This is a genomic window from Pseudomonas sp. PDM19, from assembly GCF_014852215.1.
Classification (GTDB): Bacteria; Pseudomonadota; Gammaproteobacteria; order Pseudomonadales; family Pseudomonadaceae; genus Pseudomonas.
Genome location: NZ_JACVBG010000002.1, coordinates 113,308 through 168,931, shown reverse-complemented (window position 1 = coordinate 168,931; position 55,624 = coordinate 113,308). Strand labels below are relative to the sequence as shown.

The window sequence follows — 55,624 nt, the reverse complement described above, 5'->3', positions numbered from 1 at the left end:
CCGTCGGTGTGGAGCTGGAACAGGATCGGCCGGCAACACACCGGACAATCTTCATAGTAGCTCTGGTCGCCCCCGGAGAGGTCAAGCACGGCCTCGGCCGGCTCACCGCAATAGGGACAGGAATAGTCCTGACTTTCGAGCATCGCTGGTTCCCCCGTGACTTCCGTTTATAATCGCGCGGTCTTTTTGGGTGCCCGCCTGGCCGGTGAGTCGGCGGCATACCCATCCGGGCCGTCTATTTCGCGGCCTGTCCCGTGATACCCCGAGAATTCATAGAGAGCATGATGGGCGAGTTCGAAGCCATCCGACCGTACAACGACGCCGAAGTCCCGGCTGTCCTGCAGCGCCTGCTGAGCGATGACGCCTTCCTCGGCGCGCTGGCGCGTTACCGTTTCCCGCGTCTGTCCGGTCCGTTCGGCTGGCTGCTCAGACCTCTTATAGCCCATCGGCTGGCCCGCGAAGTCACCGGCATCCGCAGCGTCAGCGAGCTGCAGCACAAAGTCGAGCCCTACGTCGACCGGACCATCGAGCACGCCACCGACGGCGTCACCTATTCCGGCGTCGAGCGCCTGCAATCCGGCCGTGCCTACCTGTTCATCGCCAACCACCGCGATATCGTGGTCGACCCGGCCTTCTGCAACTACGCGATCTACCACGCCAAGCTGCCGACGCCGCGCATCGCCATCGGCGACAACCTGCTGCAGAAGTCCTTCGTCAGCGACCTGATGCGCCTGAACAAGAGCTTCATCGTGCACCGCTCGATCAGCGGTCGGCGCGAGAAACTGGCGGCGTACCAGAACCTCTCGGCCTACATCAATCACTCGATCTGCCAGGACGGCCAGTCGATCTGGATCGCCCAGGCCGAGGGCCGCGCCAAGGACGGTGACGACCGCACCGATTCGGCGATCCTCAAGATGTTCCACATGAGCCGCAAGGACGAGCCGTTTGCCGAGGTAGTTCGCCAGCTGCACCTGATTCCGGTGTCCATCAGCTACGAATACGACCCCTGCGATGCCGCCAAGGCCCGCGAGCTGTTCACCCGCGCGACCACCGGCGAATACACGAAGGCGCCGGGCGAGGACGACCGCAGCATCGTGCAGGGCATTACCGGCTACAAGGGCCGGGTGCACATCAACTTCGGCGAGGAGATCACCGGCGACTTCGCCGACGCCAAGCAGCTCGCCGCCGAGCTGGACCGGCAGATCCTCGGCAACTACCGGTTGTTCCCGGTGCACTACCTCGCCTACGAGGCCTCCGATCTGCGCGACGCCGCGCTGAACGTGCCGCGCGCCGAGACCCTGTTCAAGGCCGAGGAACTGCAGCGTGCGCGCACCGAATGGGAGCGCCGCCTGGGCGAATGCCCCGCGGAGCAGCGCGGCCACCTGATCCTGCAGTACGCCAACCCGGTGCTGAACCAGTACCGACTCAAGCAGCAGGCATGAAAAAAGGCGCCCTCGGGCGCCTTTTTCAATTCACTGATGACTCAGAGCCGGGTGCTGTACCAGCTCACCGTCACGGCCAGCACCATGCAGGCGAAACCGAAACGGTAGAAGAAGCGGTTCATCCGCGCGGTCGGCTCGACGCTGTCCAGCGGCACCGGCGCAATTTCGCTCTCGGCGGCCAGGCGCGCCAGGGCGAGGCGCTCGCGGCGGCGGGTCGCCAGCAACAGCCAGCCTCCGGCCAGGGCGAAGAACAGGGCCAGGTCATTCACGATACGACCGGGATGGGCCTGGAAAAGACTCCAGAGCGCCTGCAGCGACATCACAACCTCCGCTTCAGAACTGCACGCCAACGACTTCGAAGCAAAGCGGGGTCAGTCTGGACGAACGGGCTTGGCCCGTCATGGATGAGAAACAATCGACGCGCATTTTATCCGCTGGGCCGCCATCGCAGCCAGCACGCAACGCTTATTTACGACGAGCGTAAGAGTTATCGAGAAAGGGTCTAAGACCTCTCCCGCGTCCTGGCACGTTGCTGGCTTCAACGAATTCTGCAAACCCGGTCTTTCGCCAAGGAGATTCGCCATGCTCGACATCGTCCCCCACGAAAACGCCTACCTGATCGAACACCTGGAAGAAATCGAAGCCGTGGTCGTCGAACTCTCGTTCAACGTCCAGGACGACCACTGGCTGGTCTACACCCAGGCCTGCGGCCACGAACACCTGGACCTGCCGGAAACCGACGAGCGCATGCGTTCGTTCGAGGTCGACCCGTACCGCCAGGCCGCCTGATCGCCCCGATCTGCGCCCATGAAAAAGCCCGCCATTCGGCGGGCTTTTTCATGTCCGATCGATCAGCGCTGGTTCAGCGTCTGGCCGATGGTCGGGTCCTTGAACACGCGGGTCAGCGCGTCGCTGAGCACGTCGCTCACCAGCTTGGTATTGGTCGCCTGGTTGGGCGCCATGCCGAAACGCTGGTTGGTCGAGGCGCCGTAGCGGCCGCTGTAGCGACGGGTGCCGCTCTGCACGTCGGCGCGGAAGGTGGCGCCGATGTCGGCCTCGGTGACGTACATGCCTTCCTTGGGCGACTGGTACTTCAGCTCGGCCAGGGTCAGGGTCAGTTGCGGCGCATTGTAGGCGTTGGCCGACGGGGTGAAGCCCAGCAGGCGCACGGCGGTTTCAGCCTGCAACTGCAGCTTGGGGATCACGTCTTCGCTGCGCACGGTCAGCTGGCTGGTTTCCGAATACAGGCCACCACGGGTACCCAGCGCGGTGCTAGGGCGACCGTCGACGACTTTCACCACCACCGGCTGGCCCTGGCCAACGGCGGCGACCGGGCCCTTGAACTCGGGCGTCGGGTTGAGTTGTTGCGGGCTGAGGGCGCAGCCGGTCAAGGTCAGGCTGGCGGCAGCGATAAAGCCGAGCAACAGGCGAGGCAGCATGCTCATCTCTCCATGGGGTAAGCGATGGCCGGCAGTATACCGGCGGGCAGCGCGGTCAGATAGCGCTTGGCCATTGGACGCGGAACCCGTTCTCAGGGTTCCCTGGCCGCGCGTCGATAGGCCGCCTTGACCCACCTGCAGGCAAGACGCACCGGGAGGGAGCACAAATGGTCAATCAAGGGGTAGACACTAGGAAAAAAGTCTAAGGTGCAGAGCTTTTTTTTGTGTTTCGCCGTTATAATCGCCCCCCGATTATAAGGACGCCTCCTGGTCGGGCCCCGCACGATGCCGACACACCGTGTCTCGCCTCTGCCACCCCTCAAAGAGAGTCGCCACTCGCCTCGGTCACTGGCCGTCGCGCTTTGTACGTTCGTTGCGCAGAACTTGGCAAGGATGCAGCCGCCCCCTCCGCACGGAGACCGGACCGGCCCGCGACGACGATCCCCTTTGAGCTTCACGCCTCCAAAAGAGCGTGATCGAAGGTTTTTCACTACTTCACGAGAGTGTGGCGAGCAATGAAGAGTTTTGCGTTGGTAGCACCATTGACGTCTGACCCCGCAGCACTGAATCGCTTTTTCGGCACCGGAAGCCGCGCATAAGCGCCACTTTCGGATGCACTTGCGGATGAATTCGTCTGTCCGTGGATTGCCGAGAAGGTGCGCATTTCCCCTCCTCCGATCCCGGCCCGAGACATTCCGCGAAAGGTCCTTTGCGACCTGAGAAGAATTCGGACATGCGGCTTTCGCGCAACGAGCGCAAGGCCCCTGTCACAACTGGCTGCTGATAGTTTTGGAGACGCGTTAATGGCGCAGAACGAAATCGAATCGATGGACGTGCTGCTGGTCGGCGCCGGCATCATGAGCGCAACCCTGGCTGTCCTGCTCAAGGAAGTCGATCCGGGCGTCAAGCTCGAGATCGTCGAACTGCAGGAATCCGGAGCCATCGAGAGTTCCAACCCGTGGAACAACGCCGGTACCGGTCACGCCGGCCTCTGCGAGCTGAACTACACCCCGCAGGCGGCTGACGGCTCGATCGACATCAAGAAGGCGGTGAACATCAACGCCCAGTTCGAGGTGTCCAAGCAGTTCTGGGCCTACCTGACCGGGAAGGACGCCTTCGGCGCACCGCGCAACTTCATCAACCCCGTTCCGCACATGAGCTTCGTGCGTGGCAAGGACATTCCGTTCCTGAAGAAGCGCCATGAGATGCTTGCCCAGCACCATGCCTTCTCCTCGATGGAATACACCGAGGACCGCGCCAAGATCGCCGACTGGGCCCCGCTGACCATTCCCGGCCGCCCGGCCGACGAGCAGGTCGCGATGACCCGCGTGGAAAGCGGCACCGACGTCAACTTCGGCGCCCTGACCAACCAGCTGCTGAGCTACCTCTCCAGCCGCGAAGGCAGCGAAGTCCGCTATTTCCAGAAGGTCGTGGGTCTCGAGCGCTCCGGCGACGGCTGGCTGGTGGACATCAAGAACACCCAGACCGGCGATGCCCGCAAGGTCAAGGCGAAGTTCGTCTTCCTCGGCGCCGGCGGCGGCGCGCTGCCGCTGCTGCAGATGTCCGGCATCCCGGAAAGCAAAGGCTTCGGCGGCTTCCCGGTGAGCGGCCAGTGGCTGCGTTGTGACAACCCGGAAGTGGTCAAGCACCACCAGGCCAAGGTCTACAGCCAGGCTGAAGTGGGCGCCCCGCCGATGTCCGTGCCGCACCTGGACACCCGCGTGGTCGAGGGCAAGACCTCCCTGCTGTTCGGCCCATACGCCGGCTTCTCCACCAAGTTCCTGCGCCACGGTTCGTTCCTCGACCTGCCGCTCTCGGTGCGCACCAGCAACCTGCTGCCGATGCTCGCCGTGGCCCGCGACAACATGGACCTCACCCGCTACCTGGTGAAGGAAGTCATGCAGTCCATGGACCAGCGCATCGAAGCCCTGCGCAAGTTCTACCCGGAACTGAACCCCGCCGACTGGCGCCTCGAAACCGCTGGCCAGCGCGTGCAGATCATCAAGAAGGACCCGAAGAAAGGCGGCATCCTGCAGTTCGGTACCGAACTGGTGGCGGCCCAGGACGGCAGCATCGCCGCCCTCCTCGGCGCCTCGCCGGGTGCTTCGGTCACCGTCTCAATCATGCTGGGCCTGCTGGAGCGCTGCTTCCCCGAGCGCTACAAGTCGGCCGAGTGGACCGCGAAGCTCAAGGAGATCTTCCCGGCCCGCGAGAAGCAGCTGGAAACCGACGCCGCGGTGTACCGCGAAGTCAACCAGATGACCGCCGACCGTCTGCAGATCGTCGCCGCGTCCTGAGTGCCGCACTCATGAAAAAGCCCGCCATCCGGCGGGCTTTTTCGTGTCCGTGGTCAGCGCGGTTCAGTGGCAGCTGACCATCCAGCCGACGCCGAACCGGTCGGTGAGCATGCCGAAGCGCTGCGCCCAGAAGGTCTTCTCCAGCGGCATCTCCACCCGCCCCTCCTCCGCCAGGGCGGCGAATGCCTGCTCCGCCGCCACCACGCTGCGCAGCGTCAGGTGCAGGGAAAAGCCATTGAAAGCCGCGTTGTGCTCGCCGCGACCATCGGACAGGAAGACTTCCGTCTCGCCGATCTGCAGGCTGGCGTGCATCACCTTGTCCAGCCAGCCATCGGGCACCGACGACGGTCCCGGCGCCTCCTCGAAGCGCATCAGGCCTCCGAGCTGGGCGCCCACCGCGCGTTGGTAGAAGGCAATGGCCTCATCGGCGCGACCATGGAAAAACAGATAGGGCTGTACTTGCACGGCTTCGTCCTCGCCTTGTCGTTATCGTTCTGAGGGAAAGTCTAGGCGGGGATTCGCGGAGATGTCCGGCGAGTCTGTTCGTAGGATGGGTGGAGCGCAGCGATACCCGTGCGGTCCGCAGCTCGGAAGTGATGGGTATCGCTACGCTCCACGCCATCCTACTTCGAGTTTTCCTGCTGAACTCGCGCATAAAAAAGCCCGCACAGGGCGGGCTTTTCAGCGGTTCGCAGCGATCAGCCGCGAGCAGCCTTGATCACTTCGATGTAGGGCTCGGCCTGGCGCTGGTCCTGGATCAGGGCGATGAAGTCCTGGCCCTGGGCATCCTTGGCGGACAGGTCGTAGCCGGCTTCGACGAAGAAGCCGACGAAGCGCTCGAAGTCGTCGATGCGCAGGCCGCGGTAGGCCTTGACCAGCTTGTGCAGGGACGCCGGGGTGTCGTCGGCCGGTTCCACGTCGAGGAACAGCTTGATGGCGTCGTCGTTGATCTCTTCGCCAATCACCTGCTTCTTGTCTTTACGCATCGCTCGCTTCTCTCTACGGCTGTCTCGGGGATCGCGGCCGGCAACGGCTCAGGCCGGGCACCACGGGTCGGGCAGTTTAACCCTGCGCCGGGCGCGGCTCAACGCGCGCGAATGGCGCCGGTGTGCAGGTCGGCCCAGATATGGCCGTTGCCGTAGGTGAGGAACTGCACGTAGACGGTGCCGTTACGCAGCAGGTCGAGCAGCTGTGGATAAGCCGCCTGCGGGTAATACAGGCTGAGCACGCGGGTCTTCTCATCGTAGACGGGCTTCTTCAGGCTCTTGCCCTCGGCGTCGAAGCTGATGACCACCTGGCTGATCTGCGCCCCCTTGTTCAGCGGCTTGCCCTTCAGGCGCAGCAGCGACGGCGTGGTGATCGGGATCGGCTGCTGGTTGGACTGGCGCTGGTTGCCCAGCACCACGCTGTATTCGGTGACCTGCAGCAGTTGCTGCTGCTCCGGCTCGCCCTGGCGCAGGCTGGCGTCGTCCGGGGGCAGGAACTGGCTGTGCATCGGCGCGGCAACGGTCATCCCCGCAAAGCCAAGCGGAAGGCAGAACAACAGCGCCAGCACGGCGCCCGACATGCGAACGGACATCATCACCTCCGCGGGACAGGGCCGAGCACTCTAGCATGCGCCCGAAGCGCCACGACAGGCGCACATGGCAAGCCTGTCGATACATTGATAGCCTTCGAAGTCAGGCATATCTCACATCGACACAGGCCCATCCTCGATGCTGCACAACGTCTCCGACCTCGACCTGCGCCTGCTGCGCATCTTCGCCTGCGTGGTGCGCTGCGGCGGGTTCTCCGCCGCGCAGGGCGAACTGGGCATGGGCCAGTCGACCATCAGCACGCACATCGCCAGCCTGGAGACGCGCCTGGGCTATCGCCTGTGCGAACGCGGCAAGAGCGGCTTCCGCCTGACCGAGAAAGGCGAGCGGGTACTGGACTATGCGCAGAGCCTGTTCGCCGCGCTGGGCGACTTCCGCGATCAGGTGCAGTCCCTCGCCGGACGCCTGGTCGGCGAGCTGCACCTGGGCCTGGCCGACAACATCGCCACCCTGCCCGAGGCACGCATCCACCAGACGCTGGCGCGCTTCAACCGCCGCGATCAGGACGTGCGCCTGCATTTCCTCATCGAATCCTCCAGCGAACTGGAGCGTCTGGTGCTCAATGGCCGCCTGCATCTGGCCATCGCCTGCTTCAGCCGGCGCCTGCCGAACCTGCGCTACGAGCCGCTGTACCACGAGCGGGTAGCCGTGTTCTGTGGGCGCGAGCATCCGTTGTTCGACAAGTCAGTGAAGGACGCCGCAGAGCTGGAAAGCTGCGACTGGATCCAGCACGGCTATGCGGTGGCCGACGTGCAGTTGCCGGCCGATCCGCAACGCAGCACGGCCTTCGCCCAGCACATGGAAGCGGTGCTCCACGCCGTGCGCGCCGGCACGCACCTGGGCTACCTGCCCACGCACTACGCCGAACGCTGGGTGGAACAGGGCGAGATGCGCGCGCTGCTGCCGGACAGCCTCGGCTACGGCATCACCCACAGCCTGGTGGTGCGCGACGAGCCGGGGCACAACGAAGCGCTCCAGGCGCTGGTCGAGGACCTGCGCCTGGAGCACGGGGTGACGCCGATCAGCGCGGCGCGGTGATGTGCTTGATGTCGAAGAACGCCGACAGGCCCCACGGCCCCAGCTCGCGGCCGATGCCGCTGCGCTTGCCGCCGCCCCAGGAAGTCTGCGGGAATACCACTTGCGGCGAGTTCAGCCAGACGTTGCCAGCCTCCAGATGCTCGGCGACGCGCTGGGCGCGCTCGAGATCGGCGCTGCACACGGTAGCGGCCAGGGCGAAATCGCTGTCGTTGGCCTGCCTCAGGGCGTCCGCTTCATCACTGAAGGTGCGCACGCACAGCACCGGGCCGAAGATTTCCTCGCGCCACAGGCGGCTGTCAGCCGGTACGTCGGTGTACACGGTCGGCTGGATGAACCAGCCCTCGGCTGCTTCGCCGCCGGTCAGGCAGGCCAGGCCTTCGTCGCGAGCCACCGCGAAGTAGTCGAGCACCTTGCGGTACTGCGCTTGGCTGGTCATCGGGCCCATGTCGGTCTCGCCGAGCAGCGAGTCACCGACGCGCAGGCCTTCCACCGCGACCTTCAGCTTCGCCAGCAGCGGCTCGGCGATGGACTCCTGCACCAGCAGGCGCGAGGTGGCGGAGCACATCTGCCCGGCATTCCAGTAGACGCCGGCGATGATCCACTGCACGGCCTCGTCCAGGTCGCAGTCCTCGAACACCAGGATCGGCGACTTGCCGCCCAGCTCCAGGCCCACCGGCAGGGTGCGCGCGGCGGCGGCTTCCATGACCTTGCGGCCGACGACGTTGCTGCCGGTGAAGGACAGCTTGGCGATGCCCGGATGGCTGCACAGCGCTGCGCCGGCATCGGCCAGGCCCGGCACCAGGTTCAGCACGCCGGCCGGCAGGCCGATGGCGTCGGCGATCTCGCCCAGCACCAGTTCGATCAGCGGAGTGATCTCCGAGGGCTTGAGCACCACGGTGCAGCCCGCTGCCAGGGCCGGCGCGACTTTCCAGGCGCTGGTCACCAAGGGGAAGTTCCACGGCACGATCAGGCCGACCACGCCGATGGGCTCGCAGCGGGTCTGCGAGCGGTAGCCGGCGTCCGGCAGGGCCACTTCGGCGTTCTGTCGGGCGTCCAGCTGGTCGGCCAGTTCGGCGTAGTAGGCGAAGGTGGCGATGGCGTCGCCGATATCGATTTCCGCTTCCAGGCGCGGCTTGCCGCTGGCCTGCATCTGCAGGGCGATCAGCGCTTCGCTGCGGGCTTCGAGCTGTTCGGCGAAGGCGCGCAGGTAGCCCGCGCGCTGGGCGGCGCTGGTCAGCTTCCAGTCAGTGAAGGCGCACTTGGCGGCAGCGACGGCGCGCTCCACGTCGGACACACCGGCGCAGGCGACTTCCGGCAGCGCTTCACGGGTAGCGGGAGCGATCGGGCGCAGGACGGCACCGCTGTCGGCGGGCTGCCATTGGCCATCGATATAAAGGAGACGGGACATGCGAACCTCGGACGGTTGTCTGGTGAGGATCGCAGGATAGGTGTGCCATGCATCGTCAAAAATGCGAGTCAGCCCATGCATGCATCGACAGGATTCGATGTGTAGGCGCGGGCCATTCCTGCGAATCGCGCCCATCGGGCGCGCTCTCGAATCAGGCTGGGAACTGCGAACGCATCCAGGACTGTAGGGCGCATAACCCGGAACGGGATATCCGCCGAATGCCCACGGCGGATAACGCTGGCGCGTTATGCGCCCTACGCTCTCAGCGGACGCAGCGGGGCTGGGCGGTTCGCGAGCAAGCTCCTACGAAAAGCAGCACCCTCAGGCGAATTGCGAGTGCATCCAGGCCAGGTACTCGGCAGCGCCCGCCTCACCCTCGCGCGGTGCCCATTGCCCGCGCTCGTCCTCGCCCAGCGGCACGAAGGGGCCGGCCTTGGCTTCGAACATGATGCTGTCCGGCTCCAGCGCCACGATGGCGTGGAAGGTGCCCGCCGGCAGGTCCGCACCGACGCAGTCGCCACCGGCACGCAGCACGCGGGTGGTCAGCAACTCGCCGTTATCGGAAAAGATCAGCAGGCCCAGCGCGCCTTTCACGACCAGCAGGCTTTCGGCCTTGTCCGGGTGACGGTGGCAATGCGGCGGGATGTAGCTGTCGGGTTGCAGCGCATTGAGCAGGCGATGGCAGGGCTCGGTCTGCTCATGGAAGTTGTGGTTCTGCCGGCGCCGGGGGCTGGCGGCGGCACGGGCCGCGACCTCGTCGAACAGCGCACTGTCGAGAAAACGCGGCCCGCTCATCGTCAGAGACCTTTGACGGCGAAGATGCCGGCGGCGTTGCGCCAGTAACCCTTGTAGTCCATGCCGTAGCCGAAGATGTAACGGTCGATGCAGGACAGGCCCACGTAGTCGGCCTTCAGGTCCGGACGGGCCTTGCGGTCGTGGTCCTTGTCGATCAGCACGGCAGTGTGCACGCGCTTGGCGCCGGCATGCTTGCAGAAGTCCATGATCGCCGAGAGGGTGTGCCCTTCGTCGAGGATGTCGTCGATGATCAGCACTTCGCGGTCGATGAAGGAGATTTCCGGCTTGGCCTTCCAGAACAGCTCGCCGCCGGTGGTCTCGTTGCGGTAACGGGTCGCATGCAGGTAGGAGGCTTCCAGCGGGAAATTCAGCAGCGGAAGCAGCTTGCCGGAGAAGATCAGGCCACCGTTCATCACGCAGAACACCACCGGGTTGGTGTCGGCCAGCGAGCCGTTGATGGCCTCGGCCACACGGGCGATGGCGGCCTCTACCTCGGCGTTGGTGTACAGGCAGTCGGCTTCGGCCATGACTTGGCGGATGTGCGCGAGATCGACGGACATGGGGGTTCTCCCGTGAAAAAGTGCGAAAAGGTACCTATCGGCGTGCCACGGAGCAAGGGTCAGCGGACGAATGTCGCCGACAATCGTGGCCCAAGGTAGCTAGGATGCATTACGCTACCGCAATTTTTTTGCCAGCCCGTCCGGAGAACCCGTCCATGCCCGTCCTCGAGATCCGCCATCCCCTGATCCGCCACAAGATCGGACTGATGCGCCGTCACGATATCAGTACCAAGAATTTCCGCGAGCTGGCCCAGGAAGTGGGCGCCCTGCTGACCTACGAGGCGACCAAGGACCTGCCGCTGGAAAACTACGAGATCGAAGGCTGGGCCGGCCCGGTACAGGTCGAGAAGATCGCCGGCAAGAAGATCACCGTGGTGCCGATCCTGCGCGCTGGCATCGGCATGCTCGACGGCGTGCTCAGCCTGATTCCGGGTGCCAAGGTCAGCGCCGTGGGCGTGGCGCGCAATGAGGAAACCCTCGAAGCGCACACCTACCTGGAAAAGCTCGCGCCGGACATCGCTGAGCGCCGCTCGCTGATCATCGACCCGATGCTGGCCACCGGCGGCTCGATGGTCGCCACCATCGACCTGCTCAAGAAAGCCGGCAGCAAGGACATCCGCGCCATGGTGCTGGTGGCCGCTCCCGAAGGGATCAAGGCAGTCAACGATGCGCATCCGGACGTGCTCATCCTGACCGCTTCCATCGACCAGTGCCTGAACGAGAACGGGTACATCATGCCGGGCCTGGGCGACGCCGGTGACAAGATCTTCGGCACCAAGCAGAAGGAAACCTGATAGATGGCCGATGAATTCAACGAACCGCTGTGGCGCCAGATCATTTCTGGCGCACAGATGCTCTTCGTGGCCTTCGGCGCGCTGGTACTGATGCCGCTGATCACCGGCCTGGACCCGAACGTGGCGCTGTTCACCGCCGGCTTCGGCACCCTGATGTTCCAGATCGTCACCGGCCGCCAGGTGCCGGTGTTCCTGGCCTCGAGCTTCGCCTTCATCACCCCGATCATCCTCGCCAAGGGCCAGTTCGGCCTGGCGGCGACCATGGGCGGCGTGGTGGCGGCGGGCTTCGTCTACACCTTCCTGGGCCTGGCGGTGAAGGTCAAGGGCACCGGCTTCATCGACCGCCTGCTGCCGCCGGTGGTCATCGGCCCGGTGATCATTTCCATCGGCCTGGCCATGGCGCCGATCGCCGCCAACATGGCGATGGGCAAGGCCGGTGACGGCACCGAGCTGATCCCCTACAAGACCGCCATGTTCATCTCCATGCCGGCGCTGCTGACCACCCTGATCGTCGCCGTGTTCGGCAAGGGCATGCTGCGCCTGGTACCGATCATCGCCGGCGTGCTGGTGGGCTATGGCCTGTCCTTCGCCTTCGGCGTGGTCGACGTGGCGAAGATCGTCGCTGCGCCCTGGCTGGAGCTGCCGAAGTTCACTGCGCCGGAATTCAACTGGCAGGCCATCCTGTTCATCGTTCCGGTAGCGCTGGCCCCGGCCATCGAGCACATCGGCGGCGTCATCGCGGTGGGCGGCGTGACCGGCAAGAACTACCTGAAGACCCCGGGCCTGCACCGCACCCTGCTGGGCGACGGCATCGCCACCTCCGCTGCCGGCCTGTTCGGCGGCCCGCCGAACACCACCTATGCCGAAGTCACCGGCGCGGTGATGCTGACCAAGAACTACAACCCGAAGATCATGACCTGGGCGGCGGTGTTCGCCATCAGCCTGGCCTTCGTCGGCAAGTTCGGCGCCATCCTGCAGAGCATCCCGGTCCCGGTGATGGGCGGCATCCTCTGCCTGCTGTTCGGCACCATCGCCTCGGTGGGCATGAACACCCTGATCCGCCACAAGGTGGACCTATCCCAGGCGCGCAACCTGTGCATCGTCTCGGTCACCCTGGTGTTCGGCATCGGCGGCGTGCTGATCGGCACCGGCACCGGCCCGGACGACTTCGGCCTGAAGGGCATCGCCCTGTGCGCGATCGTCGCCATTTTGCTCAACCTGATCCTGCCCGGCGAAGAAGGCTGGGAGAACAAGGCGCTGGAACAAGGCGCCGGCGACTCCTCCGCTGACAAGCCCGCCGAGTGAGGCAGCGGCGCCGCCGGAAGGCGGCGCCGAAGCCCACGTAAAGTTGGGCGAACGCCACATGCCGAACACGGTCCATTCAGCATGACAGTTCGATTCCGACAGGAGGCACTGCCCATCCGCTTCGCCTCGCTCGTCCCGTTTTCTCCGTCGCAGGTGCGCCCGTGAGCCGTGCCGCGTGGCTGCTGCTCGGCCTGATCGGCGCCTCGCTGATCCCCCTCGCCATCGGCGGCCGGGAGATGCTCGAGCATGTCCTGGCCTTCCCCCTCGACCAGTTGCTGATCATGTTCGGCATGATCTGCCTGTGCTGGCTGATCAACGCGCAGAAGCTGCGGGTGCTGCTCAATGGCCGCGCCGGCGAGATCGGCAAGGTGCGCTCGGTGGGCATCATCATGGCCTCGGAGTTCGCCTTCTACGCCACCCCCGGCGGCACCGGCGGCCCGCTCACCCTGATGGCCCTGCTCGCCCGCCACGGCATGCGCCCGGCGCACAGCAGCGCGATCTTCGCCGTGGACCAGTTGAGCGACCTGCTGTTCTTCCTCTGCGCACTCGCGGCGGTGCTGGTGTGGGCACTGTCGCACAGCGTCAGTCCGAACCTGGAGACGTCGCTGATCACCAGCGGTGTGCTGCTGGGCGGGATCTTCTTCGGCGTGGTACTGCTCGCGCGCTTCCAGCGCCGGGTGATCAGGGCCAACGGCCGGCTGTTCGAACGCCTGGGGATGAAACCGCGCACACGCCTGCACTGGGCGCGCAAATGCCTGCACTTCCGCGACACCCTGGTGAGCTGCCTGCGCCAGCCCAAGCGCCGGCTGCTGCTGATCTTCTTCTTCACCTGCTGCCACTGGGTGCTGCGCTTCTCGGTGCTCTACATCACCCTCAAGGCGCTGGGCGTGGACCTGCACTGGGCCTGGGCCTTCCTGATCCAGCTGCTGTCGCTGGCCGCGGGTCTCGCCACGCTGCTGCCGGGTGGTGCAGGAGGCACGGAGCTGACCAGCGCCGCACTACTCGCCCCGCTGGTGGGCAAATCCACGGCGGCCGCGGCCATCCTGATCTGGCGCGTGGTGACCTACTACTTCTACCTGGTGATGGGCGCACCGGTATTCGCCCTGATGGCGGGCCGGCCGTTGTTGCGCAAGCTGATGGGGCTGCGGGAAAGCGCCTGAGGATCAGTCGCCGGAAGGCTTGTCGTCTTCGGACGGTGCCTTGGGTTTGAGTGAATCCCAGAGTTCAGCGGCGCCGGGAAACTCGGTGCCGTCCTCGTCGCTCAAGGCTTCGGGATCGTAGCGGCTGGTACAGCCTTCGCCCAGGGTGGGCGGCGGGGTGGCGGTGCCTGGGTTTTTCGGGTCACTCATGCTGACCATCTCCGTTGAGCGCAGCGCCCGCCGTCAGGCGACGGCGGGAGCGTGCGGAGTACCCAGTCTAGAACGAAACCGGGTGGATCAGTCGAATACCACGGTCTTGTTGTCGTGCACCAGCACGCGGTCTTCGAGGTGGTAGCGCAGGCCGCGGGCCAGCACCAGCTTCTCCACATCCTTGCCCAGGCGCACCAGGTCCTCGATGTTGTCGCGGTGGCTGATGCGTACCACGTCCTGCTCGATGATCGGGCCGGCGTCCAGTTCCTCGGTCACGTAGTGGCAGGTCGCACCGATCAGCTTCACGCCACGCAGCGACGCCTGGTGGTACGGCTTGGCACCAACGAAGGACGGCAGGAAGCTGTGGTGGATGTTGATCACCTGGTGGCGGTACTTCTGGCACAGGTCCGGCGGCAGGATCTGCATGTAGCGCGCCAGCACCACGTTGTCGGCCTGGTGCTCGTCGATCAGGCGCGACACCTGTTCGAAGGCCGGCTGCTTGTTCTTCGGGTCCACCGGGACGTGGAAGTACGGAATGCCGTGCCACTCCACCATGCTGCGCAGGTCATCGTGGTTGGCGATCACGCAGGGAATCTCGCAATCCAGCTCGCCGCTGTGCCAGCGGTGCAGCAGGTCGGCCAGGCAGTGCGATTCGCGGCTGGCCATCAGCACGACGCGTTTCTTCACCGAGGAGTCGGTGATGCGCCACTCCATGGAGAACTCGCGGGCAATCGGGGCGAAGGCCTGGCGGAAACCGTCGATATCGAACGGCAGGGAGTCGGCACGAATCTCATGCCGCATGAAGAACCAGCCGTTGTCGTTGTCGGAATGGTGACTGGCCTCGGTGATCCAGCCGTTGTAAGTGGCCAGGAAATTACTCACCTTGGCGACGATGCCGACCCCGTCGGGGCAGGCGATCACCAGTCGGAAAGTGCGCATGGGTGTACTCCAGATACATCGCGAAGGCCGCCATTCTAGCGGCTCGAGGGGAAAAGATCAGCCATTGCCACGATGCGCCGACGAGAGCCAGTTCGATGCATTGCGAGTGCTGCGATTAATTACCGGCGAATGAACTAGTTAAACAAGTCGACAACTACCGACAAAACTTTTCCCAAGCATTTACTTGAACAACTTCGCTGACTATTATGTCTGCTACAAACTTTCCGCCACCGCTGGACCCAGAACAAGGTACCCAACATGTCGCTGATCAACGAGTACCGCGCTACCGAAGAAGCCATCAAGGAACTTCAGGAGCGCCTGAAATCCCTGGAACAGGACGACAAGCTGAAGAAAGAGCTTGAGTTCGAAGAGAAACTTCGCGCGCTCATGGCCAGCTACGGCAAGTCCCTGCGTGATGTCATTGCCCTGCTCGATCCGGACGCGAAGCTGAGCAAATCGCCGCGTGCCGCAAAAGCCACCGTGAGCAAGCGTGCTCGCAAGGTCAAGCAGTACAAGAACCCGCACAACGGTGAAGTGATCGAAACCAAGGGCGGCAACCACAAGACCCTCAAGGAATGGAAAGCCAAGTGGGGCGCCGAGGCCGTAGAAGGCTGGGCCACACTGCTGGGCTAAGCCTTTCCGACATGAAAAACGCCAGCCTTGCGCTGGCGTTTTTTATTACCCGCAGAAAAGTGCGCGGCGCTACAGGCTATAGCGCGCGCGCAGCACCTGCGCATACTTGTCCCACTCTTGCAGCACCAGACGGCCAGCCGGCGTGGCATTGACCAGTTGCTCGCTCATCGCCGCGGCAAAGTTATCCAGAGTATTCGGCGCGCCCCACTCGGCCTGACTCAGGCGTGCACGGCAGAAGTCCTGCCATTGTTGCTGTTCCGTGGCACTCAAAGTTTCCGGGAAATTGCGCGCGCGATAACGGAAGAGCAGTTCGGGAAGTCGCGCATCATCGAACGGCCATTGTTCTTTCGCCAACCGCGCAGGGTCGGCCTGGCGCACCTGCTCGCACAATCGGCGATCACGGTCGCCGATAAATCCGTCATACAACTGCTGCTCGGGATCTTCACTGCCGGCGAAACTTTCCTCGGCATACAAGGGCGCGAGTTTGTCCTGCCAGATTGCCTTCGCATCGGTCAGCGTCCGCCCCGCCGCGAGACAAGCCTCGAGGTCCAGGCCGATGCGCTCACGATCCTGCGGGCGCAATACGGACAGCGGCGCCACCACCGGGCATTTGTTGATGTGCAGCAGCTTCAGCGGCACCGGCAGCTCGCCCTCGGCCAGCTCGTCACGACGCGTGTAGAGGCGCTTGCGCAGGGTTTCCGCATCCAGCTCCAGCAAGGGCGAAACATCGGCAGCCAGGTCGCAGACGATCAATGCGTTGCGGTTGCGCGGATGCCAGCCCAGCGGCAGCACCACGGACAGGTAATGACGCGCACCGGAGAGCATGCCGGAGATATGCACCATAGGCTGCAGTACGCGCACCTGGTCCAGCACGCCCTGCTTGCCGCGCAGGCGATAGAGATAGTCGTAGAGCTTGGGCTGGCGGTCACGCACCAGCCGCGCCAGGGCGATGGTGGCGCGCACGTCGGACAGCGCGTCGTGCGCCTGCCCGTGATCGATGCCGTTGGCCGCGGTGAGGCGCTCCAGCTTGAGGCTGACGACGCCATCCTGCTCGGGCCAGACGATGCCTTCGGGGCGCAGGGCGTAGGCGGTCCGCACCATGTCGATCAGGTCCCAACGGCTGTTGCCGCCCTGCCACTCACGGGCGTAAGGATCGAAGAAGTTGCGGTACAGGCTGTAGCGCGTCACCTCATCGTCGAAGCGCAGGCTGTTGTAGCCCGCCACGCAGGTACCCGGCTGCGCCAGCTCGGCGTGCAGGCGGGTCATGAATTCGGCCTCGCCCAGACCGCGCTCTTCCAGCCGATCCGGCGTGATGCCGGTGACCAGGCAGGCGGCCGGGTGCGGGAGGATGTCGTCGCTGGGCCGGCAATAGAGGTTCAGCGATTCGCCAATCTCGTTGAGGTCCTCGTCCGTGCGGATGCCGGCCACCTGCAACGGGCGGTCGCGGCGCGGGTCGATACCGGTGGTTTCGTAGTCGTACCAGAAGATGCTGGCGTTCATCGTTTTTCCTTGCCTGCAAGCGAGTGCGTCGCAGTCTAACAGTGCGGCCGACCACACTTCCAAAACGCCTGACTGGCACCTAGCCAGCCCCCGCCTTTATGATGGGCGTCGCAAGGACACACCCACTGGAAAGGACTTTCCTCATGCAAGACATCGCTGCACAAAATCCCTACAGCGCTCCGCTGAGCAACCTCGAACCCGGCGCCGCCCAGGGCGCGGTACCCTCCATCGTCGAGGCCCTGACCCGCGGCTACAACTTCGGCATTGGCGACCTGCTGGGCGAATCCTGGCGCCGCACCAAGGGCGCCAAGGGCCTGATCATCGGCGGCTTCGTGGTCTTCTATGCGGCGATCTTCGCCCTGGTCAACGTGCTCAGCCTGTTCCTCACCGTGGTCGGCGTCGCCGGGATCGCCGGCATGGGCCTGCTCGGCGACAGCGAAGCCGCCGGGGGCATGGCGGTCGGCGCGCTGGTCGCGTTCTTCATCGGCTCCATCGTCCTGAGTTTCATCGCCACCGCTGTCTGCTACCCGCTGCTGGCCGGCGTGAACATGCTCGGCATCCGTCGCGCGGCCGATCAGCCGCTGCGCTTCAACGAAGTCTTCAGCCACTTCGGCCGCACCTTCCAGGTGGTGGTCTGCGTGCTGCTGAGCACCATCATGATCTTCATCGGCTACTTCCTCTTCGTGCTGCCGGGTATCTACCTGAGCATCGCCTACATGCTCGCCATCCCGCTGGTGGTCGAGCGCGGCCTGTCGCCCTGGGCGGCGATGGAAGTCTCGCGCAAGGCCATTACCCACCACTGGTTCAAGGTCTTCGGCCTGCTGCTGGTGTTCGGCCTGCTGTTCATGCTCAGCACCCTGACCCTGGGCATCGCGCTGATCTGGGTGCTGCCGTGGCTGATCGTCGCCATCGGCGTGCTCTACCGCACCATCTTCGGCGTACTGCCGCCGGCCAAGTGATCAAATCGGCCTGAGCCTGCCAGCGCGGTTGCCTCGCCGCACCGCGCTGGCTAGCATCTGGCACCTACGTCATCGACAGCGGTTTCCCTTGAGCCCAGCAGCCCCTTCCTCCAACGCGTCTCCCCACGCGCCCGTCCTGGATACCCGCTACCACGTGGAGACCCCGGAAGGCATCGACCTGCTGCTGCGTCCCGCCGGTGTCGTCCCCCGCGCCCTCGCCTACCTGATCGACCTGGGCATCCGCGTCCTGCTGATGGTCGCGCTGTTCATGCTGCTGGCCTTCCTCGGCGAACTGGGCACCGGGCTGGGACTGATCCTCACCTTCATCATGACCTGGTGGTACATGGTGCTCTTCGAAGTGCTGAACCAGGGCCGCTCGCCCGGCAAACAGATGATGGGCCTGCGCGTAGTGCATGACGACGGCACACCGATCGGCTGGTCCGCCTCGCTGCTGCGCAATCTGCTGCGCTTCGCCGACATCCTGCCGTTCGCCTACACGCTCGGGCTGCTCAGCTGCCTGTCCAACTCCGCATTCAAGCGCCTGGGCGACCTCGCCGCCGGCACCCTGGTGATCTACCGTGATCCGCCGCCGAGCCGCCCGCAGGTGCCGCAGACCACGCCCGAACTTGCACCCTGGCCCCTGAACCTGGAAGAGCAACGCGCCCTGATGAGCTTCGCCGAACGTGGCACACAGCTTTCGGCGGCGCGCCGCGAAGAGCTGGCCGCCATCCTCGCGCAACCGCTGGGCATTGCGCCCGAGCAGGCGGAAGCACGCCTGAACCGCATTGCCAGCGGCCTGCTGGGCAACGGGACGGGCCACCCATGAAGCAGGCCTTCTTCGAACAACGCCACCAGGGCAGCTGGAAGCGCTTCGCCAAGCGCCTTGAGCAACTGGAAACCGGCAAGCGCCAGGAATCGAGCGAGAAGCCCGAGGAGTTCGCCGCCGACTACCGACGCATCTGCCAGCAGCTCGCTCTCGCCCAGGAGCGCGGCTACAGCAGCCACCTGATCGACCAGTTGCAGCAGCTCGCCATGCGCGGGCACCAGCAGTTCTACCGCCACCGCAGCCACCTGGGCGCACGCATCCTCGGCTTCCTGGTCGCCGGCTTCCCGCGTCTGGTGCGTGAGGAATGGCGCTGCATCGCCATCGCCAGCCTGCTGTTCTACGGCAGCCTGTTGCTGATGGGCGTGCTGGTCTATCACTTCCCCGACCTGGTCTACAGCGTCATGGCACCGGAGCGGGTGTCCGAGATGGAGTCGATGTACTCGCCGGACACCACGCGCCTTGGGCCGATGAGCACGCGCGACGCCGGCGATGACTGGAAGATGTTCGGCCACTACATCATGAACAACATCGGCATCGCCTTTCAGACCTTCGCCAGTGGCCTGCTGTTCTGCGTCGGCACCCTGTTCTTCCTGCTGTTCAACGGCGTGGTGATCGGCACGGTAGCCGGCCACCTGACCCAGATCGGCTACATCGAGACCTTCTGGTCCTTCGTCATCGGCCACGGAGCCTTCGAACTGACTGCGATCACCTTCGCCGGTGCCGCCGGCCTCAAGCTTGGCTGGGCACTGCTGTCTCCCGGCCGTCTGAGCCGCCTTGAAGCCTTGCGCCAGGCCGCCGCCCGCGCCGTGCAACTGATCGGCGGAGTGATCCTGATGTTGCTGATCGCCGCGTTCGTCGAGGGCTACTGGTCCTCCGTCACGCACTTCTCGGCGACCGTGAAGTACATCGTCGGCGCTTGCCTGTGGCTGCTGGTGGGCAGCTATTTCCTCCTGGCCGGACGGGGTCGCCATGCGCCTGACTGACGCCAGCGTCGCCATCCGTCCGCGCAGCGCCTGGGAGGCGCTGGACCTCGGCATCCTGCTGGCGCGCCGTCACGCTGGCCTGCTGATGGCCAGCTGGGCGATCGTCACCCTGCCGGTGTTCGTGCTGCTTTCCGTGCTGCTGTGGAACTACTCCAGCTGGGCAGTGCTGATCTTCTGGTGGCTCAAGCCCGCCTTCGAGCGCCTGCCGTTGTACATCCTGTCGCGCTCGCTGTTCGGCGATACGCCGACGCTCAAGGAAGCGCTGCGGGCCTTCCCCGGCCTGCTCAAGTCGCAACTGCTGCCCAGCCTGCTCTGGCGCCGGCTGAGCCCGACGCGCAGCTTCGACCTGCCGGTGCTGCAACTCGAAGGCCTCAAGGGCCAGGCGCGCAGCCAGCGTCTGGTCGTGCTCGGCCAGCGCAATGCCGGCGGCGCCACCTGGCTGACCATTGTCGGCATGCATTTCGAACTGGCGTTGTGGCTGGGCCTTTCCGCACTGATGTACCTGATGCTGCCGCAGCAGTGGGTGGACGACTGGAAATGGCAGTCGCTGATCAGCGTGGCGCAAGGCGACTGGGCGTGGCTGGAACACGTCAGCAACCTGATCTACGCGCTGCTGCTGATCGTCTGGGAACCGGTGTACGTCGCCTGCGGCTTCACCCTCTACCTCAATCGCCGCACCGAGCTGGAGGCCTGGGACATCGAGCTGGTGTTCCGCCGTCTGCGCCAGCGCCTGATCGGCAGCGCCTACGCCCTGCTGCTGGTCGTCGCCGGCGCCTTCGCCCTGCTGCCGGCCCACGACGCGCTGGCTGCCGGTTCGGAGACCGGCAGCAAGGCCAGCCAGAGTTGCCCGCTGCCCGACCAGAATCCCGACGGCCCGCAGGGTGCGCGGCTGACCCAGCAGAAACTCAACAGCGAGGATTCGCGCGGCGCTGCGGAAAAGATCCTCACCGCGCCACCCTTCAAGAACAACGAGAAGATCACCAACTGGCGCCTGCACGAAGACAAGAAAGACCCGAAGCCCACCGATCCGGACGAGGCCAAGCGGCTGAAGAGCTTCTTCGAGGCGCTGGGTAACTGGAAGGCCTTCAAGTTCGCCGCGCAAGGCATCGAAGTGCTGCTCTGGGGCATTCTGTTCACCGTCGTCGCCCTGGTCATCTGGCGCTACCGCGAATGGCTGCGGCTGTTCGTCGGGCGCATCGGCCTGCCGCAGAAGCCGCGCCGCGAAGCGCCCAGCGTGCTGTTCGGGCTGGACCTCGCGCCGGAAACCCTGCCCAGCGACGTCGCCAGCGAAGCCGAACGCCTGTGGGACGAACAGCCCCGCGCCGCGCTCGGCCTGCTCTACCGCGCGCTGCTCAGCCGCCTGCTGCACGACTTCCGCGTGCCGCTGCGCGAGTCGACCACCGAAGGCGAAGTCCTGGTCCGCGTGGCTGACCTCAATGACCCGCCGCTGGACAACTTTGCCCGCAGCCTGACCCAGCAGTGGCAGGCGCTCGCCTACGGTCACCGCGCACCACAGGCTGAACTCAAGCAGCAGCTGTGCGGCGAATGGCGCCACCTGTTCGGCAGCGAGGTGCGGGCATGAAGCGCGGCAACCTCGCCCTGCTGGTGCTGCTCGTCCTGCTCGTGCTCGGAGGCATCGGCTACTACCTGTACCGCAACCTCGAGCCCTACACCGAGACCATCGAGCACGGCGCCTCTCCCGAGGCCCGCGCCAACCCCTATCTCGCCGCCGAAATGTACCTGCGCGGTCGCGGCATCCACGTCACCACCGCGCGCGGCATGGAAGTTCTGGACCAGTTGCCGAGCAAAGGCCAGACCCTGATCCTGCTGGGCACCCGCGAGAACGTCACGCCGACGCAGAACGCGCGGCTGCTCGACTGGGCCAATCGCGGCGGCCACCTCATCGTCACCGCCGAAAGCCTGTGGGACGAAGATGAAGGCAAGAGCGGCGACACGCTGCTGGATCAGCTGGGCGTGCAACAATTCCTCACCTCCGACCTGAAGGACAAGGAGGAGGAGAAATCCGCTCCGACCGACGAGAAGTCCGCAGAGGCGTCCGAAGACCAGAAGCCGGACGAAGCCGCCAAGCCGGAAGTGGAAGAAGAACATCCGGACCAGGCCTCCAGCGCCCACGACAACGAGGCGACGGAAACGGACCCTTACCCGAACCTGACCAAGCTCTACCTGGAGAACGAGAAGGCCCCGGCCTACTTCGACTTCGACACCGACTACCACCTGCTCGACTCGAAGAACCTCGCCTACGCCTGGGCCAACAGCGCCGACTCCACCCACCTGCTGCAACTGCAGCAGGGCCAGGGGCTGATCACCGTGCTCACCGACAACTGGATCTGGCAGAACGGCGAACTCGACGCCTACGACAACGCCTGGCTGCTCTGGTACCTGACCCAGGACAGCGCCGTCACGCTGGTCTACCGCGCCGACGGCACCAGCCTTATTACCCTGCTGATGCGCTATTTCCCGCAGGCACTGCTGGCCGCCGTCCTGCTGCTGGTCCTGGTGCTCTGGCGCAACGGCCTGCGCCAGGGCCCGCTGCAGCCCAACCCGGATCGCAGCCGCCGGCAACTGGAAGAACACCTGCGCGCCGGCGCCGATTTCATCCTCCGCCAGCGTGGCCAGCTCGCCCTGCTGCAGGGCCTGCAACGTGACGTGATGCGCCGGGCGCGGCAGCGCCAGCCCGGCTTCGACCGCCTGCCGGTCGCCGAACAATGGCAAGCTCTGGGCCGCATGACGCGCATGTCGGTCAGCGCCATCAGCCAGGCCATGCGCCCCTATCCGCCAAAGCGCATGGCCGTCGCCGAATTCACCCGCCAGGTCGCGCACCTGCAAAGCCTCAGGAATGCCCTATGAGCGAACAGACGCCCGAACAGCCCGGCACCACCGCCGGCACCGCCCCCAACCCGGGCGCCCAGCGCCAGCGCGCCAGCCAGCTGGCCCAGGCGCTGCGCCACGAACTGCAGAAGGCCCTGATCGGCCAGCAGGAGGTGATCGACGACGTGCTCACCGCCTTGCTCGCCGGTGGCCACGTGCTCATCGAAGGCGTTCCCGGCCTGGGCAAGACCCTGCTGGTGCGCGCCCTCGCCCGCTGCTTCGACGGCGGCTTCGCGCGCATCCAGTTCACTCCCGACCTGATGCCCAGCGACGTCACCGGCCACGCCGTGTACGACCTGGCCACCGAGCAGTTCAAGCTGCGCAAGGGCCCGGTGTTCACCCACCTGCTGCTGGCGGACGAGATCAACCGCGCCCCGGCCAAGACCCAGGCCGCGCTGCTGGAAGTGATGCAGGAGCGCCAGGTCACCCTCGAGGGCCGCGCCCTGGCCGTGCCGCAGCCGTTCATGGTGCTGGCGACGCAGAACCCCATCGAGCAGGAAGGCACCTACCCGCTGCCCGAAGCCGAGCTCGACCGCTTCATGCTCAAGCTGCGCATCGACTATCCGCTGGAAGCCGAGGAGCAGACCCTGGTGCGCCAGGTCACACGTTCCGCGCGCAGCGACATGCTCGACGTGGCACCGATGCGCGCTCTGCTCAAGGACAAGGACGTGCTGGCCCTGCAGAAGATCGCCGCCGACCTGCCCATCGACGACCAGGTGCTCGACTACGCCGTGCGCATCGCCCGTACCACCCGCAACTGGCCGGGCCTGGCGCTGGGCGCCGGGCCGCGCGCATCCATCGCACTGGTCCGTTGCGCCCGCGCCCGCGCCCTGCTGCGCAGTGGCGATTTCGTGATTCCGGACGACGTCAAGGGCAGTGCCCTGGCCGTGCTGCGCCATCGCGTGCGCCTGTCGCCGGAACTGGAGATCGAAGGCCTGTCGGTCGACCAGGTGCTGCAACAGCTGCTCGACCAGGTACCGGCGCCGCGCGTATGAAGCCATCGCGCGCGCTCCTCGCGTTGCTCGGCGTCCTGCTGGCGATCGCGGTCGCCCTGGGCGCGGCCGAGGCTCTGGACTCGGGCTCGGCGCTGCTCGGTCGTCTCTGGTGGGGTGCGCTCTGCGCGCTGGCCCTGCTGGCGCTGGCCGATGCCCTCTGGCTACGCCGCACGCCATCGCCCGAGCTGCGCCGCCAGCTGAGCGGCAACCTGCCGCTGGGCCGCTGGAGCGAGGTACGCCTGCAATTTCATCATCGCTACGCACAGCCACAACGCATCACGGTGTTCGACCACCTGCCCGCCGGCATGGACTTCGAATACCTGCCGCAGACCGTGGAGCTGCACCCCGGCGAACAGACCGAACTGGGTTACCGCGTGCGTCCGCTGTCCCGTGGGCATTTCGTCTTCCAGCGCTGCGAGATCGAACTGTCCAGCCCGCTGCGTCTGTGGAAGGGCCGGCGCTACCTGGAACAGCACGACGAAACCCGCGTCTACCCGGACTTTGCCCGCCTCTACGGCGCCGAGCTGATGGCCGTGGACCACTGGCTCAACCGCATCGGAGTTCGCGCCGGACAGCGCCGCGGGCTGGGCCTGGATTTCCACCAGCTGCGCGAATTCCGCGATGGCGACACCCTGCGGCAGATCGACTGGAAGGCCACCGCGCGCAAACGCACGCCCATCGCCCGCGAGTACCAGGACGAACGCGACCAGCAGATTCTCTTCCTGCTCGACTGTGGCCGGCGCATGCGCAGCCACGACGGCGACCTTTCGCACTTCGACCATTCGCTCAACGCCAGCCTGCTGCTGGCCTACGTCGCGCTACGCCAGGGCGACGCGGTGGGCCTGATGACCTTTGCCGGCGACCAGCCGCGCCATCTGCCACCGGCCAAGGGCAGCGCCCAGCTCACCGCCCTGCTCAACAGCGTCTACGACCTGCGCAGCAGCCAGCGCCCAGCGGACTTCCCCGCCGCCGTGCAGGCCGTACTCACGCGCCAGCGCCGGCGCGCGCTGGTGGTGATAGTGACCAACCTGCGCGACGAGGATGACGAGGAACTGGTGGCCGCGGTGAAACGCCTCGGGCGCCAGCACCGCGTGCTGGTCGCGAGCCTGCGCGAGGAAGTACTGGACCGCCTGCGCCAGGCGCCGGTGGAGAGTTTCGAGCAAGCCCTGGGCTACTGCGGCGCGGTGGATTACCTGAACGCCCGCGCGGGGCTGCACGAGAAGCTGGCGGCCCATGGCGTGCCGGTACTCGACACGCGGCCAAGCCAGCTGGGGCCGGAACTGATCAGCCGTTATCTAGGCTGGAAGAAGGCTGGCGCGCTGTAACCGTGCGCCACAACCGGACGCCGACTCCGTGGCGTCCCACACCGTGCAGATCGGTCAGCGCGTCCTGCGCTTCAGACCGACTCCACCTGCCGGCGAAAACTGAAATAACGGCGCAGCGCGTCGACCAGCTCGACGTACTCCATCGGCGGCGCCGTCAGGCTGAAGCCCGAATCGTAGTTGCCCGGATTGACGTCCTCGCGACACCACTGGCAGGTAGCGGCGAATTCGATCAGCTGCAGCTTGCCGTCATGTCCGGGGATCTTCAGGCGCATCTCGAAGCGGCCACCCACCAGCATCGGCAGCTGGCTGATCAGGAGCAGCCCATCCAGCGACACGTTGCCCAGGTAACCCATCGGTTTGTCGGTGATGCTGTTGAACACCTTCAGGTAGTAGGGCAGCTGATGGCGCTCGATATGTCGTTGATGACGCATAATGGCGTTTCGCTATGAAATATCGTCCAGTATGACGATGCCGCCCAGGCAGGGCCAGTCCTAACGACAACCTTCCGCCAGCCGTGCGCTAAGCGCCTGACGAGCGGCGTCGAGCTGTGCATCGCTGTAGTAAGTCCGTTCACCACTGCTGGTCTGCGTGAAGTACCGCCCGCCATGACTGAGCGACTCCAGGTCACGGCGCCAACTCGCGCACTGCTGGTCCAGCTTGGCCTGCTGCTCCGTCGCCTGGTTCTGGGCGGCGGCGCTTTCATCTCGACGCGCGTCGTAGAAACGGCGGGTGCGTTCCTCCCGCTCGCGGGTCGCCGCATCCCGTTCGATGACCTGCGGCTTGACCTCGACGCGTTGCGCCCCTGGCGGTGGGGTTTCGCTGAAATGCACCTTTCCCTGAGCGTCGGTCCAGCGGTAGATATCCGCCGAAGCCAGCAGGGGGAAACACCAGGCGCAGAGCCACAGGGCGCGCATTCGTACCTCCTTGCGTGATGCACTCAAGAGATTAGCCAGCTATGGGCTGCACTCAAGTCGGCCCGCGACCGCCGGTCAGGGCGTGGGCGTGTCGAGGCGCAGATCGTTGGGCAGACGGCCATTCAAGCGCAGCGTTTCCAGTCGCGCCTTGGCCCGGTAAGCATACTCACTGGTGGGGTAACGGGCGACGATGAACTGGTAGGTCTGCGCCGCATCGACGTAGAACTTCTCACGCTCCAGGCACTGGCCGCGCAGCATGGAGATTTCCGGCTGGATCCACGGCCGCGCGCGCGCCTTGCGCTCGGTCTCCGACAGTTCCAGCTGCACGCGCTGGCAGTCACCACTCTTGTACGCGCGGTAGGCATTGTTCAGGTGATAGTTCATCGACCAGCTGGTGCAGCCGGTAACACTCAGCGCCAGCAGCGCGAGGAAAAGGGTTCGCATGGGCATATCCTCCGTTGGGAAGTGTATCGGCCCGTCTTGGCCGTACTGTAGCCCGCCACTAGACTCACGTGGACTTCGCCTCAGCGCAAAGGATCTGCCATGCGTTTCGCACACCCGATTTCAATTGCCCTCCCGTTCGCCGTGCTGCTGCCCTGGCTCGCCGCCTGTGCCCCGACCACGCCGTTGTTCGTTGCCCAGATCACCACCGGCGAAGTGGCCGAATACAAGCAGCTCAAGAACAAGCGCATGACCGCTGCCGTGGAAGAGGAAGGCGACCTCCTCACCTACAGCGCCCAGGCCATCCGCGACGGCAAGAGCAGCGAAGCCGAGCAGCTCTACCTCACCGGCTACAACAACACCCGCTACGGCCCCGAGGTGCGCGCCATCGCGCTGTACCAGATCGGCCTGATCTACATGAGCCGCTACAACGACCAGCGCGACGATCAGAAAGCCATGGATTACTTCCAGCGCATCGATCGCGAATTCCCCGGCACCAAGGCTGCCGAACATGCCGATGCCCGCGAGCTGATCATCCGCCAGCGGGCCAAGGACCCGGTGCAGAAGACCGCCAAGCAATTGCTGGCCGACTGGCAACCGCAGTACAACCTCGACCTGAACAAACCGACCCTCGACCCGGACATGACCCTGCTGTCGCGCCGTGCCGTGCTCAAGGGCCGCGTCGACGAAGCCGCACAACTCTACCTGCTGGGCGCCAATGATCCGGCCATCCCGGCGGACATCCGCGAGAAGGCGCTGTACCAGTTGGGACTGATGTACATGGCGCCGGACAATCCGCACCCGGACCGCGAGAAGGCCATCGCCTACCTGCGCCGCCAGCTCGCCGAATTCCCCAGCGGCGAACTGGCCGACAAGGGCGCCCGGCATCTGGACCGCGCGCTGAACCAGACCTCGCCCCGCAGCTGACGGCAAAGCCCGCGCACCGCTGAGCCACGTCAAGACGCGCGGCGGGCGGCAGTGTCTACGCTTGCTCTGCAATAAGCGCAGAGCAAGCGAGGACTCCGCCATGAAGCTGCAGCACCTGCTCGTCATCATCGACCCGACCCGCACGGATCAGCCTGCCCTCACCCGCGCCCGCTGGATCGCCCAGCGCTGCGGCGCACGCCTGGAACTGCTGGCCTGCGAGTACAACCCGGCGCTGGACAACGCCCTGTTACTGGACCGCGGCGACCTCGATGCCGCCCAGCGCAACCTGCTGGACGAACGCCTGGCCTGGTTGCAGCAACTGGCCGCGCCACTGCGCGAGGCAGGTCTCGACGTGCACTGCCAGGTGCGCTGGGGCAAGTCCCTGCACCACCAGGTGGTTCTCCACTGCGAGCAGACCACGCCCGATCTGGTACTCAAGTCCGCGCATCACCACAACCTGCTCAAGCGCCTGTTCCTCACCAACAACGACTGGCAGCTGATCCGCCATTGCCCGCAGCCGCTGTGGCTGGTGCAGCACGGCGAATGGTCGGGGAAGAACCTGTGCGCCGCCGTCGACCCGCTGCACGCCGGCGATACCCCGGCCACGCTGGATCATCGGCTGATCACGGTAGCCCGCGAACTGGAGCAGCGCCTGCAGCTCGACGCCCACTACCTGCACGCTTACATGGCCGTGCCGCGCACCCTCGCGTTCAACGCCGAGCTGCTGGCCGACTACGATAACTACGTGCTGCGCACCGAAGCCCACCACCGCGAAGCCTTCGACGCCCTGCTCGCGCACTACCCGCAGATCGATCGCCAGCGCACGTTGCTGGGCCAGGGCTTCGCCGAGGAAGTGATCCCGGCCTACGTAAAGGACCACGCCATCGACCTGCTGCTGATGGGCGCCGTCGCCCGTGGGCAGCTCGACAACGCGCTGATCGGCCAGACCGCCGAGCGGGTCTTCGAGGAAGTCGAATGCGATCTGCTGGTGATCCGGCCCCGCACCTGAGAGAGCTACCTGAAAGAGTCACCTGAAGAGAGTAAGATGGCGCCCTGGCCGCTCCGGACCTGCTCCGGCGGCGGCCTGACCGCTGCTTTCCCCTAGGAGTCCCGCATGTCCCTTCGCCGCACCAAGATCGTCGCCACCCTCGGCCCAGCCAGCAATTCCCCCGAAGTCCTGGAACAGCTGATCCTCGCCGGGATCGACGTCGCCCGTCTGAACTTCTCCCACGGCACTCCCGACGAACACCGCGCGCGCGCCCAGCTGGTGCGCGACATCGCCGCCAAGCACGGTCGCTTCGTGGCGCTGCTGGGCGACCTGCAGGGTCCCAAGATCCGTATCGCCAAGTTTGCCAACAAGCGCATCGAACTGGCCGTCGGCGACACCTTCCGCTTCTCCACCAGCCACCCGCGTACCGAAGGCAACCAGCAGGTCGTGGGCATCGACTACCCGGACCTGGTCAAGGACTGCGGCATCGGTGACGAGCTGCTGCTGGATGACGGCCGCGTGGTCATGGCGGTCAAGGAAGTGAAGGCGGACGAACTGGTCTGCGAAGTGCTGATCGGCGGCCCGCTGTCCGACCACAAGGGCATCAACCGCCGTGGCGGCGGCCTCACCGCGCCGGCCCTGACCGAGAAGGACAAGGCCGATATCAAGCTGGCCGCGAGCATGGACCTGGACTACGTCGCCGTGTCCTTCCCGCGTGACGCCAAGGACATGGAATACGCCCGCAGCCTGCTCACCGAAGCCGGCGGCACCGCCTGGCTGGTGGCCAAGATCGAACGCGCCGAAGCCGTGGCCGACGACGAAGCCCTGGACGGCCTGATCCGTGCCAGCGACGCGGTGATGGTTGCCCGTGGTGACCTCGGCGTGGAAATCGGCGACGCCGAGCTGGTGGGCATCCAGAAGAAGATCATTCTGCACGCGCGCCGCTACAACAAGGCGGTGATCACCGCGACCCAGATGATGGAGTCGATGATCCAGAACCCGATGCCGACCCGCGCGGAAGTCTCCGACGTGGCCAACGCCGTGCTCGACTACACCGACGCGGTGATGCTCTCGGCCGAATCCGCCGCTGGCGAATACCCGGTGGAAGCGGTCAAGGCCATGGCACGCATCTGCGCCGGCGCCGAGAAGCACCCGACCACCAAGAAGTCCAGCCACCGCCTGGGCCAGACCTTCGAGCGCTGCGACGAGAGCATCGCCCTGGCGGCCATGTACACCGCCAACCACTTCCCGGGCATCAAGGCGATCATCTGCCTGACCGAAAGCGGTTACACCCCGCTGATCATGTCGCGCATCCGCTCCTCGGTACCGATCTTCGCCTACTCCCCGCACCGCGAAACCCAGGCCCGCGTGGCGCTGTTCCGTGGCGTGGAGACCATCCCGTTCGACCCGGCCGCCCTGCCGCCGGAGCGTGTCAGCCAGGAAGCCGTCGACGCGCTGCTGCAGCGTGGCGTGGTGACCAAGGGTGACTGGGTGATCCTGACCAAGGGCGACAGCTACACCGCCCAGGGCGGCACCAACACCATGAAGGTGCTGCACGTGGGCGACCTGCTGGTCTGATCCTGCTGTAGCTGAAAAAGAAAAGGCCGCCCTCGGGCGGCCTTTTCCTTTTACGGTTGCTCAAAGGGCAACCAATCGGCTGAAAGCCCGGCGCCATGCGGCTTCGGCACCTTGGCCCCAAGCTTATCCACAGCGCGTTCCACAGATTGTGTGGGCAACCCGGCCATCCCACGGCGGATAACGCTGGCGCGTTATTCGCCCTACCAGAGTGACCCAGGGAACGACGCAGGATGGCGTGGAGCGCAGCGATACCCATCCTACATAAGCGGGGCGTACAACCGCTCGCGGTTGTACGCCGTGAGCGAGCCGCTCAGAGGAACTTGGAGAAATCCGGCTGGCGGCGCTGGGTGAAGGCACTCAGCGCTTCGTGGGCTTCCGGCGAATGCAGACGCTGCACGAAGTGCTGGCCTTCCTCCGCCACCACGCGGCGCAGTTCCTCGATGAAGGGCGCTTTCAGCAGGCGCTTGCTCAGCGCCACCGCGGCCGGCGGCAGTTGCTGGAAGGCCTGGCAAACCTCGCGGGCACGCTCCAGCGCGGCCGCGCCGTCTGCCAGCGCCTCGTTGGCGATGCCGTAGGCCACGGCCTGCTCGCCGGTGAAACCTTCGCCGCGCAGCAGCAGGCTGGAAGCCTTCACCGGGCCGACCAGTCGCGGCACCAGGAAGCTGGAGCCAAATTCCGGGCACAGGCCCAGGTTGACGAAGGGCATCTTCAGCTTGGCGCCCCTGGCGATGAACACCTGGTCGCAGTGCAGCAGCAGCGTGGTGCCGATGCCCACGGCCGGGCCGGCGACGGCGGCGACCACCGGCTTGGTGAATTCCATCAGCGCGCGCATGAAGCGGAACACCGCGCTGTCCGGGCCGCTCGGCGGCTCCTGGAGGAAGTCGACGATGTCGTTGCCGCTGGTGAAGCACTCGGCGTTGCCGGTGATCAGCACCACGCGCACCGAACGATCCTCCTGCGCCGCTTCCAGCGCATCGGCGAGACCGGCATACATGCTGCGGGTCAGCGCGTTCATCTTGTCCGGACGGTTCAGGCGCAGGGTCAGCAGGCCCTCTTCGCGCTCGACGAGAATCTGTTCGCTCATGGCAATTCCTTGTTCTTATTGAAGGGTGGGACCGCTTCAGAGCCTTTTCAACACCTCGCGAGCTAAAGCAGAACAAGGCGGAACCAGGCTGAAAAAGCGGAGTTTACATCGCGTAAATAAGCATTTTCATCGGACTCGCGCACGAGCCTGGTTCCAACGCAGTCATGCCGACGCGCAGCAGGTGTTCAAATGGCTCTCAGGCGTGGGGCAGGTACAGGTCAGCCAGCGTCTGGCCACGGGGCACGCCGCAGAGGTAGAGGCGGCGGGCGAAGGCATCGACGCTGGCAGGATGGCCGCAGAGTAAGGCGAGGGTTCGCCGCGAAACAAGCCGGAGTTGCGCCAAAACCTCGGCCGACTCGGCCGTGGTCATCAGCGTCACGTCCAGCTCAGGGTGGCTGGCGGCCAGGGATTGCAGGGGCTCGGCCAGATAATGGCCGGCGTGGTCATGAGCCTGGTGAATGACGCGGATCGGCCCGCTGTGATGCTGCCGCTGCGCTTCGCGCAGGACGCCCCAGAGCGGCGCCAGGCCGGTGCCCGAAGCCATCAGCAGCAGCGGCCGCTCGTGCCATTCCGGGTCGTAGTGCAGCGCGCCGCCCCGCAACTCGCCCAGGCGCAGGCCATCGCCGACCTTCAGGCCACGGGCGAAATCGGCGAAGGCGCCACGCTCGCGGCAGTCGATGTGGAATTCGAGCCAGGGGTCGAGGCCCGGCACGCTGGCCAGGGAATAGGGCCGCGCGACGCCTTCGGCGCTCCAGAGGATCAGGTGCTGACCAGCGCTGTAGCGCAACGGGCGTTGCGGGGCGAGGCGCAGGCGCAGCACGTCCGGCGCCGGCCAGTCCAGTTCAGTGACCGTGGCGGGCAGGCCATCGCGCTGCGGGTCGAAGGTTTCCAGCGAGAGGTCCTCGATCACCCGGCACTGGCAGGACAGTCGCCAGCCCTCCGCGCGGCGCACGGAATCCAGCGCCTCGGGCAAGGCATCCAGCACCTCGCCACGGGTGCAGCGCACCAGGCAGGCGTGGCAACTGCCGGCCCGGCAGCTGTAAGGCACGGCGATGCCGGCGCCGCGCAGGGCATCGAGCAGGTTGACTCCGGGGCTGACCGAAAAGCGTTGCGATCCGGCCTGTATCTCAGGCACGCGTCCACTCCCATGCGGCATCGCAGCGGTTGCGTCCGCTGCGTTTCGCACGGTAGAGCGCCTGGTCGGCCCGTTGCAAGGCCTCGTCGAGATCGTCGTTGGCGTCGAGCAGGGTCATACCCGCCGACAGGCTCAGGGTTTCGATGTTCACGCCCACCGGTTCCGCCGCCGAATAGGCCATCCGCAGGCGTTCGCAGCAGGTGGTCAGGCGATCGGCGTCGGCGTTGGGCAGCAGCAGGACGAATTCTTCGCCGCCGTAGCGCGCCAGCACGTCGCCTTCGCGCAGGCAGGCCCGCGCCACGGCGGCGAAGGTCTGCAGCACGCGGTCACCGGCGGCATGGCCGTGGACATCGTTGATGCGCTTGAAGTGGTCCAGGTCGATCAGCGCCAGGCCGTGGCGCTGGCCGGGGTGCATTTCTTCCAGCGCACGACCGGCCAGGCGGATGAAGTGCCGGCGGTTGAACAGCCCGGTGAGCTCGTCGGTGGCCACCAGGTCTTCGAGCTGGCGCATCATGCCGCGCAGGGTGTCCTGGTGCGCCTGCAGCGCATAGCGGCGCTGGCGCATGCGCTGGCGCAACGACTGCACGTAACCGGCGAACAGGCTCAGCCAGGTAAGCACGATGAACAGCACCAGCAGTTGCAGGACCGCCTGGGCCGGCAGTTGCAGGCGCTGCTGGAAGGCTTCGTGGAGGTTCAGGCCAGCGAAGGCAATGAAGGCCAGCGCGGCGCAGCGGGCGAATACCCTTGGCTGCAACTGGAACACGCCGAACAGCAGGATCAGCACATAGAGCACCATCAGCGTGCCGCGCGCAGTATCGACGTTGGCCAGGAACAGGGTGTTCCAGACCAGCGCCACCAGCACCTGTGGCTCGGTCATGCTCGGGTCGGTGAAACGCTGGTTGCGCCCGCTGAAGAACAGCCAGGCGAACACCAGCTGGCTGCCGGCGACCAGCAGCGTGCAGGTCAGGGCGAAGCTGACGGGGGCGCGGTAGAACTCGCCGAAAACGGCCAACCACAACAACAGAAGCGCCAGCGCATAGGTCCCGAGGGCCATGCCGAATCGCCTGATGAGTAGTTTTTGTAAGGCGTGCTGCTTCAGAGGTGGTTTCAGCGTGCTCATGGGGCTCCGTCCCGTAATGGCACCTGGCCTTCACTCTACTATCAAAGCGCCCCAGTGCCTAGCCGATCGGAATGTGGGCGGTCAGCGATCTCTTTCAGAACAGCAGCGGGCTATCTGGGACCAAGGTCGGATCACTGGCGAGTGCGCGGCAAGCGGCCGCAGCGCTATACTATGGCGCCTTTTTTCGCCGCAGCCGTGTCGGCGAAACCCCGATGTAACAGGCGAGAGCCTGTCTTACCCGCCTGACTTTCCTGCCTGAAGAGGACCGTGCTCCATGGCCGTGATCAAGCAAGACGACCTGATCCAGAGCGTCGCCGATGCCCTGCAGTTCATCTCCTACTACCACCCGGTTGACTTCATCCAGGCCATGCATGAGGCCTACCTGCGCGAAGAGTCGCCGGCTGCCCGGGACTCGATGGCGCAGATCCTGATCAACTCGCGCATGTGCGCCACTGGTCATCGCCCGATCTGCCAGGACACCGGTATCGTCACCGTATTCGTCCGCGTCGGCATGGAAGTGAGCTGGGCCGGCGCCACCATGAGCGTCGACGACATGATCAACGAAGGCGTGCGTCGCGCCTACAACCTGCCGGAGAACGTCCTGCGCGCCTCCATCCTGGCCGACCCGGCCGGCGCGCGTAAGAACACCAAGGACAACACCCCGGCGGTGATCCACTACTCCATCGTCCCCGGCAACACCGTGGAAGTGGACGTCGCAGCCAAGGGCGGCGGCTCCGAGAACAAGTCGAAGATGGCCATGCTCAACCCGTCCGACTCGATCGTCGACTGGGTCCTGAAGACCGTTCCGACCATGGGCGCCGGCTGGTGCCCGCCGGGCATGCTCGGCATCGGCATCGGCGGTACCGCCGAGAAGGCCGCGGTGATGGCGAAGGAAGTCCTGATGGACGAGATCGACATCCACGAGCTGAAAGCCCGCGGCCCGCAGAACAAGATCGAGGAAATGCGCCTCGAGCTGTTCGAGAAGGTCAACCAGCTGGGCATCGGTGCCCAGGGCCTGGGCGGCCTGACCACAGTGCTCGACGTGAAGATCATGGACTACCCGACCCACGCCGCCTCGCTGCCGGTCTGCATGATCCCCAACTGCGCCGCCACCCGTCACGCACACTTCGTGCTCGACGGCTCGGGCCCGGCCGAACTGGAAGCGCCGTCCCTGGACGCGTACCCGGAAATCGTCTGGGAAGCCGGCCCGTCCGCGCGCCGCGTCAACCTCGACAGCATCACCCCGGAAGAAGTCCAGAGCTGGAAGCCGGGCGAGACCATCCTGCTCAACGGCAAGATGCTCACCGGCCGCGACGCCGCGCACAAGCGCATGGTCGACATGCTGAACAAGGGCGAAGAACTGCCGGTGGACCTCAAGGGCCGCTTCATCTACTACGTCGGCCCGGTCGATCCGGTCGGTGACGAAGTGGTTGGCCCGGCCGGCCCGACCACCGCGACCCGGATGGACAAGTTCACCCGCCAGATCCTCGAGACCACTGGTCTGCTGGGCATGATCGGCAAGTCCGAGCGCGGCCCGATCGCCATCGAGGCAATCAAGGACAACAAGGCCGTCTACCTGATGGCCGTGGGCGGCGCCGCCTATCTGGTCGCCCAGGCGATCAAGAAGTCCAAGGTCCTCGCCTTCGCCGAACTGGGCATGGAAGCGATCTACGAGTTCGAAGTCAAAGACATGCCGGTGACCGTTGCGGTCGACACCAATGGCGAGTCGGTGCACATCACCGGCCCGGCCATCTGGCAGAAGAAGATCGCCGAGAGCCTGGCAGTGGAAGTGCAGTGATCACTGCATGACCGCTCCCTGAAAAAGCCCGGCCAAGTGCCGGGCTTTTTCATGTCTGGCCGCTCGCTGTCAGAGGGCGGTTTCCAGAGCGGACTGGATGGCCTCGGTGCGCTCCTCGATTTCCTCGGCCGCTGAAGCAGGCTTGAAATTGATGCGGAGCACTCCCGCGTCCAGGGCTACCTTGTCGCGGTAGCCGTCCGCTGGGGCGCGACTGGCGTCGTAGCGCACCACGACACGTTTCAGCTTGCCTTGTACCGCCTGTTTGCCCTGGTCGTAGGAGGTCAGCATCTCCAGCGCCTCGGCCAGCGGCACGAAGTACACGTTGGTCCAATAATCCTCGGCCCCATAGTGAGCGGCCTGCCCCGGCAGGGCGATGCTCTCCCAGTCCACTTCGACGGGCACGGCAAAGCCGGCGGACTCCTGGATATCGCGCAGTTGCTCGACGAAGGCATTCTGCTGATAGGCCGTGATGGCTTCGCGCTCCGCGGAGCTGGGCTCGGCGATCGACAGGCCGACCATGCCTCCCGCCAGCAAGGCGCAGAGGAAAAGCGAGCGGGTACTGGATGGCATGGGACACTCCCGGAATCTGGCAACGGCGCAGTCTAGAAAGACCGCACCGACCTCCGGGATCGGACTATTCGGCAAACGCCGTGAGCAAAGGCCGAATCAGGACGCGCTGCGCGCTACCAGGCTCAGTTCCGTCACCTTGTCGCGGCGCTGGGCGAGGAAGCGCGTGCAGCTCACGCGCAGGAAGGAGGCGAAGTTCACCACCTCCCCGCGGTAGTCCATCACCTCGTCGTAGAGCTTGGTGATCAGCTGGTTGGTGGTCATGCCGTCCACTTCGGCAATCTCGCGCAGGATGTCCCAGAACTGGTTCTCCAGGCGCAGCGTGGTGACCACGCCACGGATGCGCAGCGAGCGCGAACGCGACTCGTAGAGAATCGGGTCGGCCTTTACGTAGAGTTCGCACATGGACGGCTGCTCCTGCTTCGATGTCGGGCCAGTTTACAGGCTGATCTTCGTGCCCAGCACGTCGAGGAATTTCGCCAGCCAGGCGGGGTGCGCCGGCCAGGCCGGGGCGGTGACCAGGTTGCCGTCGACATGGGCCGCGTCCACCGGGATGTCCACGTACTCGCCACCGGCCAGCGTCACTTCCGGGCCGCAGGCCGGGTAGGCGCTGCAGGCGCGGCCCTTGAGCACACCGGCAGCGGCCAGCAGCTGGGCACCGTGGCAGACAGCGGCGATGGGCTTTTTCGCGGCGTCGAAGGCTTTCACCAGTTCGATAACTTTCGCGTTCAGGCGCAGGTATTCCGGGGCGCGGCCGCCGGGGATCAGCAGCGCGTCGTAGTCTTCGGCGCGCACATCGGCGAAGTTGGCATTAAGGGCGAAGTTGTGACCGGGCTTCTCGCTGTAGGTCTGGTCGCCTTCGAAATCGTGGATGGCGGTACGGATGCTCTGGCCGGCCTTCTTGTCCGGGCAGACGGCATGGACGGTGTGCCCGACCATCAGCAGGGCCTGGAACGGCACCATGGTTTCGTAGTCTTCGGCGTAGTCGCCGACCAGCATCAGGATCTTCTTCGCGGCCATCTGGGGCATCCTCCCGGCAGGGCCCGGCCATGGTGGCCGGGCATGCGGGAGAGCTTAGTCAGTCACGCAGGCAGCGGGTAATACGCCGCTACTACACCGCCACGCGCTGCGCGGGCCTGGTGCTCGGGCGCTGCTCGGCGACCTGACGGGCGTCCTCGAGGATCAGGTCGGCGCCCTTCTCCGCCACCATCATCACAGCGGCGTTGGTGTTGCCGGAGGTGACGTTGGGGAAGATCGACGCATCGACCACGCGCAGCCCCTTGAGGCCATGCACGCGCAGGCGGTTGTCCACCACCGAGGTCTGCGGGTCGCTGCCCATGGCGCAGCTGCCGCACAGGTGGTAGATCGAGCCGCAGTTCTCGCGGAAATACTGCAGCATCTGCTCGTCGGACTGGGTGGCCGGGCCCGGCAGCACTTCCTCGACGGTAATTTTCTTCAGCGCCGGCGCGTTCATGATCTTGCGGATCAGGTGGCTGCCCTGGATGGCCTCGTCGATGTCCTTCTGCGTGCTCAGGTAGTTCGGGTCGATCAGTGCGGCATCGGCCGGGTTCTTCGAGGCGATGCGGATTTCCCCGCGGCTGGTCGGCCGGCACGGGTTGAAGCAGAGCAGGAAGCCCGAATACGGCTCGGGTTTCAGGCTGGCCTTGTTGCTCTTGGGAATCTGGTAAGACAGCGGATTGAAGTACAGCTGCAGGTTCGGGTGTTCCAGCGCGTCGTCGCTGCGGAAGAAGCCGCCGCTCTGGTTCACGCTCATCGACAGCGGGCCCTTGCGGGTCAGCAGGTATTCAAGGCCCAGCCTGGCCTGGCCGAACAGCGAGCCGAAGTCGTCGTTCAGGGTGCGGATACTGGCCTTGTAGTAGTAGCTGACGCAGAGGTGGTCCTGCAGGTTCTTGCCCACTGCCGGCAGCTCGTGGACCTGCGCAATCTTGTGCTCGTCCAGCAGCTCGCGGTCGGCGACGCCGGACAGCTGCAGCAACTTGGGCGAATCCACCGCGCCGGCGGCGAGGATGACTTCGCGCTGGGCATGGAATTCCCGCTGCACGCCGCTCTGCTTCACGCTCACGCCGATGGCGCGCTTGCTCTCGTCGAACAGCACGCGCTCCACCAGCGCGTTGCGCTCGATGGTGAGGTTGGCGCGGTTCTGCGCCGGGTGCAGGTAGGCGAAGCTGCTGGAACAGCGCTGGCCATTCTTCGTGTTGACGTCGTAGAGACCGGCGCCTTCGAAGTCCTTGCCGTTGAAGTCCTCGCTCAGCGGGTAGCCCAGCTCCTGGCAGCCTTCGAGGAAGCGGTCGCAGATCGGGTGGGTGTGCCCCTTCATGGGCGTGATCCGGATCGGACCGTTGGCGCCGTGGTACTCGGTGTTGCCCAGCGGGTGCGATTCCAGCTTGCGGAAGTACGGCAGCACGTCCCTGAACGACCAGCCTTCGTTGCCGTTGGCCGCCCAGTCATCGAAGTCATGGGCCTGGCCGCGCACGTAGATCATCGCGTTGATCGAGCCCGAACCACCCTGCACCTTGCCGCGCGGCGCATAGAGTTCGCGGTTGGCGAGCTGCTTCTGCGGCTGGCTGTAGTACATCCAGTTGAAGGTCGGGTTGTAGTAGAGCTTGGCGAAGCCCACCGGGATCTTGAACCAGTGCGAGCTGTCCTTGCCGCCGGCCTCCAGCAGCAGGACGCTGTGTTCGCCCGATTCGCTCAGGCGGGCGGCGAGGATGCAGCCGGCGGAACCGGCGCCGACGATGATGTAGTCGTATTTCATGGAATGCGTACCGCGGTATTGGGTAGAACCCCGCCCTCTCCTTTCTTTGAAGAAAAGGACGAGGACGGGTCCGGCATCAGCCTTTGGCCGGTGCGTTGTCTTTCACGTCGACGGGGTCCGGGCCCATCTGCAGGTGCAGGCGTTCGCCGGTGTAGGGGCTGTGGGCGCGGACCACGTCCATGTTCAGCTCGACGCCAAGGCCGGGCTCGCTGGACGGGATGATGTAGCCGTCTTCCCACTGCAGCGGCTTCTTCAGCACCTGCGCGTGGAAGCCGTCCCAGGTGCCGATGCTTTCCTGGATCAGGAAGTTCGGCGTGCAGGCCGCCAGCTGGAAACTCGCTGCCGCGCCAATGGGGCCGTTGTAGAGGTGCGGGGCGATCTGGGCATAGAAGGCTTCGGCCATGGAGGCGATCTTCTTGCCTTCGAGCAGGCCGCCGCAGCGGCCGACGTTCATCTGCAGGATCGACGCGCCGCCGGCCTGCAGCAGCTTGAAGAACTCGTACTTGGTGGTCAGGCGCTCGCCGGTGGCGATCGGGATGCTGGTCTTGGCAGCGACCTGGCCCATGGCGTCTTCCTGGCCCGGCGGGATCGGCTCCTCGAACCACAGCGGGTCGTACTTCTCCAGGCGCTTCGCCAGGCGGATGGCCGAGGACGGCACCATCTGCCCGTGGGTGCCGAACAGCAGGTCGCATTGGTTGCCCACCGATTCGCGGATCTTGCGGCAGAACGTCTCGCAGCGATCCAGCACTTCCAGCGACACCTGGTGGCCGGAGAACGCGGTGTAGGGGCCGGCCGGGTCGAACTTCAGCGCGGTGAAGCCAAGCTTCATGTTCTCGATGGCGCACTCGGCCGCCAGGTCCGGGTCGGAGTAGTCGTATTCGCCCTGGGCGTTCTTCGGGTACAGGTAGGTGTAGGAGCGCAGGCGCTCGTGGACCTTGCCGCCGAGCAACTCGTACACCGGCTTGTTCGCGGCCTTGCCGATGATGTCCCAGCAGGCCATTTCCAGGCCGCTGACGATGCCCATCATGGTCAGGTCGGGGCGCTGGGTGAAACCGCTCGAATAGGCGCGACGGAAGAAGCGCTCGATGTGGTGCGGGTCCTGGTTCTCCAGGTAGCGGCCGAACACGTCCTCGATGGCCGGCACCATCACCCGGGGATGGAAGGTGGCGGCGTAGATCTCGCCGACGCCTTCGATGCCGCAGTCGGTCTTCAGCTTGACGAACAGCCAGTACATGCCGCCGACGTGGGGCGGTGGGACGGCGACCACATGGGTTTCGAGGGAGACGATCTTCATGCGTTTTTCGCTCTCTTCTGGATGCGCTTGTTCAGGATCAGGGTGGCGACCACGCCCAGCAGGCCCATCACCACGACGTAGGAGAAGTAGATCTGGTAGCCGACGAAGCCGGGGAAGCGGTCGGTGATGTAGCCGTTGAGCAGGGGCAGGTAGGCGTCCGGGGCGTAACCCAGCACCGAGATGATGCCGATGGCCAGACCGGTGACACGCAGCGGGATGCGGCAGTCATCGAGGATCGCCCAGTACAGGCCACGGATGGCGTAGGTCATCAGGCCGATGAAGATCACCAGGAAGATCAGCACGCCGAGCACATGCAGGCTCGGCAGCACGATCAGGCCGATCATCCCCAGGGCGGCCAGGAGCATGGCCCAGGTCAGCACACCGGTGCGGGTGAAACGGTCACCCAGCCAGCCGCCGCCGATGCCACCCAGCGGGCGCATCCACAGCTTGATGGTGGTGATCAGGCCGGCAGCGGTGGCGGAGAGGCCGAAGCCGCCTTCCTGCAGGTACGCCGAGAAGCTATAGGTGGCCCAGAAGAAGTGGTAGCCGCAGAAGACGATGGCGGTGACCAGCCAGAGTTCGGGAATGCGCAGCAGGGTGCGGAAGTCTTCCAGCAGGTTGCCCTTCTCGGCGCGGGACTGCTTGCCGTTCTTCTGCGGATCACGCACCAGCATCAGTGCGGCGCCCAGCACGATGCAGAAGATCGCGTACATATGGATGACCAGTTGCAGGCCCTGGGCGTTCTTCTCGCCACGGGTCTCGGTGACGTAGGCGAACAGCGCGATGGCGATGGTCGCCAGCAGCGCCTCGACCAGCCCGCGGCCGCCGTCGAGCACGCCGAAGAAGCGGCCCTGCTCGTCTTCACCGGCGAGCATCTTCACCCGCTTGATCAGCGCGGCCCAGAAGGTCAGGCCGGTGGTGATGCCGAAGCCGCAGAAGATCACCAGCAGCGTGTCGAAGCCCGGCAGCATCGCGTACCACATGCCCAGCAGGCCGGTGCCGATCAGCGAGAAGCTGATCAGGAAGCGCGGCGAAAACCGGTCGGCCAGCCAACCGCTGGGCAGGTAGCTGAGCAGGAAGGCGGTGCCGAGGATCGAGTAGAGGTAGCCCAGTTCGCTGTTGTTGATCGCCAGCGCCTCGAGCATGGTGCTCTGGTACACCTGGCGCAGATACAGCATGGGATAGATCGCCCCCGCCGCAAGCACGAGCAGGGCAAGCTGGATGTAACGGGTGAGGTTGGCGTTAGCCGGCACGGCCATGGTCATGGCATCTGCACTTATTGTTTTTTTCATCATGCATCTCGCAGCCGGCTCGGTCGCCGGCAACTGGTCGGAACAGCGGTGGGAGTATCGGGGCCCAGGCAGTGGGCCCCGTGGGTTGGATCAGCAGATCAGCGAATCAGAACTTGAGGACGACGAGGCGCGTCTGGGTGAACTCGAGCATCCCGTGCTTGCCGTCGTCGCCGCCCAGGCCCGAGCGCTTCCAGCCGGCGTGGAAGCCCTGGTAGGGGTCGGCGGGCGTGCGGTTGATGTAGATCTCGCCAGCCTCGATGTGGTTGGCGACCTTCATGGCGTTGCGGTAGTTCTCGGTGAACAGCACCGAGGACAGGCCGAACTGGTGGTCGTTGGCCATGGCCAGCGCGTCGTCGAGGGTCTCGTAGGACAGCACCGGCAGCACCGGGCCGAAGATTTCCTCCTGGACGATCTCCATGTCCTGGCGGCAGCCGCTGAGCAGGGTCGCCGGGTAGAAGTGGCCGGCGCCCTCGGGCAGCACGCCGCCGCACTCCAGCACGGCGCCTTCGGCCAGCGCGCGCTGGACCTTGGCGTGCACGTCGGTACGGGCGCGGCCGTATTGCAGCGGGCCCATCAGGCTGGCGTCCTCGGCACGGTTGCCGATGCGCACGGTGGCCATCTTCTCGCGCAGCAGGGCGAGGAAACGGTCATGCACGCTGGCCTGCACGTAGACGCGCTCGATGGCGGTGCAAAGCTGGCCGCAGTGGGTCGTCTTGGAAGCGACGATGGCGGCGGCGGCCTTCTCCAGGTCGGCGTCCGCCTCGATGATCGCCGGGGTCTTGCCGCCCAGTTCCAGGGACGGCTTGGCAATGTTGGCCTTGCAGTAGTCGAGCACGATACGGCCGGCGCCGACGCTGCCGGTCAGGGTGATCAGGCCGATCTGCGGCTGCTGGCAGAGCACGGCGGCGACGTCGTGATTCATGGTCAGCACGTTCAGCACGCCTGCGGGCAGGCCGGCTTCCTCGGCGCAACGGGCGATCTCGAAGGCGGAAGTCGGGGTGTTGTTGCTCGGGCGCACCACCACGGTGTTGCCGGTGATCAGCGCCGGCGCGACCTTGCGCAGGAAGGTATAGACCGGGTAGTTGAACGGGATCAGCGCCGCGACCACGCCGATCGGTTCGCGCTGCAGCAGGATGGTTTCGTCGGTGGAGTCGCTGGGTATGACTTCGCCTTCGATGCGACGCGCCCATTCGGCGTGGTAGCGGGTGATCTGGCCGGCGTAGAAGGCTTCGCTACTGGCGTCGGCCAGGCTCTTGCCGGACTCGGCGGCCAGGGCGGCGCCGATACGATCGGCATTGCGTTCCAGGGCTTCGGCGAAGCGGCGCAGGTGTTCGCCGCGCTCGATGGCCGGCAGGCGGGCCCAGCTGCGCTGGGCGCGGGCGGCGGCTTCGACGGCGTTGCGCACATCGGCCTCGTTCGCGGCCGGCACCTGGGCGACCTGCTGCTCGGTCGCCGGGTCGAACACGGCGATATGGGCGGAGGAGGCGTCGGCGAAGCGGCCGTCGATGAAGTTTCGATCTGTACGCATGGTCATGTCCTGTCGTTCAAGCAAGGCTTCGGGCCGGTGGCGGCCCCACGCAACGACAAGGTGCAGGCTGGCTCATGCAGGCGACGGGCAAGGCGGCGCGGCGCAGGCAGGGAGGTGACTCTTGTCGTTATCGGTTGGCCGAAGTTTCGACAGGCGCCCGAGTCGCGACAAGCGATTAATAAACCGCCATAACATGCAAAAAACGCAGGTTAGTGCGCGCAGGAAAGTCGCCACTTCCTACAGGAAATGACGACGGATTCTTTCAGGAAAGACTGATGACGGAGCCCGATCCCGCCAGGTTGCGCTCGGTCATCCAAACCTCCTGCTGCAACCACTCATGGAAACGCTGGACGTGGGACGGCAACTCCTGCTCCGGCCGGCTCACCCACCAGTAGGACTGGTGCCCCTGCACCTCGACGTCGAGCATCTGCACCAACTGCCCCACCGCCAGCTCACGGGCGACCATCTGCCGGTCGGCGATGGTGATGCCCAGCCCGTCGATGGCCGCGCGGATGGCCATGTCCAACAGGTCGAATTCGTAGCCACCCTGCAGGTCGACGCCCTGGATCTTCGCCGCGTCCAGCCAGTGTCGCCAGGTCAGGAAGCGCTGGTCGTCGCGGGCCAGCACATGCAGCAAAGTCATGCTGCGCAGATCGATGTCCTGCTCCTCGCGCTGCGCCAGCAGGCTGGGCGCGCACACTGCGATGTGCCGTTCGTGCATCAGCAGCGAGCTGTCCAGGCCGTCCCATTCGCCATTGCCGAAACGAATCGCGCAATCCAGCGTGCTGCTCTGCGCAAGGCTGTCCTGCAGGTTGGTGGTCAGGCTCACTTCCAGGTCAGGGTGCGCTTCGCGCAGGCGCGACAGGCGCGGCAACAGCCAGCGCAGGGCGAAGGTGGGCGGCGCGTTGACCCGCAGGCGATTGAGGTGGTGGCGCTGCTGGATACCGCGCACTGTCAGCTCGATGCGGTCGAACGAGAGTTGCAGCGCACGCAGCAGTACACGCCCGGCCTCGGTCAGCTCCAGGTGATGATGCCGGCGCACCAGCAGGCTCTCGCCCAGCTGTTCCTCCAGTTGACGCACCTGGCGGCTGACCGCGCTCTGGGTCACGTTGAGCAGCTCGGCCGCACGGGTAAAGCTCCCCGTGCTGCCGGCCACTTCGAAGGCTTTCAGCGCATTGAGCGCCGGAATCTTGCGTTTCACCCACCCTTCCCTGCCCCGCGGCTTCTGCCGCGCGGGCCTTGTCAGCGCAATATCAGAAGTAATAGCCGACATTCGCGTACAGCTGGTTCTCCCAGTGGCTGGTGCCACCTTCGGCCAGGCTCTGGGTGTAGTTGCTGCCGCCGATGTACGGATCGTTGCGACCGTTGAGCCACTCCACGGCGATGTACACCGCCTTCACCGAGAAGGAGGTGCCGAGGATGAAGCGCTGCGAAGTCTTGAAGTCGTCAGCGGACTTGTCGAAGGCGCTGTAGTTGCCATAGACCTTCACGCCGCTGACCCAACCATCGAGGAAACTTCCCGGAATGCTGTAGCTCAGGTCTCCGACATACAGGTTACCGCGACTGGCGACGTTGAACGTACCGTCGTACCCACCGAATGTGACTACTTCGTCGCTCCCCGGATTGCGCGGCGACATCTGCTGGCGCGCTGCCTGCAGTTGCACGCCCCAGGGGCCATTCTGCCCGGCATAGTGAATGGCGTAGGCGTTGCGCCGGCCATTGTCGTCGGTGTCCTGGTTCTCCAGGCGCGAGGTCAGCGCCGAGAAGCCCACTTCGGATTTCCAATCGCCCAGTTGCAGCGAGCGCGCCAGGCGGCCGACCAGGATCTGCCGCTCCTTGTTGCGCGAACCATCGCCGACATAGCCATCCGCCGAAGTCACCACGGTGGAATAGGTGGTGCCGTTGCTGGTGCCGTTGCCCTCCCAGGCGGGGCGGCTATACGCGCCGACCTGCAGGTTCCAGTCGCCCTGCTGCTGGATGTACTTCACGCCCACGTCGTTGACGTCTTCCAGGCCGATGACGTTGCCTAGGGTCTCGTAGAAGGTGCTGCCGAAGAAGGGTTGCAGACCGAAGGGGATCTGGTTGAGGCCGACCTGGATCTGCCGATCCGGATCGAACTTGTAACCGATCCAGGCGTACTCGGCGAAGTTCACGTCACCGAAGTGCTGGGTGTACTGGTAGGGATAGTCCTTGCCGTACCAGCGGTAGCGCGCGGCGCCGATCCAGGTGTCGGAGGTGTAGGTGACGCGCAGCATCGCGGTGTCGATGCCAAACTTCTCGATATCGCGGTCCGGGTCATGATCCCAGCGCGCGCGCACGGCGCCGCCGATGTCCAGGTTGTCGGTCACCGGCGCGGCGATGGCAGTGGAGCTCAGGGCGAAGAGTGCAGGAAGCAGGAACGGCAGGTGGAGTCTGGCCACGTTGAAGGTGCCTCGGCTGGTTTCTTGTCGTTATTGGAATCGCCCGCGCCCGGTGCTCCCCGGTGCGTGAGCGCGGCCGAAACTAGCCCTTGGCCGAACCGCCACACAAACGACTAAATCGCAGTCCAAACCCGAGAAAAACGCATATTCCGAAGGCATCGCCACCGTTAGAATCGGCGAAAAAGCCCGCGCCTTGAGCGTACTTTCGGATGGCCCCGCCATGCGCAACCTGCCGCCCCTGACCATGCTCCGCGTTTTCGAAGAAGTAGCCCGCCACCGCAGTTTCAATCGGGCGGCCGATGCACTGAACGTTACCCAGGGAGCCGTCAGCCGGCAGATCAAGCAACTGGAGGAATACCTCGGAATCAGCCTTTTCCTACGCACGCCACGCGGCCTGACACTGACCGAAGCCGGCAGCGCCCTCGCCCCGCACCTGGGTGAAGCCTTCGATCAGATGGAGCGCGCCCTGCAGGCCGTACGCGTGCCCAACCTGCGCCAGCGCCTGCGTATCCTCGCGCCACCGACCTGGGGGACACGCTGGCTGTCGCCGCGCCTGCGCAGCTTTCTCAAGCGCTATCCGGACATCAGCCTGAGCATCACCAACCAGCAGGGCGACGACAGTGCTGGCGAACTGGATTGCCGCATCCGCTTCGGCCTGGAGCAGGCCCCCCACTGCCACAGCGAGTTGCTGGTGATGGAGCGCCACATAGCCGTGGCAAGCCCGGAGCTGTTCGACGGCGAACAACCGCCGGAACTGCACGACCACCCGCTGCTGCACATCCTGCACGAAGGCAAGCGCCTGCGGGTCTGGGAAAACTGGCTGGAAGCGGTCGGCCGCAGCGACGTCGATGCCGCCAGCGGCATCGAATTCAGCACCCTGGACCAGGTCATCCATACGGCCCTCGCCGGGGGTGGGCTGGCGGTGATCGACCGGCAGATGATCGAAAGGGAGCTGGCCAGCGGCAGCCTGTTGCCGATCACCCCGGTCGAGGTGATCGGCCCCTACGGCTATTGGCTGGATATCGCCAGCGACAAGCTGGGCCTGTCGAAAGTGGAGCGCTTCCAGCATTGGCTGAATGTGGAGCGGAATCCGTGAAGCTGCCTTCGCGAGCGTAAAAAAAGCCAGGCCCTGACTCACGAAACACCAGGACCTGGCCCAAGACAGAGACGGGAGTAACGGAGCCCCTCGTGAAGCCTCTGCCGCATGCCTCGACCGGCGTGCACGCCCATTCTTGACACTGCGCCCGTCTCAGTTCTGCCGGAAGCATCCTAGAGTCTGCCGCGACATTTCCTGTACTCACCTCCCCCCGCAGCATCGCCGGAAGCATCCCCTTAACCTCAGGAAACAGGCATGCCAATGAGGGCGCGCCTGCAATTCTCGAGGTACAGAGACATGAAACCAGCAACATCCTGGCTCGTCAGCGCCCTGCTCGCCCTTTCCCTCAGCGCTTGCGCAACGGTCGACGCCGGTAACGGCGGCCCGGGCGAGATTGCAATCCGCAGCGGGCGCATCGAGCAGATCACCTTGACGCAAATGCAGAGCAACCAGGACAGCGGCGTCGGCGCCGTGCTTGGAGGCATCGGTGGTGCAGTACTGGGCGGCCTGATTGGCGGCGGAACGGGCAGTGACGTAGCCATGGTGGCTGGCGCAATGGGCGGAGCGCTGGGTGGCGACTACGAGGAAAAGAAACTTTACGACCAACCCAAGGAAGCCCAGCAGGTCATCGTGCGCATGCGCAGCGGCGTGCTGGTCTCGGTGACCCAGCCGGTGAACCCCAACCTCGACCAAGGCATGGCGGTGTACATCGAGGGGAGTGGCAACGGGGCGCGTGTCGTTCCCCAAAGCTGATTACCGTAGGCGCCTCTCGTCCGAGAGGCGCCTACGCAGGTGGATTGTCAGATGCGGGGGAGTTTCGACTTGCCGATCGACTCGTCGCGCAACACCTCGATGCAGCGGGGAGCACGAATAGAAAGACGCACCATCACGCCTTTCATCGGCGGCCGAGACAGCGACGTGCAAACGCCATCGCCGCGCACCGCCAATTCCTCGCCCCGTAGCGCCGCGAGGATTTCTGCATCGCCTGCATCATCGCCACGGAAGATGCGGATTTTCTCCCCGCGGCGGCGGGAAGCTGCCAGTGCCATCGAACTAGCCCCGCTTCAGCGCGACAGGCTTGAACAGCAGCGCGGCATCCGCGCCCACCTCGCCGCCCACGGAGAGATACAGCGTGTTGAACGCATTCAGCGAAGCCAGGCGGCTGCTTACCTCCTGCAACTGCCCGTCGAAGAGTTTTTCTTCCGCCGTGGTGACATCCAGGTAAGTCGAATATCCCCCCTCGTACAGGCGACGCGCCTGCAGCGAGTAGGTCTGCAATGCGCCGACCTGCTGCTCGACCGCAGTCAGCTGCGCCGCCGTCTCCCGCGTGCTCACCAGCGCATCATTCACATCGGCCAACGACGATTGCACCGCCTGCTTGTAGGCGAGTACCGACTGTTGGTACTCGGATTTCGCCTGGAGCACCTGTCCGGAGATTGCCCCGGCATCGAACACGGTCTGGTTGAGCCCCAGGGCCAGGTTCCAGACCCTGGATGCACTCTCGAACAACTGCCCGCTCTCGCCCCGGCTGAAGCCGATCATCCCCGACAGGTTCAGGTCCGGCAGGTACAGCGCCTGCGCCGCACCGACCATCGCGTTGCTGGCGACCACAGCCTGCTCGGCCTGCAGCAGGTCAGGGCGTCGCGACAGCAAGGTGGCTGGCAGGACGTCCGGCACCTTCGGCGCGCGCAGGGAAGACAGGCGTTCCTTGCGCACGATAGGGCCGGGGTTTCGACCGAGCAGCACCGACAGCGAGTTCTCCGCCGCGCTGATCTTCGCTCTCAGGGGAGGAATCGCCGCCTGGGTCGCCCAGTAGTCGTTCTGTGCCTGGCTGAGTTCGATCTGGCGGATCACGCCTCGGTCATAGCGTTTCTGGAAGATGTCCAGGGCGTCCTTGCGCGCCTGCGCGGTCTGCTCGGCGATGACGAGCTGCTCGTCCAGTGCCAGCAGGTTGAGATAGCCCTCGCTGATCGAACTGGCCAGGCTCAGCGCCACGCCGCGCTGCGCGTATTGCGCACCGAGCAATTGCGCGCTTGCCGCTTCGCTCTGGCGACGCAGCTTGCCCCAGAGGTCGATCTCCCAGCTGGCATCGAGGCCCGCCTGGTACTGGTTGCCCACTCCATCGAACCCAGCCAGCGGCGTACCGACGAACTGATCAGTCCGTGCCCGCTTGGCCCCTGCGCCCACCCCCAACTGCGGGAACAGCCCCGCCTGTACCGTGCGCAATTGACCTCGGAACTGCTCGATGCGCGCGGTAGCGCGCTGCAGATCGAGGTTGTTCGCCAGCCCTTCCTTGACCAGCGACGACAGGGTGGAAGAGCCGAACTGGCTCCACCACGGGCCGTCGACCTGGGACGTGGTGGCGTTCAGGTGCGCCCTGTAGGCCGCCGGCATGGCGACCTCGGGGCGTTGATAGTCGGGGCCGACCATGCAGCCGGCCAGGGTCGAGACGGCCAGTCCCAACAAGAGTTTTCTGGCAGTCATCAGTGTGCCTCCTGGGTAGTGTCGCCACTGGGCGTCGCTGCCGTGGTCACGGAAGCTTTGGACTTTTCCCTCCGCTCACTGAAGCGTTCGACGATGTAGGAGAACAGCGGCACGAATACCAGCGCCAGGCTGGTGGCCGCGATCATGCCGCCGATGATGCCGGTGCCGATGGAGTGGCGGGAGTTGGCCCCGGCTCCGCTGGCGATGGCCAGCGGCACGGCGCCGAAGATGAAGGCCAGGGACGTCATGATGATCGGCCGCAGGCGCAGCTCGACCGCCTTGAGCACCGCATCCAGCGGCGACAACCCGGCCTGGCGCTGCAGGATAACGAACTCGACGATCAGGATTGCGTTCTTCGCCGCCAGCCCCACCAACGTGACCAGACCGATCTGGAAGTACACGTCGTTGGAGATACCGCGCAGCCAGATCGACACCAGGGCGCCGAAGATGCCGAAGGGCACCGCGCTGAGCACGGTCAGCGGCAGAGACCAGGACTCGTACTGGGCCGCCAGGATCAGGAAGACCATGATGATGCCGAAGACGAACACCAGCACCGTGGTATTGCCCGCCTTGTTCTCCTCGAAAGCCTCGCCGCTCCAGGCAAAGCTGTAACCCGGCGGCAACTCCTGCATGGCCAGTTCCTGCATGGCCTTGATGGCATCGCCGGAGCTGTAGCCTGGGCCTGCGTTGCCGGTGATCTTGGCCGCGGGGAAGTTGTTGAAACGTGTCACCAGGCTAGGCCCGGAGGTGAACTCGGTCTTCATCAAGGCCGACAGCGGGATCATCTTGCCGTCCTTCTGCCGCACGTAGAGGTAGCCCAGGTCGGTCGGTGAACTGCGGTATTGCGCATCGCCCTGCACGATCACCTGCCATACCCGACTGCCCAGCACGTACTGGCTGATATAGGCCGAACCGAACTGGGTCTGCAATGCGCCATACACGTCGGCCATCGGCACGCCCAGGGTCTCTGCCTTGGCGTTGTCCACCGAGACGCGCATCTGCCGGGTCGAGGCCTGGAAGGTGCTGATCAGGCCGGACAGCTCCGGGCGCTTCGCGGCGGCGCCGATGAGTTTCCAGGTGGCCGCCTGGAGTTCCTTCGCATCACCGTTGCCACGGTTCTCCACCCAGAATTCGAAGCCACCCTGGGTGCCCAGGCCGGGAATCGACGGCGGGTTGATGGGGATGATGCGGGCCTGGGGAATGGTCGCCAGCTTGGGGTAGAGGGCGCGGATGATGCCATCGGCCGACATCGCGTCCCCCTTGCGCTGCTCCGAAGGCTTCAGGTTGAGGAATACCGTGCCCATGTTGGTCTGGTTCTGGCCATCGATGAAGCTGTAGCCGGAGATCGCCGAAGCGTCCTGCACGGCAGGATGCTCGCGGAACATCGCCGCGACCTGCTCGGTAGTCGCTTCGGTGCGATCCAGGCTGGCCGAGTCCGGCATCATCACCGCGACCAGCAAATAGCCCTGGTCTTCTTCAGGGACGAAGCTGGTGGGAATCTTCGAGAACAGTGTAGCGATGCCCAGCAGCATGGCCGCGAACAGCACCAGCGCCAGCACCATGCGCCGCACGACCAGGGCAACCAGACCGACGAAGCCATGGGTCATCCTGTCGAAAGCCCGGTTGAACCACTGGAAGCCCTTCCAGCGAGCATGCTGGCCCGGCTTGAGGATCAGCGAGGCGAGCGCCGGCGACAATGACAGGGCGACGAAGCCCGAGATGACCACCGAGCAGGCGATGGTCAAGGCGAACTGGCGATACAGCAGGCCGGTGGTGCCGCTGACGAAGGCCACGGGAATGAACACCGCGCAGAGCACCAGCACGATGGCGATCACCGGGCCGGTCACCTCCTCCATCGCCTTGACCGTGGCGTCGTGGGCGTTCAGGTGGAACGTCTCCATATTCCGCTCTACGTTCTCCACCACCACGATGGCGTCGTCGACCACGATGCCGATGGCGAGCACCAGGGCAAAGAGGGTCAGCAGGTTGATCGAAAAGCCCAGCGCCAGCAGCGCGCCGAAGGTGCCGATCACCGCCACGACCACCGCGGCCACCGGAATCAGGGTGCTGCGCACGCTCTGCAGGAAGATGAACACCACCAGCACCACCAGGGCGATGGCGATCAGCAGCGTGACCACCACTTCATGGATCGAGGAACGCACGAACTCGGTGGTATCCAGGGAGACGGCATAGCCGATGCCCTGGGGGAAGGTGGTAGACATGTCCGCCAGCGCGGCGCGCACGTTCTTCGACACTTCCAGGGCATTGGAGCCAGCCTGCTGGTAGACCGCGATCATGGTCGCCGTCTTGCCGTTGAGCGCGGAGCGCATGCTGTACTGGTTGAGGCCGATCTCGGCACTGGCCACATCGCCCAGGCGAACGATGGCGGTGCCGTTGGCGTCGGCGCGCAGGATGATCTGCTCGAACTCCTTGGCAGTCTTCATGCGCCCTGGCGTAACCAGCGGATAGGTCAGTTCCATCATCCCCTGGGACGGTGCCTGGCCGATGTTGCCGGCGCCGAACTGCTGGTTCTGCTGGCTGACCGCGTTCTGCACGTCGGTCGCGGTGATGCCCAATTCAGCCATGCGGTCCGGCTTGAGCCAGATACGCAACGCGAGGTCGGCGTCGCCCATGATCTGCGCCTGGTTGGCGCCCTGGATGCGCTTGATCGCGTCCAGCACGTAGAGGTTGGCGTAGTTGCCCACGTACTGCTGGTCGAAGCTGCCGTCCGGCGAGTAGATCGCCAGCAGCATGAGGAAGCTGGATGAGCGCTTCTGCACGTTCACGCCATTCTGCTGAACGGACTGCGGAAGCTGCGCCAGCGCTTGGCTGACGCGGTTCTGTACCTGGACCTGGGCGATGTCCGGGTCGGTGCCGATGTCGAAGTACACGTTCAGCGTCATCTGCCCGGTGGGCGAGCTGACCGACTGCATGTACAGCATGTTGTCGACACCGTTGACCTGTGTCTCGATGGGCGCCGCCACGGTGGAAGCAATGGTCTGCGAGTCGGCGCCCGGATAGGTCGCCGTCACGGTGATCTGGATGGGTGTGATGTCCGGGTACTGCGCTACCGGCAGGGCGAAGATGGAAACGCCGCCGGCGATGATGATGATCAGCGACAACACCATCGCGAAGATGGGACGGTCAATACAGAAACGGGAAAGCATGACGGTCGCCTCACTCTGCCTTCGGGGACGCTGGGCCGAAACTTCCGGCCGGCGCGTCGCCGGTGATCTTCAGGGGGGCGCCGGGCATGAGTTTCCCGGCGCCGTCGACCACCACCTGTTCGTCGCCCTTGAGCCCCTTCTCGACCCGCCAGAACTCCCCGGATGGCTCGGCCATCTGCACGGGGCGCTCCTCGGCCTTGTCGCCGTTGACCACGTAGACAAAGTCGCCCTTGGGCCCGTGCATGACCGCACGCTGCGGCAGCTGGATGGCATTGGCATAGTTCGCGCCCTTCAGGGTGATGCGCACGAACTGGCCGGGGCGCAGATTGCCCTTGGGATTGGCGAAGTCGGCACGGACCATGAAGGTGCCGGTCTGCTGGTTGAAGGTGGATGAGGCGAAGGTCACCACGCCGGTTGCCGGATAGCGCGAGCCGTCCGACATCTGCAGGTCAGCCTCGAGACGCCCGTCGGCCGGCAACACCAGGCGGCCGCTGTCACGCAGATCGCGGATGGCGAGGAACTGCTCTTCGCTCACGCTCATCACCACGCGCATCGGGTCCAGCGTGGACACCGAGGTCAGCAGGCTGTTGCTGGCGTTGACGTAGGTCCCGTCGTTGACGTGGGCGTAGTCGCTGATGCCATCGACCGGGGAGCGCACGTAGGTGTAGGAGAGGTTCAGCTCCTGGGTCCTGACCTGGGCCAGCGCCGCCTCCATGGAGGCCTCGGCGGACTTGGCCGTGCCGATGGCATCGTCGCGGTCCTTCGGGCTCAGGGCCTTTTCCGCTGCCAGCGGCAGCACGCGGTCCAGGTTGGCCTTGGCGCGATCGTAGCTGGCCTTCTGCGCGGCGTACTGCGCCCTGGCCGAATCGAGCTGGGCCTGGAACGGTGCGTGGTCAATCTCGAAAAGCAGGTCGCCGGCCTTCACTACACTGCCTTCGTTGTAGTTGCGCCTGAGCAGGAAACCATCGACCCGCGCATGGATGTCCACCGCCTGCGGACTCTGGGTCTGCCCGACGAAGGTCATGCTCGCCGGCAGGCTGGCCGGCTTCGCCACGACGGTCGTGACAGCGACTGGAGCGGCCCCGACGGGCCTTGTTTCCACCCGATCACAGGCGGTCAGGAATACGGTCGCGAGTAGAACTGCGCAGGGGCAGCCCAAAGGAGTCAGGCGCATAGTCAATCCACAGCGATTGCCCGAAGGCGTGGGAACGGGAAAGGGAGCTTCCGCCATGGCGGGAGCTCCGCGATGGCATCAGTTGGCGGACTTGGACGACGTCGCCGGCTGGGCAACCGGATGGGCCGTGACGATCTGCAGGGTGTCCTCGTAGGTCACTGTCAGTATCTGGCCCGTCTTCAGCTCGCTCATGCGACTGCGCAGCTTGGTGTCATCGACCTGCACCACCTTGGTTGCGCCGTTCGGTCCTTCGAAGGTCAGCTCATGTTTCCTGAGATTGATACCGACGATCTTCAACTGGACGCGGGCCATGCGGAACGCATCGCCACCGGGATGCGGGTTGGTCGGAGTGGCCATGACCGCGCCATCGACCTCAAGGCCGCCGGGAGCCTGCGTCTGGACCTGGGTATCGAGGTCGAAGGCCGCGGAGTGAACGACCAGCGCGGCGATGTAGTCGCCCGCCTTGAGATGCCCCAGGTCCTGCGCGGCGTCGGTCAGTTGCACGGTCAGCGGCTTGCCGGCCTCGTCCTCGACAACGATGCGGCGATCCTTCGCATCGACGGAAACGACCTTGGTCACCACCTCATCGGACACGACCGCGGTACCCAGCGGAATATCGGCGGCCATCGCCGGGGCCGCGGCCGCCAGGGCCAGCGCAGCGATAAGGGGCATGGTCTTGAGTACTTGCATGGGGAACCCTCCTTGGGCTCGGCTTCTTGTGAGCGGAACAGGTACGCGAAGCGACTGCGTCACTGGGCGAGGCGTGCGGTATCGCTGACTGCAGCGCAGCTGTCGGGCGTCAGGCAGAAGGCGATGTACACCGCCTGCCGACCACAGCCGCGTGCGCCGATGGTGTATTCGGTGCGGTTGTTGGCGTAGGCGAACTGGGTGACCTTGCTCGACAGCACGGTGGCGGTGGCGCCAGGGCAATCGAGTTCGAACCGCGCGCGGGACAAGGCGGTGTTGATGGCTGCGCTCTGGTTCTGCGCAATGAACTGCTGGTCGGTCATGCAGCCGCTCAGGGAAGCGCAGGCCAGCAGGGCGACGGCGGGGAGCGACGGCAGGCCATTCGGAAAGATGGCGGCAACGGCGGGACGCAGGTGCATGGCGACTCCTTGCGGAAGAGTGATCGCCTGGGACCTTTGCACCGTTGTACAAGCGTGCGAAGACGGCAGTCCGAGGCAGGAGTCGTTACCTTAATCGCCATCCGGAGCGCTGAATCGGGGTAGAAATAGATACGGATGGTCCCCCCGCCAGTTGCGCCAAATTCCTACAAGCGCAACACAAATATCCGAGGAACCGTCCCGCAAAACACCGAACTAGAGCCTACAGACAAAAGGGCGCACCGGTTTCCCGGTGCGCCCTTTTGTACAAGCCGAGGGGAGAAGTCAGACCAGTTGCGCGGTCTTTTCGGCTGCATCACCCGGCACCGGCTCTGACTCGGCGCGACAGGCATGGGTCAGGGTCAGGTCCTTGGTCTCCGGCGCCCAGGCGATGGAAATGATCGCTCCGAGCAACAGAATGCCGGCGAGGATCGCCATGGTCGGATTGAGCCCGATACCCGCAACGCTGACCGGCAGCAGGAAGGTGCTCAGCGCCGAGCCCAGGCGGCTGGCCGCCGTGGCCAGGCCGATACCGCCGGCGCGCACTTCAGTGGGGAAGCTTTCCGCCGGGTAGACGCCGACCAGGTTGCTCACCGCCGACAGCACCAGGGTGAACAGGCCGAAGCACGCCACCATCAGCCAGGCCATGCTGCCCGGCAGCAACACCAGCAGGAACAGCGAAGCGGCGAGGATCAGGAAGGAGTTGATGAGGAAGCCGCGGCGGGTGAACCTGATGGTGCACCAGATACCCAGCAGCGCACCGACCACCAGCAGCGCGTTGAGCATCATCTCGGTGCCGAAGCCTTCGGACAGCCCCATCTTCTGCAGGATCGAGGGCAGGAAGGTATAGATGGCGAAGTACGGCATGACGATGCAGATGAAGAACAGGCAGTTGAACGCCGTGCGCTTGCGGTACTCGCGGCTGAACAACGCGCTGTAGCCGGCGTGCTTGCGAGTGATGACTTCTTCGTCGATCTCCACGTTGGCGCCCAGGTGCTTGTGCACGATGGCGCGGGCTTCCTCGACACGGCCCTTGTGGATCAGCCAGCGCGGCGATTCGGGCGTGCCGATGCGGGCGATCAGGATCATCGCCGCGGGGATCGCCGAGGACGCCAGCATCCAGCGCCACGCATCGTCGCCCAACGCCAGGAGAGCGGTGCCGACGAAGGTGGCGGCGACATAACCGAAGGTCCAGATCACGCTGAACGAGCCCAGCAACACACCACGGTGCTTGCGGGGGGAGAACTCGGCGAGCATGGCGTGGCCGACGCTGAAGTCACCGCCCAGGCCGATGCCGATCAGCACGCGGCAGAGGAACAGCTGCATCGCGGTTTCGACGTAGAACTGCATCACCGAGGCGATGGTGATCAGCACAAAGCTGATGAGGAAGATTTTCTGGCGGCCGAGGTGGTCGGAAATCCAGCCGAAGAACAGGCTGCCGAAGAACAGCCCGAGCAGCGCGGAGCTGCCGATCAGCCCCTGCCAGAATGGCGTCAGCGCCATCTGCGGGTTGATCAGGGTGAAGGCGATGCCGATGAGGCCGAGGATGTAGCCGTCGGTGAAGTGGGCGCCGAAGGTGAGGCCGGCGATCTTGATGTGGAACCTGCCGATGGGCAGGTCATCGATTTTGACTGGTTGACCCGACATGATCGTCTCCGACTTTTTGT

55 protein-coding genes (1 of these 55 cut by a window edge) are annotated in these 55,624 nt (G+C 65.3%); 21 read left to right on the top strand and 34 right to left on the bottom strand.

Going from position 1 to position 55,624, the window contains the following annotated elements:
- Positions 1-143, bottom strand: the 5' portion of a protein-coding gene (locus tag IB273_RS09030) for a CPXCG motif-containing cysteine-rich protein (RefSeq protein ID WP_081516296.1). It extends 40 nt beyond the left edge of the window; the window shows 143 of its 183 coding nt (coding positions 1-143); it begins with the start codon at positions 141-143; the stop codon falls past the left edge of the window.
- Positions 144-281: 138 nt separating this feature from the next.
- Between IB273_RS09030 and IB273_RS09025 the strand changes: the two genes are divergently transcribed.
- Complete coding sequence (locus IB273_RS09025; protein WP_151188253.1) at positions 282-1,442, top strand: 1-acyl-sn-glycerol-3-phosphate acyltransferase; 1,161 nt, start codon at positions 282-284, stop codon at positions 1,440-1,442.
- Positions 1,443-1,483: 41 nt separating this feature from the next.
- Here the strand turns inward: IB273_RS09025 and IB273_RS09020 are convergent, their stop codons facing one another.
- Positions 1,484-1,762, bottom strand: a complete 279-nt coding sequence (locus tag IB273_RS09020; protein ID WP_192223906.1) for a hypothetical protein — start codon at positions 1,760-1,762, stop codon at positions 1,484-1,486.
- A 262-nt stretch (positions 1,763-2,024) separates the two neighbouring features.
- Between IB273_RS09020 and IB273_RS09015 the strand changes: the two genes are divergently transcribed.
- A complete protein-coding gene (locus IB273_RS09015) occupies positions 2,025-2,231 on the top strand; it encodes a hypothetical protein (protein ID WP_081516299.1) in 207 nt (68 codons plus the stop codon).
- 62 nt (positions 2,232-2,293) lie between these two features.
- Here IB273_RS09015 and IB273_RS09010 read toward each other — a convergent pair whose 3' ends face one another.
- Positions 2,294-2,881 carry a YajG family lipoprotein gene (locus IB273_RS09010; protein WP_081516300.1) on the bottom strand — a complete coding sequence of 196 codons (588 nt, stop codon included), beginning with the start codon at positions 2,879-2,881 and terminating at the stop codon, positions 2,294-2,296.
- Positions 2,882-3,684: 803 nt separating this feature from the next.
- Here IB273_RS09010 and mqo point away from each other — a divergent pair.
- On the top strand, positions 3,685-5,178 hold the full coding sequence (mqo, locus tag IB273_RS09005) for a malate dehydrogenase (quinone) (protein WP_151188254.1): 1,494 nt from the start codon (positions 3,685-3,687) through the stop codon (positions 5,176-5,178).
- A 63-nt stretch (positions 5,179-5,241) separates the two neighbouring features.
- Here mqo and IB273_RS09000 read toward each other — a convergent pair whose 3' ends face one another.
- From IB273_RS09000 to IB273_RS08990, 3 genes are all read right to left on the bottom strand, one after another.
- Positions 5,242-5,643, bottom strand: a complete 402-nt coding sequence (locus IB273_RS09000; protein ID WP_151188255.1) for a VOC family protein — start codon at positions 5,641-5,643, stop codon at positions 5,242-5,244.
- Positions 5,644-5,876: 233 nt separating this feature from the next.
- The gene (locus IB273_RS08995; RefSeq protein WP_017519723.1) at positions 5,877-6,164 is read right to left on the bottom strand and encodes a PA4642 family protein; all 288 of its coding nucleotides are present in this window, start codon (positions 6,162-6,164) and stop codon (positions 5,877-5,879) included.
- Positions 6,165-6,262: 98 nt separating this feature from the next.
- A complete protein-coding gene (locus IB273_RS08990; RefSeq protein ID WP_151188256.1) occupies positions 6,263-6,757 on the bottom strand; it encodes a hypothetical protein in 495 nt (164 codons plus the stop codon).
- Between the two features lie 136 nt (positions 6,758-6,893).
- Between IB273_RS08990 and IB273_RS08985 the strand changes: the two genes are divergently transcribed.
- Complete coding sequence (locus IB273_RS08985; protein ID WP_192223905.1) at positions 6,894-7,811, top strand: LysR family transcriptional regulator; 918 nt, start codon at positions 6,894-6,896, stop codon at positions 7,809-7,811.
- On the opposite strand, the gene IB273_RS08980 is transcribed toward IB273_RS08985, so the two are convergent.
- From IB273_RS08980 to IB273_RS08970, 3 genes are all read right to left on the bottom strand, one after another.
- Positions 7,795-9,219, bottom strand: coding sequence for an aldehyde dehydrogenase family protein (locus IB273_RS08980; RefSeq protein ID WP_192223904.1), 1,425 nt, complete (start codon positions 9,217-9,219; stop codon positions 7,795-7,797). The two genes, IB273_RS08985 and IB273_RS08980, sit on opposite strands and share 17 nt — an antisense overlap.
- Positions 9,220-9,540: 321 nt before the next feature.
- On the bottom strand, positions 9,541-10,014 hold the full coding sequence (locus IB273_RS08975) for a WbuC family cupin fold metalloprotein (RefSeq protein ID WP_192223903.1): 474 nt from the start codon (positions 10,012-10,014) through the stop codon (positions 9,541-9,543).
- A 2-nt stretch (positions 10,015-10,016) separates the two neighbouring features.
- The gene (locus tag IB273_RS08970) at positions 10,017-10,574 is read right to left on the bottom strand and encodes a hypoxanthine-guanine phosphoribosyltransferase (protein ID WP_017519718.1); all 558 of its coding nucleotides are present in this window, start codon (positions 10,572-10,574) and stop codon (positions 10,017-10,019) included.
- Between the two features lie 155 nt (positions 10,575-10,729).
- Here IB273_RS08970 and upp point away from each other — a divergent pair, with 155 nt between their 5' ends.
- From upp to IB273_RS08955, 3 genes are all read left to right on the top strand, one after another.
- The gene (gene upp / locus IB273_RS08965) at positions 10,730-11,368 is read left to right on the top strand and encodes a uracil phosphoribosyltransferase (RefSeq protein ID WP_081516307.1); all 639 of its coding nucleotides are present in this window, start codon (positions 10,730-10,732) and stop codon (positions 11,366-11,368) included.
- A gap of 3 nt (positions 11,369-11,371) precedes the next feature.
- A complete protein-coding gene (locus IB273_RS08960) occupies positions 11,372-12,673 on the top strand; it encodes a uracil-xanthine permease family protein (protein WP_151188260.1) in 1,302 nt (433 codons plus the stop codon).
- 161 nt (positions 12,674-12,834) lie between these two features.
- Complete coding sequence (locus IB273_RS08955; RefSeq protein ID WP_081516309.1) at positions 12,835-13,833, top strand: lysylphosphatidylglycerol synthase transmembrane domain-containing protein; 999 nt, start codon at positions 12,835-12,837, stop codon at positions 13,831-13,833.
- 3 nt (positions 13,834-13,836) lie between these two features.
- Here the strand turns inward: IB273_RS08955 and IB273_RS08950 are convergent, their stop codons facing one another.
- Together IB273_RS08950 and purU are read right to left on the bottom strand one after the other, a co-directional pair.
- Positions 13,837-14,022: a hypothetical protein gene (locus IB273_RS08950; RefSeq protein WP_081516310.1), complete on the bottom strand. Its 186-nt coding sequence runs from the start codon at positions 14,020-14,022 to the stop codon at positions 13,837-13,839.
- Between the two features lie 87 nt (positions 14,023-14,109).
- Entirely contained in the window at positions 14,110-14,961 is an 852-nt protein-coding gene (gene purU / locus IB273_RS08945) for a formyltetrahydrofolate deformylase (protein ID WP_017519713.1), read from the bottom strand.
- A gap of 258 nt (positions 14,962-15,219) precedes the next feature.
- Here purU and mvaT point away from each other — a divergent pair, with 258 nt between their 5' ends.
- Positions 15,220-15,594: a histone-like nucleoid-structuring protein MvaT gene (mvaT, locus tag IB273_RS08940; protein ID WP_045211008.1), complete on the top strand. Its 375-nt coding sequence runs from the start codon at positions 15,220-15,222 to the stop codon at positions 15,592-15,594.
- 69 nt (positions 15,595-15,663) lie between these two features.
- Here the strand turns inward: mvaT and sbcB are convergent, their stop codons facing one another.
- Positions 15,664-17,094, bottom strand: coding sequence for an exodeoxyribonuclease I (gene sbcB, locus IB273_RS08935; RefSeq protein WP_192223902.1), 1,431 nt, complete (start codon positions 17,092-17,094; stop codon positions 15,664-15,666).
- A gap of 143 nt (positions 17,095-17,237) precedes the next feature.
- Here sbcB and IB273_RS08930 point away from each other — a divergent pair, with 143 nt between their 5' ends.
- From IB273_RS08930 to IB273_RS08900, 7 genes are all read left to right on the top strand, one after another.
- On the top strand, positions 17,238-18,053 hold the full coding sequence (locus tag IB273_RS08930; RefSeq protein ID WP_192223901.1) for a hypothetical protein: 816 nt from the start codon (positions 17,238-17,240) through the stop codon (positions 18,051-18,053).
- An 88-nt stretch (positions 18,054-18,141) separates the two neighbouring features.
- Complete coding sequence (locus IB273_RS08925) at positions 18,142-18,879, top strand: RDD family protein (RefSeq protein WP_081516313.1); 738 nt, start codon at positions 18,142-18,144, stop codon at positions 18,877-18,879.
- Positions 18,876-19,862: a stage II sporulation protein M gene (locus IB273_RS08920; protein ID WP_192223900.1), complete on the top strand. Its 987-nt coding sequence runs from the start codon at positions 18,876-18,878 to the stop codon at positions 19,860-19,862. Before IB273_RS08925 ends, IB273_RS08920 begins: the two co-directional genes overlap by 4 nt.
- Complete coding sequence (locus IB273_RS08915) at positions 19,849-21,444, top strand: DUF4129 domain-containing protein (RefSeq protein WP_192223899.1); 1,596 nt, start codon at positions 19,849-19,851, stop codon at positions 21,442-21,444. Before IB273_RS08920 ends, IB273_RS08915 begins: the two co-directional genes overlap by 14 nt.
- Positions 21,441-22,730, top strand: a complete 1,290-nt coding sequence (locus IB273_RS08910) for a DUF4350 domain-containing protein (RefSeq protein ID WP_192223898.1) — start codon at positions 21,441-21,443, stop codon at positions 22,728-22,730. The genes IB273_RS08915 and IB273_RS08910 overlap by 4 nt, the downstream gene beginning before the upstream one ends.
- A complete protein-coding gene (locus IB273_RS08905; RefSeq protein WP_081516317.1) occupies positions 22,727-23,746 on the top strand; it encodes an AAA family ATPase in 1,020 nt (339 codons plus the stop codon). The genes IB273_RS08910 and IB273_RS08905 overlap by 4 nt, the downstream gene beginning before the upstream one ends.
- The gene (locus IB273_RS08900; protein WP_192223897.1) at positions 23,743-25,071 is read left to right on the top strand and encodes a DUF58 domain-containing protein; all 1,329 of its coding nucleotides are present in this window, start codon (positions 23,743-23,745) and stop codon (positions 25,069-25,071) included. The genes IB273_RS08905 and IB273_RS08900 overlap by 4 nt, the downstream gene beginning before the upstream one ends.
- Positions 25,072-25,142: 71 nt before the next feature.
- Here IB273_RS08900 and IB273_RS08895 read toward each other — a convergent pair whose 3' ends face one another.
- From IB273_RS08895 to IB273_RS08885, 3 genes are all read right to left on the bottom strand, one after another.
- On the bottom strand, positions 25,143-25,502 hold the full coding sequence (locus IB273_RS08895; RefSeq protein ID WP_081516319.1) for a PilZ domain-containing protein: 360 nt from the start codon (positions 25,500-25,502) through the stop codon (positions 25,143-25,145).
- A gap of 60 nt (positions 25,503-25,562) precedes the next feature.
- Positions 25,563-25,985, bottom strand: coding sequence for a DUF4124 domain-containing protein (locus IB273_RS08890; protein WP_081516320.1), 423 nt, complete (start codon positions 25,983-25,985; stop codon positions 25,563-25,565).
- Between the two features lie 75 nt (positions 25,986-26,060).
- Positions 26,061-26,429, bottom strand: a complete 369-nt coding sequence (locus tag IB273_RS08885) for a lipoprotein (RefSeq protein WP_045211033.1) — start codon at positions 26,427-26,429, stop codon at positions 26,061-26,063.
- A gap of 99 nt (positions 26,430-26,528) precedes the next feature.
- On the opposite strand from IB273_RS08885, the gene IB273_RS08880 reads away from it, so the two are divergent.
- The 3 genes from IB273_RS08880 to pyk all read left to right on the top strand — a co-directional run bounded on the left by IB273_RS08880 (position 26,529) and on the right by pyk (position 29,919).
- Entirely contained in the window at positions 26,529-27,353 is an 825-nt protein-coding gene (locus IB273_RS08880) for a tetratricopeptide repeat protein (protein ID WP_192223896.1), read from the top strand.
- Positions 27,354-27,453: 100 nt separating this feature from the next.
- Positions 27,454-28,362 carry a universal stress protein gene (locus IB273_RS08875; RefSeq protein WP_081516322.1) on the top strand — a complete coding sequence of 303 codons (909 nt, stop codon included), beginning with the start codon at positions 27,454-27,456 and terminating at the stop codon, positions 28,360-28,362.
- Positions 28,363-28,467: 105 nt separating this feature from the next.
- Positions 28,468-29,919 carry a pyruvate kinase gene (gene pyk / locus IB273_RS08870; protein WP_081516323.1) on the top strand — a complete coding sequence of 484 codons (1,452 nt, stop codon included), beginning with the start codon at positions 28,468-28,470 and terminating at the stop codon, positions 29,917-29,919.
- 310 nt (positions 29,920-30,229) lie between these two features.
- On the opposite strand, the gene IB273_RS08865 is transcribed toward pyk, so the two are convergent.
- From IB273_RS08865 to IB273_RS08855, 3 genes are all read right to left on the bottom strand, one after another.
- Positions 30,230-31,003: an enoyl-CoA hydratase-related protein gene (locus tag IB273_RS08865; protein ID WP_151188269.1), complete on the bottom strand. Its 774-nt coding sequence runs from the start codon at positions 31,001-31,003 to the stop codon at positions 30,230-30,232.
- A gap of 196 nt (positions 31,004-31,199) precedes the next feature.
- Entirely contained in the window at positions 31,200-32,138 is a 939-nt protein-coding gene (locus IB273_RS08860) for an iron-sulfur-binding ferredoxin reductase (protein WP_151188270.1), read from the bottom strand.
- Positions 32,131-33,258 carry a sensor domain-containing diguanylate cyclase gene (locus tag IB273_RS08855; protein WP_192223895.1) on the bottom strand — a complete coding sequence of 376 codons (1,128 nt, stop codon included), beginning with the start codon at positions 33,256-33,258 and terminating at the stop codon, positions 32,131-32,133. The genes IB273_RS08860 and IB273_RS08855 overlap by 8 nt, the downstream gene beginning before the upstream one ends.
- 274 nt (positions 33,259-33,532) lie before the next feature.
- Here IB273_RS08855 and IB273_RS08850 point away from each other — a divergent pair, with 274 nt between their 5' ends.
- On the top strand, positions 33,533-35,056 hold the full coding sequence (locus tag IB273_RS08850; RefSeq protein ID WP_081516327.1) for a fumarate hydratase: 1,524 nt from the start codon (positions 33,533-33,535) through the stop codon (positions 35,054-35,056).
- Between the two features lie 69 nt (positions 35,057-35,125).
- On the opposite strand, the gene IB273_RS08845 is transcribed toward IB273_RS08850, so the two are convergent.
- The 9 genes from IB273_RS08845 to IB273_RS08805 form a co-directional block, all read right to left on the bottom strand.
- The gene (locus IB273_RS08845; protein ID WP_081516328.1) at positions 35,126-35,626 is read right to left on the bottom strand and encodes a hypothetical protein; all 501 of its coding nucleotides are present in this window, start codon (positions 35,624-35,626) and stop codon (positions 35,126-35,128) included.
- A gap of 96 nt (positions 35,627-35,722) precedes the next feature.
- The gene (locus IB273_RS08840; protein WP_081516329.1) at positions 35,723-36,028 is read right to left on the bottom strand and encodes a ribbon-helix-helix domain-containing protein; all 306 of its coding nucleotides are present in this window, start codon (positions 36,026-36,028) and stop codon (positions 35,723-35,725) included.
- Positions 36,029-36,061: 33 nt separating this feature from the next.
- On the bottom strand, positions 36,062-36,643 hold the full coding sequence (locus IB273_RS08835; RefSeq protein ID WP_138216007.1) for a DJ-1/PfpI family protein: 582 nt from the start codon (positions 36,641-36,643) through the stop codon (positions 36,062-36,064).
- Positions 36,644-36,734: 91 nt separating this feature from the next.
- A complete protein-coding gene (locus tag IB273_RS08830) occupies positions 36,735-38,399 on the bottom strand; it encodes a GMC family oxidoreductase (RefSeq protein WP_192223894.1) in 1,665 nt (554 codons plus the stop codon).
- A 76-nt stretch (positions 38,400-38,475) separates the two neighbouring features.
- Positions 38,476-39,693, bottom strand: a complete 1,218-nt coding sequence (locus IB273_RS08825) for a mandelate racemase/muconate lactonizing enzyme family protein (RefSeq protein WP_192223893.1) — start codon at positions 39,691-39,693, stop codon at positions 38,476-38,478.
- Complete coding sequence (locus IB273_RS08820) at positions 39,690-40,985, bottom strand: MFS transporter (RefSeq protein ID WP_225610145.1); 1,296 nt, start codon at positions 40,983-40,985, stop codon at positions 39,690-39,692. The genes IB273_RS08825 and IB273_RS08820 overlap by 4 nt, the downstream gene beginning before the upstream one ends.
- Before the next feature lie 106 nt (positions 40,986-41,091).
- Complete coding sequence (gene aldA, locus IB273_RS08815; RefSeq protein ID WP_192223892.1) at positions 41,092-42,513, bottom strand: aldehyde dehydrogenase; 1,422 nt, start codon at positions 42,511-42,513, stop codon at positions 41,092-41,094.
- Between the two features lie 262 nt (positions 42,514-42,775).
- Positions 42,776-43,714 carry a LysR substrate-binding domain-containing protein gene (locus tag IB273_RS08810; RefSeq protein WP_192223891.1) on the bottom strand — a complete coding sequence of 313 codons (939 nt, stop codon included), beginning with the start codon at positions 43,712-43,714 and terminating at the stop codon, positions 42,776-42,778.
- 52 nt (positions 43,715-43,766) lie between these two features.
- Complete coding sequence (locus IB273_RS08805; RefSeq protein WP_225594712.1) at positions 43,767-44,918, bottom strand: hypothetical protein; 1,152 nt, start codon at positions 44,916-44,918, stop codon at positions 43,767-43,769.
- 235 nt (positions 44,919-45,153) lie between these two features.
- Here IB273_RS08805 and IB273_RS08800 point away from each other — a divergent pair, with 235 nt between their 5' ends.
- Together IB273_RS08800 and IB273_RS08795 are read left to right on the top strand one after the other, a co-directional pair.
- Positions 45,154-46,029 carry a LysR substrate-binding domain-containing protein gene (locus IB273_RS08800; RefSeq protein ID WP_192209873.1) on the top strand — a complete coding sequence of 292 codons (876 nt, stop codon included), beginning with the start codon at positions 45,154-45,156 and terminating at the stop codon, positions 46,027-46,029.
- A gap of 297 nt (positions 46,030-46,326) precedes the next feature.
- A complete protein-coding gene (locus tag IB273_RS08795) occupies positions 46,327-46,782 on the top strand; it encodes a hypothetical protein (RefSeq protein WP_192223890.1) in 456 nt (151 codons plus the stop codon).
- 47 nt (positions 46,783-46,829) lie between these two features.
- On the opposite strand, the gene IB273_RS08790 is transcribed toward IB273_RS08795, so the two are convergent.
- From IB273_RS08790 to IB273_RS08760, 7 genes are all read right to left on the bottom strand, one after another.
- On the bottom strand, positions 46,830-47,078 hold the full coding sequence (locus IB273_RS08790; protein WP_151188277.1) for a hypothetical protein: 249 nt from the start codon (positions 47,076-47,078) through the stop codon (positions 46,830-46,832).
- Positions 47,079-47,082: 4 nt separating this feature from the next.
- A complete protein-coding gene (locus tag IB273_RS08785; protein ID WP_192223889.1) occupies positions 47,083-48,513 on the bottom strand; it encodes an efflux transporter outer membrane subunit in 1,431 nt (476 codons plus the stop codon).
- Positions 48,513-51,680 carry an efflux RND transporter permease subunit gene (locus tag IB273_RS08780; protein WP_192223888.1) on the bottom strand — a complete coding sequence of 1,056 codons (3,168 nt, stop codon included), beginning with the start codon at positions 51,678-51,680 and terminating at the stop codon, positions 48,513-48,515. Before IB273_RS08780 ends, IB273_RS08785 begins: the two co-directional genes overlap by 1 nt.
- A gap of 10 nt (positions 51,681-51,690) precedes the next feature.
- Entirely contained in the window at positions 51,691-52,734 is a 1,044-nt protein-coding gene (locus IB273_RS08775) for an efflux RND transporter periplasmic adaptor subunit (protein ID WP_192223887.1), read from the bottom strand.
- A gap of 198 nt (positions 52,735-52,932) precedes the next feature.
- Entirely contained in the window at positions 52,933-53,544 is a 612-nt protein-coding gene (locus tag IB273_RS08770; protein ID WP_192223886.1) for a hypothetical protein, read from the bottom strand.
- Between the two features lie 59 nt (positions 53,545-53,603).
- A complete protein-coding gene (locus IB273_RS08765; RefSeq protein ID WP_192223885.1) occupies positions 53,604-53,960 on the bottom strand; it encodes a hypothetical protein in 357 nt (118 codons plus the stop codon).
- 282 nt (positions 53,961-54,242) lie between these two features.
- A complete protein-coding gene (locus IB273_RS08760) occupies positions 54,243-55,604 on the bottom strand; it encodes an MFS transporter (protein ID WP_081516341.1) in 1,362 nt (453 codons plus the stop codon).
- Positions 55,605-55,624 lie beyond the last annotated feature (20 nt).

Coding starts and splice junctions, on each gene's coding strand:
- IB273_RS09025 (WP_151188253.1), top strand. CDS start 282: ATGATGGGCGAGTTCGAAGCCATCCGACCGTACAACGACGCCGAAGTC.
- IB273_RS09020 (WP_192223906.1), bottom strand. CDS start 1,762: ATGTCGCTGCAGGCGCTCTGGAGTCTTTTCCAGGCCCATCCCGGTCGT.
- IB273_RS09015 (WP_081516299.1), top strand. CDS start 2,025: ATGCTCGACATCGTCCCCCACGAAAACGCCTACCTGATCGAACACCTG.
- IB273_RS09010 (WP_081516300.1), bottom strand. CDS start 2,881: ATGCTGCCTCGCCTGTTGCTCGGCTTTATCGCTGCCGCCAGCCTGACC.
- mqo (WP_151188254.1), top strand. CDS start 3,685: ATGGCGCAGAACGAAATCGAATCGATGGACGTGCTGCTGGTCGGCGCC.
- IB273_RS08995 (WP_017519723.1), bottom strand. CDS start 6,164: ATGCGTAAAGACAAGAAGCAGGTGATTGGCGAAGAGATCAACGACGAC.
- IB273_RS08990 (WP_151188256.1), bottom strand. CDS start 6,757: ATGTCCGTTCGCATGTCGGGCGCCGTGCTGGCGCTGTTGTTCTGCCTT.
- IB273_RS08985 (WP_192223905.1), top strand. CDS start 6,894: ATGCTGCACAACGTCTCCGACCTCGACCTGCGCCTGCTGCGCATCTTC.
- IB273_RS08980 (WP_192223904.1), bottom strand. CDS start 9,219: ATGTCCCGTCTCCTTTATATCGATGGCCAATGGCAGCCCGCCGACAGC.
- IB273_RS08975 (WP_192223903.1), bottom strand. CDS start 10,014: ATGAGCGGGCCGCGTTTTCTCGACAGTGCGCTGTTCGACGAGGTCGCG.
- IB273_RS08970 (WP_017519718.1), bottom strand. CDS start 10,574: ATGTCCGTCGATCTCGCGCACATCCGCCAAGTCATGGCCGAAGCCGAC.
- upp (WP_081516307.1), top strand. CDS start 10,730: ATGCCCGTCCTCGAGATCCGCCATCCCCTGATCCGCCACAAGATCGGA.
- IB273_RS08960 (WP_151188260.1), top strand. CDS start 11,372: ATGGCCGATGAATTCAACGAACCGCTGTGGCGCCAGATCATTTCTGGC.
- IB273_RS08950 (WP_081516310.1), bottom strand. CDS start 14,022: ATGAGTGACCCGAAAAACCCAGGCACCGCCACCCCGCCGCCCACCCTG.
- purU (WP_017519713.1), bottom strand. CDS start 14,961: ATGCGCACTTTCCGACTGGTGATCGCCTGCCCCGACGGGGTCGGCATC.
- mvaT (WP_045211008.1), top strand. CDS start 15,220: ATGTCGCTGATCAACGAGTACCGCGCTACCGAAGAAGCCATCAAGGAA.
- sbcB (WP_192223902.1), bottom strand. CDS start 17,094: ATGAACGCCAGCATCTTCTGGTACGACTACGAAACCACCGGTATCGAC.
- IB273_RS08930 (WP_192223901.1), top strand. CDS start 17,238: ATGCAAGACATCGCTGCACAAAATCCCTACAGCGCTCCGCTGAGCAAC.
- IB273_RS08920 (WP_192223900.1), top strand. CDS start 18,876: ATGAAGCAGGCCTTCTTCGAACAACGCCACCAGGGCAGCTGGAAGCGC.
- IB273_RS08915 (WP_192223899.1), top strand. CDS start 19,849: ATGCGCCTGACTGACGCCAGCGTCGCCATCCGTCCGCGCAGCGCCTGG.
- IB273_RS08910 (WP_192223898.1), top strand. CDS start 21,441: ATGAAGCGCGGCAACCTCGCCCTGCTGGTGCTGCTCGTCCTGCTCGTG.
- IB273_RS08905 (WP_081516317.1), top strand. CDS start 22,727: ATGAGCGAACAGACGCCCGAACAGCCCGGCACCACCGCCGGCACCGCC.
- IB273_RS08900 (WP_192223897.1), top strand. CDS start 23,743: ATGAAGCCATCGCGCGCGCTCCTCGCGTTGCTCGGCGTCCTGCTGGCG.
- IB273_RS08895 (WP_081516319.1), bottom strand. CDS start 25,502: ATGCGTCATCAACGACATATCGAGCGCCATCAGCTGCCCTACTACCTG.
- IB273_RS08890 (WP_081516320.1), bottom strand. CDS start 25,985: ATGCGCGCCCTGTGGCTCTGCGCCTGGTGTTTCCCCCTGCTGGCTTCG.
- IB273_RS08885 (WP_045211033.1), bottom strand. CDS start 26,429: ATGCGAACCCTTTTCCTCGCGCTGCTGGCGCTGAGTGTTACCGGCTGC.
- IB273_RS08880 (WP_192223896.1), top strand. CDS start 26,529: ATGCGTTTCGCACACCCGATTTCAATTGCCCTCCCGTTCGCCGTGCTG.
- IB273_RS08875 (WP_081516322.1), top strand. CDS start 27,454: ATGAAGCTGCAGCACCTGCTCGTCATCATCGACCCGACCCGCACGGAT.
- pyk (WP_081516323.1), top strand. CDS start 28,468: ATGTCCCTTCGCCGCACCAAGATCGTCGCCACCCTCGGCCCAGCCAGC.
- IB273_RS08865 (WP_151188269.1), bottom strand. CDS start 31,003: ATGAGCGAACAGATTCTCGTCGAGCGCGAAGAGGGCCTGCTGACCCTG.
- IB273_RS08855 (WP_192223895.1), bottom strand. CDS start 33,258: ATGAGCACGCTGAAACCACCTCTGAAGCAGCACGCCTTACAAAAACTA.
- IB273_RS08850 (WP_081516327.1), top strand. CDS start 33,533: ATGGCCGTGATCAAGCAAGACGACCTGATCCAGAGCGTCGCCGATGCC.
- IB273_RS08845 (WP_081516328.1), bottom strand. CDS start 35,626: ATGCCATCCAGTACCCGCTCGCTTTTCCTCTGCGCCTTGCTGGCGGGA.
- IB273_RS08840 (WP_081516329.1), bottom strand. CDS start 36,028: ATGTGCGAACTCTACGTAAAGGCCGACCCGATTCTCTACGAGTCGCGT.
- IB273_RS08835 (WP_138216007.1), bottom strand. CDS start 36,643: ATGGCCGCGAAGAAGATCCTGATGCTGGTCGGCGACTACGCCGAAGAC.
- IB273_RS08830 (WP_192223894.1), bottom strand. CDS start 38,399: ATGAAATACGACTACATCATCGTCGGCGCCGGTTCCGCCGGCTGCATC.
- IB273_RS08825 (WP_192223893.1), bottom strand. CDS start 39,693: ATGAAGATCGTCTCCCTCGAAACCCATGTGGTCGCCGTCCCACCGCCC.
- IB273_RS08820 (WP_225610145.1), bottom strand. CDS start 40,985: ATGAAAAAAACAATAAGTGCAGATGCCATGACCATGGCCGTGCCGGCT.
- aldA (WP_192223892.1), bottom strand. CDS start 42,513: ATGCGTACAGATCGAAACTTCATCGACGGCCGCTTCGCCGACGCCTCC.
- IB273_RS08800 (WP_192209873.1), top strand. CDS start 45,154: ATGCGCAACCTGCCGCCCCTGACCATGCTCCGCGTTTTCGAAGAAGTA.
- IB273_RS08795 (WP_192223890.1), top strand. CDS start 46,327: ATGAAACCAGCAACATCCTGGCTCGTCAGCGCCCTGCTCGCCCTTTCC.
- IB273_RS08790 (WP_151188277.1), bottom strand. CDS start 47,078: ATGGCACTGGCAGCTTCCCGCCGCCGCGGGGAGAAAATCCGCATCTTC.
- IB273_RS08785 (WP_192223889.1), bottom strand. CDS start 48,513: ATGACTGCCAGAAAACTCTTGTTGGGACTGGCCGTCTCGACCCTGGCC.
- IB273_RS08780 (WP_192223888.1), bottom strand. CDS start 51,680: ATGCTTTCCCGTTTCTGTATTGACCGTCCCATCTTCGCGATGGTGTTG.
- IB273_RS08770 (WP_192223886.1), bottom strand. CDS start 53,544: ATGCAAGTACTCAAGACCATGCCCCTTATCGCTGCGCTGGCCCTGGCG.
- IB273_RS08765 (WP_192223885.1), bottom strand. CDS start 53,960: ATGCACCTGCGTCCCGCCGTTGCCGCCATCTTTCCGAATGGCCTGCCG.
- IB273_RS08760 (WP_081516341.1), bottom strand. CDS start 55,604: ATGTCGGGTCAACCAGTCAAAATCGATGACCTGCCCATCGGCAGGTTC.